Consider the following 55,349-nt stretch of genomic DNA (forward strand, 5'->3'; position numbering starts at 1 on the left):
CGCCGGTCGCCTCGACCGCGAGCACCACCCCGACCGCCGCCCAGTACGTCCACCCGACGGTGAACCCGGCCCACGGTCCGATCGCCTTTTCCGCGTGCACCGAGAACGCGCCACCGCTCGGATGCTCGGCCGCCATTTCCCCGAGCATGCGCATCACGAGCAGGGCCAGAATTCCGGCGAGTCCGAACGAGATGAGCACGGCAGGTCCCGCCAACGCGATGCCGGCCCCTGTCCCGACGAACAGACCAGCTCCGATCACGCCGCCCAACGCGATCATGGTCACATGCCGTTCCCGCAGGTGAGTCACGCTCTCCAGCCCCGTTCGAGTGTGCCGATGGCGGCCCGATAGTGAGTTCATGGCGGCGGAGAGTCAAATCGTGTGATCGGGGTTACACCGAAGCCGAAGAAGGGTGAGACCGATGAACTCGCCTGAAGGAGCACTGCCGTCCGGAGCGCTGTCTTCGGACGTGTTGCCACAACTCGACACGTTCTCCGGCGCGCTGGAGCGTTACTCGGGGTGGGGGTGGCTGGTGCTGCGCTCGGAGAACCGGCTGCTGCTGACCACCGACCACGTCGTGTCCGCGGTGGAGATGCCCGCGGGGGTGGGCGGGGAGGTGCAGCACTACCTGGCCGTGCGGATGCTGGCCGGGCCCGTGGTGGTGCTGCCTTCCGGGCGGTGGCTGGTGTTGACCGGGTCGGCGGACTCGGCTTCGCAGGTGAACCTGATCCGGTTGCGGGCTCGGGGCGCTCTGACGCATCGGTTGGGGACGTTGGTGCCGTTGCCGCCGTCGCGGATCGACGGGGGTGGGGTTCGGTGGCTGGGAGCCGTGCCTGGGGGCGGGGCTGGGCCTGCCTTGCCGCCGTTCTCGGCTGTGGTGGCGGCGTTGAGGGCTGTCACGGAGACCGCTGGGCTGCGGTGACCGTCGGACCCCTGTGAGCAGGTGCTGCGTCCGCGTGCGTTCCCCTGTTGTGGACGGCTGCCGGCTCCTTGGCGCTAGCTCGTGGGTGGGAGGACGTTCGCCTTGAAGCGGTTGAGGGTGTTGCCCCGCTCGGCGAAGTTGACCACCAGGTAGGTGCCGTTGCGGCCCTGTGAGATGCCCACGCCCACGCGGTCCGACGACTTCCAGATCAACGCCGTGAAGTGGAGCACGGAGAGGTCGACGGTGGAAGGCGTCATCTCTTTGTCGTAGTCGTAGCGGCGGGATTCGCCGTACCAGTCCTCCAGGGCTTTACCGATCACTGTATCGATTGCCCTGTTGCGTCCCGCCTCGTACAGGTTCTCGCCGTAGACGTTGTCCGGGCGGTGTTCGAAGCGATTTGTGGACTGGAGGTGGTCCGCCCATTCTTGCGCCGTTCTTGACACTTCGGAATCGAGTGAGAGGGGTGGCACGCCGTGCTTTGCGCGGTGGGCGTTGATGAGTTCTACCGTCTTCGTGAAGGGGTCCACGGCGTGGGCGGTAGGGGTGGTGAAACTCAGGGTGAGGGCCACGGTGATCACGGTGAGCATCCAACGCATGACTCGTTTTGTCCCCCAAACGGGGCATCGTGGGCAATACCCCGGGTCGAATCTGCTGTCTTGATAGGCGCTGCGTAGTCGTGAGTAGCCTTGGGGTGTGATGGGGATCACGGGTGGTGTAACGCGGTGGCGATACCCCCTATGACCCCCTTGGGTTAGCGGTCGGTACCCCGGTTGCGGTGCAAATTCACTCCACAGGATGCGGTTGACGTTCTATGGTTTGTGATGTCGGACACCAACGTGAGGAGCTAGACATGGATGGCTACGAAATTCTCGCCGACGAGGACGGGCACGTTCGGGGTTACGACTAGAGAGCCTCGCCCGAAGTTGCTCGACCGGCCGCTCGAGGGAGTCACCCGAAGCGACTCCCTCGCGGCTGGAGCAGGTTAAGGCCGTTGGTCAGGAATGTTTCACGGATTGGTCGTGCTCGCGCGGACCACGAGTGTGGTCGGGAGTTCGCGGTGCTCTGCCGGGCCACCGTCGAGAAGGGTGGCCAGGAGGTCCACGGCCACCTCGCCGGCGGACTCGGTCGGCATGTGCACGGTCGTCAGCGCGGGCGAGCACATCGTCGCGTAGAGGATGTCGTCGAAGCCGGTCACGCTGATCTGTTCCGGCACGCGCACGTCGTGCTCGGCCAGGTGGGCGAGGACGCCCAGGGCCATGAGGTCGTTGTAGCAGATGAACGCGGTCGCGTCGGTGCGGAGCGCTTGTTCGGCTGCCGCGTAGCCGCCGTTGAAGTTGGGTTCGAACGAGCCGAGCACGCGGGCACGGCCGCGCAGGCCCTGCATGCGGCGGTTGTTCGACCAGGCGGCGGACGGGCCGCCCAGGTACACGTAGTCCTGGTGTCCCAGGGATTCCACGTGCGTGACGACCTGTTCCATGCCGGAGGCGCTGTCCATCAGCACGGACGAGACGCCCGGCACGAGGCGGTTGATCAGCACCAGCGGCGTCAGTTCGGCGAGTTCGACGACCTGCTCGTCGGACAGCAGTGACGCGCACAGCACCACGCCGTCCACCTGGGACGCCATCGTGCGCACCAGTTCCGCCTCGGTCTGCGGGTCTTCCCTGCTGTCGCAGAAGAACACCGAGGTGCCCGCCTCGCCCGCCCTCGTCTGCACCCCGCGCAGGATCGACGGGAAGAACGGGTTGGTCAGGTCGGGCACCACGATGCCGAGGTTCCCGGTGCGGCCGGTGATCAGGCTGCGGGCCGCGCGGTTCGGCTGGTAGCCGAGCCCCGCGACCACGTCCAGAACCCGTCGCCGGGTGGCCTCCTTGACGAGCCCCGGCGCGCTCAACGCGCGCGAGACGGTCGAGACGGAGACCTGAGCCTGGCGAGCTACATCCCTGATCGTGACGGCCACTCGCAAATCATGGCAGTCAAGGTCAAGAGCGACCCGTTCGTCCGATGGTTCAGAGCTCCAGGCCGGTCAGGACGAGCACCCGCTGCTCGGTGAGGTCGTCCATCGCCGCCCGCAGGCCCTCGCGGCCCGTCCCGGACTCCTTCACGCCCCCGTACGGCATCTGGTCCGCGCGGTACGACGGCACGTCGCCGATGATCACACCACCCACCTGGAGCCGTTGCGCGGCACGGAAAGCAAGCCGCACATCAGTGGTGAACAGACCGGCCTGCAGCCCGTACCGGGACGCGTTGACACGGTCGAACGCCTCCTCGACGCTGCCGACCCGGGTCAGCGTCACGACGGGTCCGAACACCTCCTCGGCGTTGACCTTGGAGTCCTCCGCGACGTCGGTCAGCACGGTCGGCGCGTAAGTCCGGCCGTCCCGGGTCCCGCCCGTCAGCACGGTCGCGGCTGCCTCTTCGACCCAGGCCTGCACGCGGTCCGCCGCCGCGTCGTTGATCAGCGGGCCCACGTCGGCCGCCACGTCGAGCTTGTTCACGTGCGCCACCACGGCTTCCGAGACCGCGTCGTACACGTCGGTGTGCACGAACACGCGCTGCACCGAGATGCACGACTGGCCCGCCTGGTACATCGCGAACGTGGCGATGCGCTGCGCCGCGAAGTCGAGGTCCTGCCAGTCGGGCGCGACGATCGCCGCCGCGTTGCCGCCGAGTTCGAGCGTCACGTGCTTGCGCGGCACGCGTTCCTTGATGCCCCAGCCGACCGGGCCGGAGCCGGTGAACGACACGACGGGCAGCCGCGGGTCCTCGACCAGCCGCGCGGTGTCCTCATTGGACAGGTGCAGGACCGAGAACGCCCCGTCCGGCAGGTCGGTCTCCGCCAGCACCTCGCCGAGCAGGAACGCGACGGCCGGCGTCGACGGCGCGGGCTTCAGCACGATCGGCGCGCCCACCGCGATCGACGGCGCGACCTTGTGCGCCACCAGGTTCAGCGGGAAGTTGAACGGCGCGATGCCCAGCACCGGACCACGCGGCACCCGCCGCACCAGCGCGAGCCTGCCCTCGGCGGACGGGTCGGTGTCGAGGCGCTGCAGTTCGCCGGAGAACCGGCGCGCCTCCTCGGAGGCCCAGCGGAACGTGGAGATCGCGCGGGTCACCTCGATCCTCGCCCACTTCAGCGGCTTGCCGGAGTCGGCGTTGATGGCGGCGGCGAATTCCTCGGCCCGTTCCGAGAGCCGTCGCGACACGTGGTCCAGCGCCGAAGCACGACGGTGGGCCGGCAACGCGGCCAGTTCGGGGGCGACGGCGGCCGCGCGGGCGACGGCGGCCTCGACGTCGGCGGAGGTGTGGAAGTCGATCATGCGAGCAACGCTCCTTCGAGCACGTCGAGACCTTCGGCGAGCAGGTCGTCGGGGATGACCAGCGGGGGCAGCAGGCGGATCACGTTGCCGTAGGTGCCGCACGTCAGCACGACGACGCCTTGGTCGTGACACGCCTTGGCGACACGAGCGGCCACATCGGGCGTGCGTTCGGTGAACTCGACCGCGAGCATCGCGCCGCGGCCGCGGACGTCCGCGATGATGTCGGTCTTCTCGGCGATCGCCCGCAGCCGGGCCAGTGCGGTCTCGCCGATGCGCCGGGCGGCGGCGTTGAGATCGCGTTCGCGCATCGTGCGGAACGACCCGAGCGCCGCCGCGCACGCCACCGGGTTGCCGCCGTACGTGCCGCCGAGGCCACCGACGTGCACGGCGTCCATGATCTCGGCGCGCCCGGTGACGGCGGCGAGCGGCAGCCCGCCCGCGATGCCCTTGGCCGTGGTGATCAGGTCCGGCACCACGCCCTCGTGGTCGAGCGCGAACCACGCCCCGGTGCGGCAGAAGCCCGTCTGGATCTCGTCGGCCACGAACAGCACGCCCCGCTCGCGGCACCACCGCGCGAGCGCGGGCAGGAAACCGGGGGCGGGGTCGATGAACCCGCCCTCGCCCTGGATCGGCTCGATCACGACGGCGGCGGTGTTGTCCGCGCCGACCTGCTTCTCGATCGCGGCGATCGCCCTGGCCGCCGCCTCGGCGCCGCTGAGCCCGTCGTGCAGCGGGTACGACCCCGGCACCCGGTACACCTCGGGCGCGAACGGACCGAACCGGTGCTTGTACGGCATGTTCTTGGCGGTCAACGCCATCGTGAGGTTCGTGCGGCCGTGGTAGCCGTGGTCGAACACCACGACGGCCTGCCTGCCGGTGACGTGCCGCGCGATCTTGACCGCGTTCTCGACGGCTTCGGCACCGGAGTTGAACAGCACCGACCGCTTCTCGTGGTCGCCCGGCGTCAGGTCGTTGAGCTGCTCGCACACCTCGACGTAGCTGTCGTACGGCGTGACCATGAAGCAGGTGTGGCTGAACCTGTCGATCTGCGCGTGCACCGCCTCGGCGACGGCCGGCGCGGGGTTGCCCACACCGGTGACGGCGATGCCGGAACCGAAGTCGATCAGCTGGTTGCCGTCGACGTCGATCAGCAGGCCGTCGTCGGCGGAGTCGATGTAGACGGGCAGGCCGGAACCGACGCCGGCGGCGACGGCGCCCCTGCGCCGCTCCTGGAGCTCCAGCGACTTCGGGCCGGGGACGGCGGTTACCAGTCGGCGCTTGGACAGCAGTCGGGTCATGGACTCAGCATGGCCCTGGTCAGAGCGATCCGCAGTGCCTGAAATGGCGATCTTTCAGACAGCAGATGTACAAACTGGCACATGCCGATCTTGCTGCACGACCTCGCCCGCACGCTCGGGCTGCCGGTGCTGGCCGGGGACGTGTCGCGGCCGGTCGGCTGGGTGCACGGCACCGAGCTGGCCGACCCCACGCCGTTCCTGGAGGGCGGCGAGCTGCTGCTCACCACCGGCCTGAACGCCCTGACCCCGGGTTACGTCGAACGCCTGGTGCACGCGGACGTGGTCGGACTCGGCTTCGGCACCGGGCTGGGCCACGACGTGGTGCCGCCCGAGTTGGTGCGGCAGGCGGAACGGGCCGGGCTCGGGCTGGTGGAGGTACCGCGCGAGGTGCCGTTCATCGCGATCAGCAAGGCGGTCTCGAAGGCGCTCGCCGCCGACGAGTACGCCGCGCTGACCCGCACGAGCGAGGCGCAGCGGGCGTTGACCAGGGCCGCGGTGCGGGACGGGGTCGCCGGGGTGGTGCGCAGGCTCGGCCAATGGGTCAACGGCTGGGTGGTGCTGCTCGACCCGGCGGGGGAGCCGGTGCACGCGCACAACGTCCGCCAGGTGCCTGAGCTGCGGGCGGAACTCACCCGCCTGGGCACGTCCGGCGGACTCGCCAGCGCCGCCTTCGAAGCCGGCGGGTGGCGCGTGTTCCTCCAGGCGCTCGGCGGCCGCGCCAGGGGAGTGCTCGCGGTCGGCACCGCCGAGCCGCTCGACGCCGACCTGAACATCGTCAACACGGCCGCGTCCCTGCTCACCCTCGCCCTCGCCCACAACGACGCCGTCGACGCCGCCCACCGCGAACTCCGCGCGGGCCAGTTCCGGTTGCTGCTCAACGGGATCCCGGTAGAAGGCCTGCCGGAACGCTTCCGCGTCTTCGTCACCGACGACCCTCCCGACGACGGCTTCTGGGCCGAACACGACGGCCGGATCGTGGTGCTCGCAAGGGAATCAGCGGGCCACGCGTCGTCCGAAGTGGACGCCGGCCAGGTGGTGCGCGGCTATCGCGAGGCGAGGCAGGCCGAGAAGGCGGGCGTGCGCCGGTTCGAGGACCTGGCGGGCAGCCTGGAGGTGCCGGAAGGGTTCGCGGACGCGCTGCTCGGTCCTCTCGACGCCGAAACCCGCGAGACGCTCAGGACGTGGCTGGGTCACCACGGTGCCTGGGACCCGGCCGCGACCGAACTGGGCATCCACCGGCACACGCTGAAGAACCGGGTCCGCAAGGCCGAACAGGCGTTGCGGAGGTCCCTCGCCTCGCCCGGGCTGCGCGCGGAGCTGTGGCTAGCCCTGCACCGCGAAGGTCAGTGAGGCCGTGTAGCCGGACGTGACGTCGCCCGACATCGAGGCCATCTGCTCGTCGGTGCCGTCGCGGAACACCATGTCCTGCTGCAACGAGGTGCGCGACATGTTCCGGACGCTCTGCGTGTAGCCGGTGGTGCCGTAGACCTCCTTGCAGGTCGTCTCCGGCAGGGCGAGCTGGGAGGTGATGATCTTGTTGCCGGCCTTGGTGGCCTCGTCGAGGCTCGGGTAGACCTCGAAGTGGACGTGCGGCCAGCGGCCCGAGTAGGCGCCGGGGAAGACGCTGACGAACTTCAGCCTGCCGGACGTGTCGGCCTCCTGGACGCCGCGCAGGAAGTTCTCGTCCTTCACGCGGTCCGAGTACATCGAGTAGTCGCCGTTCATGTCGCAGTGCCAAAGGTAGATCGCGGCGCCGGCGAACGGAGTGCCGTCCTCCTTCTGCACGGTGAGGTCGATGGTCAGCCGCACGCCCTCGGCGGTGCGGGTGGACGAGCCGAAGCTCGACCTGATGTCCGAGCGCACGATCCCGCTCTGCGTCAGCGCGTTCGGGCCGTTGGAACCGTCGCCGGGGTACGGGCCGGCGGTCTCCTCCGGGATCGTCTCCAGCGCCGCACCGGCGGCGGCCGAGGTCGTGGTGAAGCCGGTGCCGGTGGTCGTGGTCGACGGGGCGCAGGCCACGAGCGTGAGGCCTGCGCCGCCGAGCAGCGACAACGCCCGCCGGCGCCCGAAGAGCGTGGCGAGGTCGAACTGGAGGCCGCGGTCGTGGTTGTCCGTCATGCGACTCAGGTTGCGGCCGGATCCTGTGAGGCGCCTGTGGAGAACCTGTCGTGCCGCTGGCTGAAGTCCGGCAGCGGCGGCGCCGAGGACCGCGATGCCGAACCCGGCGGCGGGGAGCGCCTCGCCGGAACTTGCCGAAAGTGAATTCAGGACAATTCTCGCGACGGCCCGCCGGTCATCACAAAGTATTCACCCGGTGGTGGGTGCGGACTTCCGTCCTGGTCCTCCGGTATTGCCGTTCGGCTACCGCCGCTCGGTCCACCTCGGCGTGTGGCACGTCGAGCGCCGCACTGATCCAGGCACGCCAGTAGGGGCCCGGAATGCGTTTGCCGCGTTCCCACCTCGACACTTCTTCACGAGTGACGCTGTCGTTTTGTGAGATCTCGCACAACAGGTCGGCGAGTTCGCGCTGCGTGAGGCCCTGCGCCCGCCGTGCCTGGGGAATCAGGTCGGTGATCGGCCTGGTGGCCCGGTGCTCGTGGGCTTGGGGGACTGCCTTGAGCACGGTTCTGCTCCGTTTCGACGAGATGACGGGGGTACGGCGTCCACAGTGCCTCAAAGTCGCCGAGTTCGTGCCGTGCATTGCGGTGATACCGACGGTCGTTGAAAGTTCAGTCACCGATGGAATGGCTTGATCGGTTGTTCGGAGGAAACACAACTGGTCCAATGGGGTGTGCGTGCCCGCTTTTCGCACGCCTTGTTAGTGTGGGGAAATGCTCTCGACGGTCGAAGTGGTGCAGGTGTTCCTGGCGCGCCTCGCGGCACAGGACGCACCCGGCATCGCACGGCTGTGCGCGCCGGCCGTGGAATGGGAGGCGCCCGACCCGAACGGTGCCCGGTGGGCGTTCGGCACGCGCAGCAGGCGAGAGGTCGAGGCCCAGTTCCTGACGCTCTTCGCGACCTACGGCCTGGAGCAGCTCTCGGCGCGCCAGGTGATCGTCGACGGCGGCGACGCGGCCGTGATCGGCTCGGCGCGGTGGCGGGTCCAGGCCACCGGCGAGACCGTGGAGACACGCTTCACCACCGTGCTGTCGGTGCACCTCGGGGAGATCGAGCAGTACCGGCACCTGCCGGACACGCTGGCCGCCGCCGTCGCGACCGGTCTCGCGCGGACCGGGGGATGAGCGCCCAGCGCGAGAGAGCCGTGCACACGAGGACCCGTCTGCTGCGTGCCGCGGCCGAGGTGTTCGACCGGGAGGGGTTCACGGGCTCCAGCCTCACCGCCGTGTGTGCGCGTGCGGACGTGTCGAAAGGCGCGCTCTACTGTCACTTTCGTTCCAAAGAGGCCCTCGGCGTCGCGATCATCGAGGAGCAGTCGCTGCTGTGGCACCGGTTGCGCGACGAGGTGCTCGCCGTGGAGCCGTCGCCGATCCAGGCGCTGATCTCGATGTCGTTCGAGTTCGTCCGCCGGCTCGAGACCGACCTGACCGTGCGGGTGAGCGCGAAACTGTTGCGGGAGGCGGTGTTCTTCGACGTCGCGGCGGCCGCGCAGGTGATCGGCTGGGTCACCGTCGTGCGCGAGCTGCTCTCGCTCGCGCGCGAACGCGGTGAGCTGCGGCCGGAGGTGAACGTGCGGCACGCGGCCGAGCAGATCGTCGCCGAACTGCTCGGGCTCCAGTTCGTGGCGCAGGCCCTCAGCGGCGGCACGGACCTCGGGGTGCGGCTCGGCCGGGTGTGGCGGGCGACCTCTGGCTGTCTCGTGACAGCTCCCGTCCGGGAGGAGTTGCGGTTCGAGTGATGGTCGTCTCGACCCAATCGAGACAGGAATGGCTGCTCACGGCTCCGCTGTTGTGTTCCTCGTTCGTCAGGGGAGCAAACGGTAGGAGCAGGCGTGAGCAGCATCGTGGTCGTGGACCCGTACTCGGCGGGCAGGGGAATCGCACCGGCGTTCCGGCAACGGGGTGTCGAGGCGATCGCGGTGCTGACGACGGAGAAGCCTCCGCGCGGGCTCACCTGGGCGCCCGACGACTTCAGTGAGATCCACGTGCTGCACGACCTGGACGAGCTCGCGGCGAAGCTCGCCGTGCACGACCCGATCGCCGTCGTGCCCGGCACCGAGACCGGCGTCGAGGCCGCGGAGACGTTGTCGGAACTGATCGCGCCCGGCCGTTCGAACGTGCTGAGGTTGTCCTCCGCGCGCCGCGACAAGTGGCAGATGGCCGTGGCGTTGCGCACCGCCGAGGTGCCGCACCTGCGGCAGATCAGCTCCGACAACGTGGACGAGGTCGCCTGCTGGCTGCGGCACGAGGAACTGGAGAACGCGCCGATCGTGCTGAAGCCGCAGTGCAGCGGCGGCACCGACGACGTGTTCGTCGCGATGCCGGGTGACGACTGGCGGGAGAAGTTCCACCGGATCCTCGGCTGCGTTAACAAGCTGGACCTCCGCAACGACAAGGTGCTCGTGCAGGAACTCGCGGTGGGCACCGAGTACGAGGTGGACACCTACTCGGTCGACGGGCAGCACGGGCTGGTCTCGGTGTGGCGCTACGAGAAGGAGCGCCGCGGCGACCGGCTCGGCATCTACCTGTCGAACACCCTGGTGCCGCCGTCGGACCCGGTCGTCGAGGTGCTGTTCACCTACGTCCGCCGGGTGCTCGAAGCGACCGGCGTCCGCAACGGGCCCGCGCACGTCGAGGTGATGATGACCACCGGCGGACCGCGGCTGATCGAGATCGGCGCGCGCCTCGCCGGTGCGTCGCAACAGGAACTCACCCTGCTCGGCACCGGCGAGAGCCAGATCACGCGGATGGTGGCGCACCGCGTCGACGGCGTCGCCCGCGTCGGCAGGTACCTGCAGCGCCAGCACGTGAAGTCGGTGTACCTGTCGTCGCCCGCCGCCGGCGAGCTCGGCAACTCGGTGCGTTTTGACGAGCTGGCCTCACTTTTGCCGAGTTACCAGAGCGCGGCGCTGCCGTACCGCGAAGGATCTCAGGTTCCCCGTACCGATGACCTGTGGACGTCGTTGGGTTCGGTAGTGCTGGCCACGTCCGACGTTGACCAGCTGGAACGCGACGAGGCGGTCGTGCGGGAGATCGAAGCCGGACTGATCGTCGTCTGAACGTCAGGTGTGACCGGGTAGCAGGAATTCCACGCGACCCGTTAGTTTGCAGGAACGCGACGGAGCGGAGGCCCATGAGCGAGCGCTGGGACGGTGACCTGACGGGCGAGGTGGTCGACGACCGCTACGTGCTGGGATCACTGCTCGGCTCCGGCGGCATGGCCGAGGTCTACCGCGCGTACGACAGAGCCTCGTCGTCCTCGGTCGCGGTGAAGATCTTCACCGGTCCCGGCCTGCCCGACGACGAGCTGCGCCTGCAACGCGAGGCGTCGATGCTGACGGCCCTGGACTGTCCCGGCATCATCCCGGTCTACGCCTCGGGGTCCGTCTCGCGCCGCCCGTACTACGTGATGCGCGAGATCCCCGGCGGCACGCTGCGCCAGCGCATGCGCGAACCCCTGCCGCCGCGTTTCGTGGCGCGGATCGGCGCGCAGATCGCCGCGGTGCTCGACCACGTGCACGGCCTCGGCGTGGTGCACCGCGACATCAAGCCGTCGAACATCCTGCTCGACGACGAGGAGAAGCAGGCCTACCTAGCCGACTTCGGCCTGGCGCTGGTCGCCGAGGTGACGAGGGTGACGACGTCGGGCGTGCTCGTCGGCACCGCCGGCTACCTGTCGCCGGAGCAGGTGCGCGGCGCCGAGGTGGGCCCCGCGGCCGACGTGTACTCGCTCGGGCTGGTGCTGCTGGAGTGCCTGACCGGGCGGAACGAGTACCCCGGTGGCGACGCCGAGGCGGCGCTGGCCAGGCTGGCGCGGTCACCCCGGATCCCGCTCGACCTGCCGTTGGCGTGGTCTTCGTTGCTGTCCGCGATGACCGACATGGATCCGGCGCTGCGGCCCACCGCCGCCCAGTGCGCGCGATCGCTGCACGCGGCCTTCGAGGCGAGTCGCGGGTTGCCGGCGTTGCTGGTGGACGCCCCGGTCGCGGCTGCCGTCCCCGTGCCGCTCGCCGTCACCGAACCCGTCGTAGCGCTCGTGCCGGAGCCGAGGTCCCGGCGGGGCAAGCGGTTGGCGATCGCCGCGGCCGCCGTGGCGGCCACGGCGGTGGCCGTGGTGGTGGCCAACTTCCCCGGCGGGCCCGAAGCGCCGGCGGCGGACCGGCCCGTGGTGCCGGACGCGCGGACGCACGTCGTGACGGTGACGCAGTCGACGGTGACCGTGGTGCAGACGTCGTCCGGTTCCGGAGAGGCGCAGGCCCCCGGCGACCCCGGTGCGCCTGGTGTGCCTGGTGTGCCGCAGCCGGGAGCGGGGGTGGGGTCGTCGGCGCCGACGGTGGAGACTTCGGAGGAGGCGGGCGCCTCGGATCCTTCTTCAACCAGGACGAAGAAGGAGAAGAAGAACCGCAAGGAGTCTTCGGAAGCTCCTGCGTCGTCGATGGCGCCGACGCAGCCGTAACCGCTCACCCACACACGCTCGCACCGTGCACCGGTCCGCACCACACCGGTCCGCACCACACCGGCCGCACCACACCGGCCGCACCACACCGGCCGCACCACACCGGCCCGCACCACACCGGCCCGCACCACACACCGGCCCGCACCACTCGTGCGCGCCCGCCGGGTTCCCCCAGTTTCGATCCTAGGCGGCAGGTCTGACAGGGCTCAGGCGTTCGGGTCGTCCACCGGCCCGAACGGCAGGTCCGCGAGTTCCGCCCGCAGCGAGTCCAGGTCCCGGTACACCGCCGAAGCACCGCGGTCGATCAGCTCGTCCTCGCTGAACCCGCCCGTCAGCAGGCCGATCGACGGCAACCCGGCCCGCCCGGCCGCCTCGCAGTCCCACACCGAGTCGCCCACCACGACCGCGCGCGTCCCCCGCACCTGCCGCAGCGCCACCTGGACCAGGTCGGGGTCGGGCTTGCTGGCGTCCACGTCGTCGGACGTCGTCCAGGCGACGTCGCCGGGGTCGATCAGCTTCAGGTAGTGCTCGACGTGCTTGCGCTTGCCCGAGCTGGCGAGCACCACGGCCAGGTCGAGGTCCAGGGCCGCGCGGACCAGCCGGTGCGCGCCCTCCAGTGGCTGGATCTCGGGGAGCAGGACGTCGAAGTGGCGTTCCCACGCGGCGCGCAGGGCATCGCCGTGTTCTTGTTCGACGTGGTCGCCGGCCACCGCGGCGACCAGCTTGTCGCCGCCCATGCCGATGGACCGGTGCACCTGCCAGCCCGGCACGGTGATGCCCGCGTCGGAGAACGCGCGCAGCCACGCCACCGTGTGGTGGTAGTTGGTGTCGACCAGGGTTCCGTCCACGTCCAGGACCAGCGTGTTGCTCATGGAGCAGGTTTGCCCGGGCCTCTACCTCGGCAAACCCACCAGCTCCCTGGTCTCCTGCAACGCCGCGAGCTCCCGGCGCAGCACGCCGTCGAGCCAGGTGGCGTCCGACATCCACGACTGGTTGGTGTTGAGGCAGACGTGCACGGCGTTGCGGTACACCGACAGCGCGATGCCCACGGCGTGGCCGGGCGCGACGGGCGCCACCGGGTAGAGCTCGCAGAGCGCGGCGCCGTCCAGGGACAGCGGCACGGACGGCAGCGGCACCGACGTGACCAGCGTGTCGAACAGCAGGGGAGCGCAGCGGCCCATCACCGGCGCGGCCAGTCGGTGCACGAACGGCGGCACGCGGTCGGCGAGCAGCGGCAACGCTCCGGCGCCGCGGTCCGGGCCCGCGGCCTTGGCGGACTCCATCTGCTCGCGCACCGAGCGCAGGCGTTCCAGCGGGTCGGCCACGCCCACCGGCAGGGATACGAGGAAGCCCGAGATCTGGTTGCCCGAGCCGGCGTCGCCGGAACGTGAGCGCTGGTTAACCGGGATCAGGGCGCGGACGACGGAGTCCGGGCCCGCGCTGCCGTGCGCGGAAAGCCAGTGGCGCAAGGCACCTGTGACGAGCGCGAGCATCACGTCGTTGACCGTGCCGCCGTGGGCGCGGCGGATTCGGTGCACGTCCGGAAGATCCACGCGCGACATCACCACCCGGCGGGGCCGGGTGGACGAGGTGAGCACCGGCGAGTTCAGGGTCGGCGGGCGGGTGTTCATCAGGACCGACGACGCGATGTCGAGGGTGTCCTTGATGCCGCGCAGCGACGGCAGGGACGGCAGCAGCGAACGGGGCTCGGGCGCGGCAGCGTCCGGAATGGACAGCCGGGACGGGTCGAAGAGCCGGATTCCCAGGCCAACGGCCTTCATGCCGTCGCACAACGAGTGGTGCAGCTTCGCCACGACGGCGAAACGGCCGCCCGCGAGACCGGTCACGACGTGCAGCTCCCACGGCGGGCGCGCCAGGTCGAGCGGCTGCGCCATGAGGTGCGACACCAGCGTGGTGAAGCGGTCGCGGCCGCGCACGTGGTGCGTGAACACGTGGTCCTCAGGCGCGAAACCGGGGTCCTCCACCCAGCGCGCACCGCCGAGCAACGAGGACCGCGCGCGCTGCCGCAGGCGCGGGATCTCTTGCGCCCGTTCGCAGAGGACGGCGGCGATGCGGGCCGGATGCACCGGAGTGGACGGTGCGAAGGTCGCGACCGCGCCGAGGTGCAACGGATTGGTGTCGCCCTCCATTGCGAGGAAAGCGATGTCGAGAGGGGAGAGGTGGTCTGTCATAGCTGTGCAAGGAAAACAGGTCCGCGTGTCAGGCGCATTGCGATGAGATGGCGGTGACTCCCTACCGCCCCAAGTACACTCGAACGGTGGTACCGCTGTGACTCGTGTGGGTGCGAACCAGGTCACACAGCAGGTTCACCATCACGATCCCGAAGCCGGAGAGACCCGTGAACGACGGCGGGAAACCGGAGCCGGAGTCGCTCACCTCGCAGACCGCGGTGCCGCCCTCGCGCCACATCCGCAGCACTCCGCGGCCCGACGCGTGCAGGATGCTGTTGGTCGCGAGTTCGTTGACCGCCAGCACCAGGTCGTCGACCTGCACTCGCCGCAACCAGTGCGCGTGCCGCGCCACCAGCTGCCGCAGGTGCGCGAGCGTGCCGACGGTGAACGGGTGCTCCTCGGCGTCCGGAGGCGGCGGGGGCAGCGGCACGTTGTAGATGTCGGCGAGCCCGGACGGGTCGGTGTACCACTCGCTCGCCACCCGCCGCTCGCCGTCGATCACCACGGGGTGCGTGCGCCGCGCGTCCTCCAGCACGTGCCCCGCCAGCGCGGAGGCGTCGTACGGGCAGAGGATGACGCCCGGCCTGCCCTCGAACGCGGTGTTGATCAACGCCTCGTGCTGCACGCACGCCGGGTACTCGAGCGCGGTGCGGCCCGGCCACATCGGCTCGCCGACCATCCGGAACCGCCGTTGCGTGCTCGCGCTGAACGCCATCAGCACGCCCGGGATGATCCGGCCGGGGTTGCGGCCCGCCTCCGTCATGTCGATGAAGTGGACCTCGTCCGCCCGGCCGCCGAGCCGTTCGCGCAACGGGCCGATGCTCGCCTCCGGCACCGCCACCAGCACCGGCTCGCCGCAGTCGACGCCGTCCGCCACGAATCCGGCCGTACCGGAGAGGAACGCGTCCTCGTCGCGGTAGAACAGGGCTTCGTGGGCGAACGGGGCAACGGAGTTCATCGGCTTCCCGGTGAGGTCGGCGACTGCGGCAGGTCACCATTCTGCTACCCGTAACGGTGTTTCGGCGGGGGCCAGGCCGGTGGTTGTCCACGGCGTGGGAGGTGTGAACGCGGTTCATCGTGCGTGCGGGCAAAAGCCCAGGCAGACTCGCGGTTGTCGGGGCCTTGCGAGGAGGTGACGCCGTGCTCGCGCACCACACGCTGACCGGGCCGGAGGACGCGCCGGTGCTGGTGCTCGGCAACGCGCTCGGCACGACGACCGGACTGTGGCGCGACTTCTCCCTGCCGTTCCGGCTGCTGCGCTTCGACCACCGCGGCCACGGCCTGACCCCCGCCGTACCCGGTCCGTGCGCGATCGAGGACCTCGCGCGGGACGTGCTGGAACTGTTGGACCACCTGGAGTTGCGCCAGGTGCACTACTGCGGTGTGTCGCTCGGAGGCATGGTCGGCATGTGGCTCGCCGCGCACACCGACCGCGTCTCGAAGCTCGCGCTGCTGTGCACCACCGCGCACGTGCCGGACAAGGCGCGGCTCGACGACCGGATCACGCGGCTGCGCGCCGGAGGCATGGCGGCGGTGGCGGACCGGGTCGTCGAACGCTGGTTCACGCCGCTGTGCCCGCCCGACGTCGTCGACGCCTTCCGCGCCGACCTGCTGAAGGTCGACCTGCCGACGTACCTCGCGTGCGTCGAGGGCGTGCGCGACATGGACCTGCGGCCGGACCTCGCCAAGATCGACGCGCCGACCGTGGTGATCGCCGCCGCGCAGGACCACGCGACACCGACCGAACTCGTCCGGCAGATCAACGACGAACTCCCCGACTCGGAGCTCTACGTCGTCGGCGACGCGGCGCACCTCGCGGTCGTCGAGGCGCCCCGGACCATCTCGGTCATCCTCGACGACCACTTCGGCAACGACTAGACCCGGCTAGTGGTGTGGCTCGGAACGTTGCCGGGGGAATTCGCGGTCAGACGGGTGCATCGTGGTGCCGCCCCCACGTCCTCGTACTGGTGGTACGAGGGCGTGGGGGCGGTGCCGGGAGGCGCCCTGCTGGGCGTGGATTACCTCGCCAACGTTCCGAGGCGCGCCACTAGACCTTCTCCAGCGGACGGTGCGGCTGCGCCGGCAGCTCCACCCGGATCTCGTCACCGGGCCGCACGACGCCACCGACGAGCACGATCGACATGATCCCCGCGCGCCGGACGAGTTCGCCGTCCGCGCCACGGCCGACGACCTCCTTGAGCAGGCCGCTCGCGAAGTCGTCGATCTGCACGCACGGGTTGCGCAGCCCGGTCACCTCGACCACGGCCTCGGCACCCAGGCGCAGCACCGTTCCCGTCGGCAGGCCGAGCAGGTCGATGCCGCGCGTCGTGACGTTCTCGCCGATCTGGCCGGGCTCCACCGCGTAGCCCTTCTCCGCCAGCTCGTCGAAGAGCTCGGCGTGCATCAGGTGCACCTGACGCAGGTTGGGCTGGGTCGGGTCCTGGGCCACGCGCGACCGGTGCTTCACCGTCACGCCCTGGTGGACATCACCTTCGACGCCGAGACCGGCGAGCAGTGTGATGCTCTCCCGTGACGGCTTCGTGAACGTGTACTCCTCGTTGCGGCACACCGCTGTAACAACCCCCATGCCCGCCATCATGCACGAACTGTTGAGACGCAGGGGATACGCCGAACGGCGGAGTGAAACACGGAAGGACGAATCGATCAAGGTGTCTCAATTCAAGTCACCCGATGGTGTCCTACCTGCATCGATGCACCAAACTGTGGAAACGCTCTCACGAACTTCCGGCAAGAGTCTTGACTAAAGCTCACCTCACGCTGTTGACTCCGTCACACCTCGTCGGAACCGGTTACGGAACCGGTTCCAGGAGGCGGCGGAAGGAAGTTCGGCATGCGTGTCACGATCGCAGAGGTCGCCCAACGCGCCCAGGTGTCCAAAGCGACCGTGTCACGTGTGCTGAACGGCAAGCCGGACGTGGACGCCTCGACCGCGCAACGCGTGCGCAAGGTGATCGACGAGATCGGCTACGTCCCCAGCGCCCGCGCCGTCGGTCTGGCCAGGGGCCGGACCCGCACGGTCGCGATGCTCGCGCCGTCGCTCACCTGGCCGTGGATGGGCGAGGTGCTGCAGGGCATCGTCGACACCCTCGAAGCGGACGGCTACGGGCTGCTGCTCTACACCCTCAACCGGGGTCCCGAGTCGCTCAACCAGTTCGCGAACCACGTCTCCGCCAACGCTTTCGACGGCCTGCTGGTCGTCGAGCCGCCGGACGCGCTGCACTACATCTCCACGCTCTACCGGGCGGGCCTGCCGGTCGTCATGATCGACGACCGCGGCTCGCACCCGGAGTTCCCTTCGGTGACGACGACGAACCGGCAGGGAGGCGCAGATGTCGCGAGGCATCTCGTCGCGGCAGGCCGCCGCAGGTTCGCCGTCGTCACCGGACCACCGCACTTCGGGTGCACTCAGGCGAGGCTGGACGGGTTCCGGCTCGCTTTGGCGGAAGCGGGCCTGACGCTGCACCCGGACCTCGTCGTCGACGGCGACTTCACCACGGAGGGTGGTGAAGTCGCCGTCGACAAGCTCGTCGCGAGCGGAATCCCGTTCGACGCCGTGTTCGCGCAGAACGACCTCTCGGCGGTCGGCGTGCTGCGGGCACTGAGGGAGTCCGGCCGGAGCGTCCCCGACGACGTCTCCGTGGTGGGCTTCGACGACGTCCCGGTCGCGGGACACACCGAACCCCGGCTGACGACGATCCGCCAGCCGCTGCAGGAGATGGGTGCCGCCGCCGCGCGGATGCTGCTCTCCACGCTCGAGGGACAGCCCATGCCCGACCACCCGCTGGTGCTGCCGACCTCGTTGATCGTGCGCGAATCCGCGCCCTGACACACCCCGCTCCACCACAACTGAAACGGACCCGCCAGGCCACCGGATGCGGCCTGGCGAGTTCGCCGTACGCATGAGAGAGCGCTCTCATGCTCCGTATCGGGAGATTCCCCCATGCGCAGAACAATCATCGTCGCGCTGGCTTTGGCGCTCGCGGTGACAGGTTGCTCCTCCGGTGGTGCCTCGAAGGCCACCGGCGTGCTGACCGTCGGCATGCCCAACGGGCCGCTGACCGAGAACCACAACCCGTTCCTGCCCACGTCGGCGGCGGGTTCGCTGGGGTACCGGTACCAGATCTACGAGCCGCTGGCGTTCGTGAACAACACGCGCCCGGCCCAGGACCCGGTGCCGTGGCTCGCGACCAAGTGGGACTGGGCCCCCGACTACAAGAAGGTCACCTTCACGATCCGGGAGAACGTGAAGTGGTCCGACGGCAAGCCGCTCACGGCCGCCGACGTCGCGTTCTCGTACGAGATCCTGAAGAAGTGGCCCGCGCTCAACAACCGCGACTCGCTCAAGGTCGAGACCGCCACGGCCACGCCGGACGGCAAGGTCGAGGTCTCGTTCGCGAGCCCGCAGTTCGTGAACCGCAACAAGGTCATCAGCGCGATGGTGATCCCGCAGCACATCTGGAGCACCGTCCCGGACCCGACGACCTACACGAACCCGAAGCCCGTCGGCACCGGCCCGTACGAGCTGAAGTCGTTCACCTCGCAGACCGTCACGATCGCGCGGCGCGCGGAGTACTGGCAGGAACTGCCCAAGGTCCCGGAGATCCAGTACACCTCGTACAACGACAACACGGCGCAGACCACCGCGCTGGCGTCGGGCGCGAGCCAGTGGTCGTACGTCTTCATCCCGGACTACCAGAAGCTCTACGTCGACAAGGACCCGGCGAACCACAAGCTCTGGTTCCCCGCCGGTCTCGGCATCCACGGCCTCTGGCTGAACACGACCGTCGCGCCGTTCGACAACGCCGCGCTGCGCTCGGCGATGTCCGACGTGATCGACCGCGAGGCGATCTTCGTCAAGGGTGAGGCCCGCCTGTTCCCGAAGCTCGAGTCGAAGACCGGCATGCCGCTGCCCGCCGGTGACTCGTTCCTCGCGCCGGAGTACAAGGACGCGAAGTTCAAGATCGACGTCGAGGGCGCGAAGGCCAAGCTCACCGCCGCCGGCTTCAAGTACGCGGGCGACGTGCTGCAGGCTCCCGACGGCAAGCCCGTCACGATCGAGCTCACGAACCCGTCCGGCTGGTCGGACTACCTGACCGTGCTCGACATCATCAAGGGCGACCTGAAGAAGATCGGCATCGAGGCGACCGTGCGCACGCAGACCGCGGACGCGTGGACGACCGACTTCGCCAACGGCGCGTTCCAGGGCTCGCTGCGCTGGACCAACACCGGTGCCACGCCGTACGAGATGTACCAGAACATCATGGACGGCGCGGAGATCAAGCCGATGGGGCAGACGGCTGCGGTGAACTTCGGCCGCTACAACAACCCCGAGGCGACGGCGGCGCTGGCCGAGTACGCGAACGCGGCCGACGACGCGGCGCGGGCCAAGGCCCTCGCGGTGCTGCAGAAGATCATGGTCGAGCAGGTGCCGATGATCCCGACCTCCGCCGGCCCGATCGGCGCGGAGTACAGCACGAAGAACTGGGTCGGCTGGCCTTCCGAGGAGGACCCGTACGGTCCGCCGCAGGCGACCCTGCCGAACGCTCTGCAGATCGTCATGAAGCTGAAGCCCGCGGGGTCCTAGGAAAATGAACGAAGTCGCGCTTGAAGCGAAGGGTCTGGTCAAGACCTACAAGCGCGTGCGTGCGGTGCAGGACGTCTCCATCGTCCTGCGCCGCGGGCGCGTGACCGCCCTCGTCGGCGAATCCGGCTCAGGCAAGTCGACGGTGGCGAAGCTGCTCGCGCGGCTCGTGGACCCCACCTCCGGCGAGATCCTGCTGGACGGCGAGAAGGTGCGGAAGGTCCGGGACTACCGGCGCAAGGTCCAGATGGTGTTCCAGGACCCCTTCGCATCGCTCAACCCGATCCACACGATCCGCTACCACCTGACCCGGCCGCTCAAGATCCACCGGCGGACGGAGACGGTGGAGGAGTTGCTCGAGAGGGTGAACCTGCCCGCCGACTTCGCCTCGCGCTACCCGCACGAGCTGTCGGGCGGGCAGCGGCAGCGCGTGGCGATCGCCCGCGCGCTCGCCGCGAACCCAGAGGTGCTGCTCGCCGACGAGCCGGTGTCCATGTTGGACGTCTCCATCCGGCTCGGCGTGCTGAACCTGTTGCTGGACCTCAAGGAACGGCTCAAGCTCGCCGTCCTCTACATCACCCACGACATCGCGTCGGCGCGCTACTTCGCCGACGAGACGTTCGTGATGTACGGCGGGCAGATCGTCGAGGGCGGCGACAGCGAGACCGTGACGCAACGGCCCGCGCACCCGTACACGCAGCTGCTGATCGAGTCGGCGCCGGACCCCGAACGGGCGGTCGTCGCACTCGACGCACCGGCCGTGGAGTCGACGCAGGTCTCGACCGGCTGCCCGTTCGCGCCGCGCTGCCCGAAGGTGCAGGAGCGGTGCTGGACCGAGGCGCCCCCGCGCGTCGAGGTCGACTCGTACGGGCACTGGGCGGCGTGCTGGTTGTACGCGGAGGCCGCGGCATGACGTTCCTGCTCCGCCGTGCACTGTTCTACTTGGTGACCCTGTGGGCGGCCATCACGGTGAACTTCCTGCTGCCGCGCCTGCTTCCGGGCGACCCGGTGCAGGCCATGATCACCAAGCTCGGTGGCCGGCTCAACAGCGACGCGATGGCGTCGCTGTACGTCCTCTTCGGACTCGACGAGAACAAGTCGATCTGGGAGCAGTACCTCGAGTACTGGGGCTCGCTGTTCCGCGGCGACCTCGGGCTGTCGTTCACGTTCTTCCCGACCCCGGTCGCGGACGTGCTCGCGCAGTCGATGCCGTGGACGCTCGGTCTCGTCGGCGTCACCACGATCATCGCGTTCCTCCTCGGCACCCTGCTGGGCGTCTACGCGGGCTGGAAGCGCGGGTCGTGGATGGACAACCTCATCCCGGTCACGACGTTCCTCTCGTCGATCCCGTACTTCTGGCTCGGGCTGATCGCGATCTCGCTGTTCTCCGTGACGTGGCCGCTGCTGCCGGCCGCCGGCGGGTACGCGCCGGGGCTCGTGCCGGAGTTCTCCGGCGAGTTCATCGGCAGCGTGCTGGAGCACGCGATCCTGCCCGGCGTCACGATCATCGTGAGCTCGGTGGCCGGCTGGATCCTCGGCATGCGCAACATGATGGTGACCGTGACGGCCGAGGACTACGTGCTCGTCGCACGGGCCAAGGGCCTCACCCAGAAGCGGATCATGTTCGCCTACGCCGCGCGCAACGCCGTGCTGCCGTCGATCTCGGGTTTCGCGCTGTCGCTGGGCTTCATCGTCGGCGGCGCCCTGCTGGTCGAGATGGTGTTCTCCTACCCGGGCCTCGGCTACGTGCTGTTCCAGGGCATCGGCGGCAAGGACTACCCGTTGATGCAGGGCGTGTTCCTGGTGATCACGCTGGCGGTGCTGGTGGCGAACCTGCTCGCGGACATCGGCTACCTGCTGCTGGACCCGCGCACCCGGAAGGAGGGCTGAGGGGTGAACTTCAAGACCAAGCTGGGCCTGGGCATCCTGGCCTTCTTCACGCTGATCGCGGTGGTCGGCGAGTGGATCGCGCCGTACGACCCGTCCGCGATGAGCGACGACCTGCTGTCGCCGCCGTCCGGGTCGCACTGGTTCGGCACGACCATGACCGGGCAGGACATCTTCTCCCAGGTGCTCGTGGGCACCAGGGGAGTGATGGTCGTCGGGCTGGTCTGCGGTGTGCTCGCGACCTTCCTGTCGATCCTCGTCGGGGTGACCGCCGGGTTCCTCGGCGGCGCGGCCGACGAGGCGTTGTCCATGCTGTCCAACGTCTTCCTGGTGATCCCGGCGCTACCGCTGATCATCATCGTGGCCTCGATGCTGCCCTCGGCGGACACCGTGCTGATCGCCGCGGTGATCTCGCTGACGGCCTGGGCGTGGGGTGCGCGCATCCTGCGCGCCCAGACGATGTCGTTGCGGCGCAGGGACTTCGTGGAGGCCGCGCGGGCGTCCGGTGAACGCACGTGGCGCATCATCGTGTTCGAGGTGCTGCCGAACCTGCTGGCCGTCATCGGCTCCGGCTTCGTCGGCACGGTGATCTTCGCGGTCATGCTGCAGATCACCCTGTCGTTCGTCGGCGTGATCTCGCTGTCGACCTGGAACTGGGGCACGATCCTGTTCTGGGCGCAGAGCAACCAGGCGCTCGGCCTGGGCGCGTGGTGGTGGTTCGTCCCCGCCGGCCTGTGCATCGCGTTGCTGGGCACGGCGCTGGCGCTGATCAACTTCGGGATCGACGAGTACGCGAATCCCCGGCTGCGGAAGGTGCGCGCATGAGCCCGGTGCTGGAGATCCGCGATCTCTCGGTCGACTACGGCAGCCTGCGCGCCGTGCACAACGTCTCGCTGACGCTGAACAAGGGCGAGGTGCTCGGGCTCGCGGGAGAGTCGGGCAGCGGCAAGTCGACGCTGGCCTACGCCGCGACCCGGTTGCTGCAACCGCCGGGGCACACGCCGACCGGTCAGGTGCTCTTCAAGGGCAAGGACCTCCTGTCCCTGAGCGACAAGGAACTGCAGGTCCTGCGCTGGAGTGAGGTCTCGATCGTGTTCCAGGGCGCGATGAACGCCCTGAACCCGGTCCTCTCGGTCGCCACGCAGCTCGACGACGTCCTGCGCACCCACCGGCCGCAGATGAAGAAGCCGGAGCGCGTCGCCAGGGCCCGCGAGCTGCTGGGCCTGGTCGGCATCCCGACCGACCGGCTCTCGGCCTACCCGCACCAGCTCTCCGGCGGCATGCGGCAGCGCGTGATGATCGCCATGGCGCTCGCGCTGGAACCCGAGATCGTGATCATGGACGAGCCGACCACCGCACTGGACGTGGTGGTGCAGCGCCAGATCCTCGGCCAGATGATGCGGCTGCGCGAGACGCTCGGCTTCTCGGTCGTCTTCATCACCCACGACATCTCGCTGCTGGTCGAGTTCTCCGACCGGATCGCGATCATGTACGGCGGGCGCGTGGTCGAGGAGGCACCGGCCAGTGAGATCTACCGGGCCGCCAAGCATCCGTACAGCAAGGGTTTGCTGGGCTCGTTCCCGGCGTTGCGCGGTCCCCGGCGTGAGCTGAAGGGCATCCCGGGCTCGCCGCCGGACCTGCGCTCGATGCCGTCCGGGTGCCCGTTCCACCCGCGCTGCCCGTCCGCCATGGACGTGTGCGGTGAGCGGATGCCGTCGCTCGAGAACGTCGAGGAGCAGCGCCGGGTGGCGTGCTGGTTGGAGGACGTGCGTGTCTGAAGTGACAGCGTCTGATCCTCTCGCGGGTCTACCGGCCGACTTCTTCTGGGGCGTCGCGACCTCGGCGTACCAGATCGAGGGCGCGTTTGACGAGGACGGCAGAACGCTGTCCATCTGGGACACCTTCTCCCGTCGTCCCGGCGCCGTCGTGAACGGGGAGAACGGCGACGTGGCCTGCGACCACTACCACCGGATGCCGTCCGACGTGGCGATGATCGCGCGGCTCGGCGTCGACAAGTACCGGTTCTCCGTGTCGTGGCCGCGCATCCAGCCCGGCGGCCGCGGCCCGGTGAACGCCAGGGGCGTCGACTTCTACTCCCGGCTCGTGGACGAGCTGCTGGGCAAGGGCGTCGACCCCTGGCTCACGCTCTACCACTGGGACCTGCCGCAGGAGCTCGAGGACGCGGGCGGCTGGCCGCACCGCGACACCGCCTACCGCTTCGCCGAGTTCGCGGGCCTCGTGCACGACGCGCTGGGCGACCGCGTGCCGACATGGACGACGCTGAACGAGCCGTGGTGCTCGGCGATGCTCGGCTACGACACCGGCAGGCACGCCCCGGGCCGCACGAACTTCGCCGAGGCCATGCGCGCCACGCACCACCTGCTGCTGGCCCACGGCCTGGCCGCCCAGGAACTGCGCTCGCGCGGCGTGGCGTCGCTCGGCATCACGCTGAACCTGGGCACGCACTCCGCCGCGTCGGACGACCCGCGCGACCTCGACGCGGCGCGGCGCGCCGACGGCCTGGGCAGCCGGATCTACCTGGACCCGTTGGTGCACGGGCGTTATCCCGAGGACGTGCTGGCCGACATCGCCGCGCGCGGTGCCGAGATCCCGGCCCGGTCCGGCGACCTGGACATCATCTCGACACCCATCGACGTCCTCGGCGTGAACTACTACACCTCGCACGTGCACCGCGCGACCGACGACCCGGCGGTGACCGAGGTGGTGCCGCAGGGCCTGCCGGTCACCGCGATGGGCTGGGAGATCGTGCCAGAGGGCTTCACGTCGTTGCTGGTGCGCCTGCAGCAGGACTACGGCCTGCCGATGGTGATCACCGAGAACGGCGCCGCGTTCGACGACCTCGACGTCGAGGACGGCTACGTCGCCGACGCCGACCGCGTCGAGTACCTGCGGTCGCACATCGGTGCCGTGGCCGCCGCCGTACGGGCCGGTGCGGACGTGCGCGGGTATCTCGCGTGGTCGCTGATGGACAACTTCGAGTGGGGCTACGGGTACGGCAAGCGGTTCGGCATCGTGCGGGTCGACTACGAGACGCAGCAACGCACGTTGAAGCAGAGCGCGCAGTGGTACCGCGACCTCATCACCAGGTCACGCGCCTAGAGTTGCCTGATCTCCGGCCCGGCCGTCGTGGTCTCCGCGCCCTCACAACGGCCGGGCCGGTTCCATCTTCACGCCTCGAACCCCGGTGGAGCGGCACTCGCGCACGGGCGTTCTCGCGATCCAGCGACGTGGATCACGTCCGAATGCACTAGCTAAGGTATGCCTTAGTTAAGTTAGGGTTACTTTACGCTGCTGGGAGTGCTTGGAGAGGATCGCGATGGAACCGGTGTTAGACCTGGCCGGAATCGGCTTCGGGCCGTCCAACCTCGCTCTCGCGATCGCCGTGGAGGAGCACGCACTACCCGTCAGAGCCCGCTTCTTCGAACGGCAGCAGCGCTTCGGCTGGCACCGCGGCATGCTGCTCGAGGACGCCACGATGCAGGTGTCGTTCCTCAAGGACCTCGTCACGCTGCGCAACCCCACCAGCGGGTTCAGCTTCCTCTGCTACCTGCGCGACCGCGGCCGGTTGATCGACTTCGTCAACCACAAGAACCTCTTCCCGTTGCGCAAGGAGTTCCACGACTACTTCGAGTGGGCCGCGGCCAGGGTCGGGCACCACGTGTCGTACGGCGTGGAGGTCTCCCAGGTCCGCACCTGCGCCGAGGGCTTCGAGTTCACGGCCGGGGACCAAGACGTCCGGACGCGCAACCTGGTGCTCGCTACCGGCCTCGAGGCGAACCTGCCCGACGGCATCGAGGCCGGCGACCGCATCTGGCACAACAAGGACCTGCTCACCCGCGTCGACACGCTGAAGGACCCGCGCCAGGTCGTCGTGGTCGGCGCCGGTCAGAGCGCCGCCGAGGCCGTCGCGTTCTTCCACGACCGCTTCCCCGGGGCCGAGGTGCACGGCGTCTTCGCCCGCTACGGCTACAGCCCCGCCGACGACAGCTCGTTCGCGAACCGCATCTTCGACCCCGCCGCCGTGGACGACTTCTACGCCGCGCCGGAAGAGGTCAAGGCCAAGCTCATGGGCTACCACGCCAACACCAACTACGGCGTGGTCGACGGCGACCTGATCGAGGAGCTCTACCGCCGGGTCTACCGCGAGAAGGTCGTCGGCAGGCAGAGGTTGTTGCTGCACAACACCTCTCGCCTCACCGGCGTCACCACCGACGGCAAGTGCGTGGTCGAGTCGCTCGCCGACGGCAGCCGTCTGCCGATCGACGCCGACGTGATCGTCTACGCCACCGGCTACCGCCCCGCGAACCCCGTCCGCCTGCTCGGCGACCTCGCCGGCCACTGCGCGCGGGACGAACGAGGCCGTCTGCAGGTCACCCGCGACTACCGCGTCGTCACCGACGACGGCCTGCGCGGCGGCATCTACCTGCAGGGCGGCACCGAGCACACGCACGGCATCACCTCGTCGCTGCTGTCCAACACCGCCGTGCGCGTCGGCGAGATCCTCGACTCGGTGCTGCGCCGCGTCGCCCGGCACCACTCCGAGTTCACGCTCCACGCCGTCCAGTAGCTCCACCGAGGAAGGACCGTCATGACCAACCCGTTCGAGGACCCGCAGGGCCGATTCTTCGTGCTGGTCAACGAGGAACAGCAGCACTCGCTGTGGCCGACGTTCGCGGACGTGCCCGCCGGGTGGACCAAGGTGTTCGGCGAGGAGAGCCGCGAGGCGTGCCTGGCGTACGTCGAGGAGAACTGGACGGACCTCAGGCCCGCATCCATCCGTTGAGATGGTCGGCGAACGTGCGTGCGCCCACCGCGTGGCCAGGGCTGAGGCTCCCGCCCGCGTGGTGGGCGCGGTACGTCGCCCCCGTGCCCTCAACGGCACGAGCACCGGCGGCAGTTCCGACCGCGCGCCCGGCAGTGTCGCGACGACGTGCCCGCCCGGTGCTCCGCCGCCACCCGTGACGACGAAGGTCAGGCGTCCACCCTGGCGCGGTGGTAGTAGGCCAGCACGACGGTGCCGGAGACGGCGGCCACGGCGCTGATCACCAGGCCCGCCTGCGACAGCGCGCTCATGCCGGTGCCCTCGCCGAGCAGCGTGATGCCGATCCACGCGGCCACGATCGGGTTGACCACGGTCTGCCCGGCCACGACCAGGTCGGGCGGGCCCGCGGCGTAGCCGAGCTGGATGAACCAGGCGCCGGTCAGGAACGCGATCGCCAGCCCGCCGAGCGAGAACCACTCGATCACCGGCAACGCCGTGGTGACGTCCCGGACGAGGACCGCGACCAGGCCGTACAGGATGCCGGCGCCGATCGAGAGCGACAACGCGCGCACCGTGTCCGCGGTGAACGTCGCGGCCACCACGCACACCAGCACACCCGCGACCACGAGCTGACCCGCCTGCAACGCCACGTTCGGCGACACCTGCGTCAGGACGGCCGCGCCCGCCGTGATCGACACGAACACCACGATCCCGGCCGTCGCCACCAGCACCGCGACGGCGAGCATGCCCGTGAAGCGGCGGGCCCCGGCGACCGCGATGATCGGGATGGCCAGCGCGTTCAGCGGCGCGACCACCGAGACCGGGGCCAGCGCCAGTGCGACGACCTGCAACACGGCGCAGGCGAACAGGACCAGGAACCCGGAGACCCACCGGCGCGAGCGCACGAGCTGGTGGGCCGAGCTCAGCTTGAGGCCGGGCAGCTCACGCACGCCGGCGTGCTGCCACATCGCGCCCAGTGCACTGCACCCGGCCGCGAGCACCGCGCACAGAATCGCGACCCCGACCACGTGGCCGATCCTACCTCGTCGCTGCTATGGTTCATTACATGAGTAACGAACCAGGGAACTAGCGATGTTCGACGACCGGAGCCCGATCTACCGGCAGATCGCCGACCGGATCAAGGCGGACGTGCTCAGCGGGGCGTTGAAGGCGGATGAGCAGGTCATGTCGACCAACCAGTACGCCTCCTACTACCGGATCAACCCGGCGACGGCCGCGAAGGCGTTCCAGCAGCTCGTGGACGAGCAGGTGCTCTACAAGAAGAGGGGGATCGGGATGTTCGTGAGCGCGCAGGCTCGCGACATGCTGCGGGCACAGGGGAGGGAGACCTTCTTCGGCGAGGTCGTGGACCCGATGGTGGCGGAGGCGCGCGCCATCGGCATTCCGCTCGCGGAGGTCATCCGCAGGATCGAGCAGCACGAGGACAACGGGGGCGTGTGATGCAGATCGACGTGCAGGGTTTAAGCGTCCGCTACGGCGACGTGACGGCCATCGACGACATGAGCTTCTCCCTGGCCGGCAACAAGATCTACGGCCTGCTGGGGCGCAACGGCTCGGGCAAGACCAGCCTGATGTCGGCGCTCGCGGGCTACCGCAAGCCTTCAGGAAGCGTTCAGCTCGACGGAGCACCCGTCTTCGAGAACGCCGCCGCGATGCGCCAGGTGTGCCTGGTCCGGCACTCGGCCGACGCCGCGGACAAGGGGGACAAGGTCTCGTACGTGCTGGAGTACGGCGCGGCCTGGCGGGACACGTGGGACAACGACTACGCGCTCGAACTCGCCGAGCTGTTCAAGATCGGGCTGAAGACCAAGGTGGGCGCGCTGTCGCTCGGACAGCGGTCCGCGCTCGGCGTCGTGATCGGGCTCGCCAGCCGGTCGCCGCTGACGATGCTCGACGAGGCGCACCTCGGCATGGACACGCCGACGCGGTACGCGTTCTACGACGCGCTGCTCAACGACTTCATGGCGCACCCGCGCACGATCATCCTCTCCACTCACCTGATCGAGGAGCTGGCCTCGCTGCTGGAGGAGGTCGTGATCATCGACGCCGGCCGGCTGGTGCTCCAGGAGGAGGCCGACGTGCTGCGCTCGCGCGGCACCGAGGTCACCGGCAACGCCGCCGACGTCGACGAGTTCACCGCGACGCTGACCGTGCTGAGCGAGAAGTCGTTGGGGCGCACCAAGGCCGCGATGGTCTACGGCACGCTGGACGACGACCAGCTCGTGCGGGCGCGGCAGCTCGGGCTGGAACTCGGGCCGATCGCGTTGCAGGACCTGTTCGTGCACCTCACCGACCCGGTCGGAGGCAAGCGGTGAAGATCTTCCGGCACCTGGCCTCGGCGCTCGGCGCGTTCTGCGCGCTGGCCGCACTGGGCGCTTTCGCGTTCGCCGTCGTGCTCACGTTCGTGGTGTCCGCCTTCAAGGACGTCGAGATCAGCGCGTGGAACGTGGTGATGTCGCAGGTCGCGCGCTGGTTCCTGTTCTGGGTCGGCATCTACCTGGTCCACAACGTGCTGCCGATCGCCGTCGCGCACGGCCGCACCCGCCGGGAGTTCTTCCTGGCCGCGTCGGCGTTCTCGGTGGCGCTCGCGGCCGTGGCGGCGCTGCTCGGCTGGCTCGGGTTCGTCGCGGAGGGCGGGATCTACGCGCTGATGGACTGGCAGGCCGACGAGCACGGCTCGCCGCTGGCGTACGTCCTGATGTTCCTGGTGTGGACGGCGGTCGGCATGTTCTGCGCGGCCGCCTTCGACCGGTACGGCTCCGCCGGCGTGTTCTCGGTGCCGGTCGGGTTCGTGCTGGCGATCATCTCGACCACGCACATCCCCGGGGCGGGCCGCTGGCCGATCGTCCCGAACCTGCCGACCGCGGTGGGCGCGGGCTGGCACCTGCTGTCGCTGGCCGCGTTCGTGGTCGCGCTCGGTCTCACCTGGGTCATCGTGCGGAACGCCCCGGTGCGGGTGCGTTCCTAGGACCTGTGTTCAGCCGCTCTCCCGCACCACCAACGAGGGTTCGAAGACCACTGAGGTGGCGGGGGAGTGCGGCGCGGCGAGCTGGCGCAGCAGTTGCCTCGCCATCTCCGCGGCCATGTCGGTGATCGGCTGCCGCACGGTCGTGAGCTCGGGTTCGGTGGTCAGCGCGGCACTGCTGTCGTCGAACCCCACGACCGCCACGTCGTCGGGGACCTTGCGCCCCGCGCGGTGCAGCACCGGGATCGCGCCGTTCGCCATCAGGTCGGAGGCGACGAACACGCCGTCGACGTCGGGGCAGCAGCGCAGCAGTTGTTCCATCGCCCGCACGCCGGACTGGCGGGTGAAGTCGCCGTGCACCACCACGGCGTCCGGCACCTCGGCGAGGAACCCGGCCAGCCGGTCCTGGCCCGCCGGGGTGTCCTGCGGGCCGGTGATCGTGGCGATCCGCCCGCACCGCAACGACTTGAGTCGTCTTCCGGCGAGCGCGGCGCCGGCCGTCTGGTTCACGTCGACGTAGGTGATCGGCATCGGTTTGAGCGGACGGCCCGCGAGCACGACCGGCAGCCCGGCCGCGATCAGCCGGCCCGGCACCGGGTCCGCCGGGTCGGTGTGCACGAGGATCACGCCGTCCAGGCGCCCGCACCGCAGGTCGCTCAGCGCCTGCTCGCGGGTGCCCGGCCCGGTCATCATCAGCACCAGGTGGATGCCGAGCGGGCGCACGACCCTCGTCACGCCGCTGACCACGCTCGCGAGGTGCGGGTCGCCGTCCATCCGGCGTTCGTCGGGCAGCAGCAGGCCGATGGCGTCGGCGCGGCGGGTGACGAGCGAGCGCGCGGCGATGTTCGGCAGGTAACCCGTGCTGGAGATGGCCTTCTCGACGGCGTGCCGCAGCGACTCGTCGACGCTGGACGCGCCGTTGACCACTCTCGACGCGGTCGCACGCGACACCCCGGCCACGCGGGCCACCTCCTCCAGGGTCACGCGCTTCACCCCGCCGCCAGCTCGGCCGTGCGGTGGCTCTCCATGAGCCGCACGACCTCGGCGGTCGGCGGGTGCCTGATCGCCGAACCCGCCGACCGCACCACCTCCAGCGACTCGGTGAGGTGCGTGCGCACGAACTGGTCCCGTGCGTCCCGGCTGGTGGCGGCGAGCGCGATCTCGGCGTCCGTCGGCATGCCCGGCATGTCGTGCCCGGCGTGCTGGTTCACGTACGGCGCGTCGAGGAGCTTGCGCAGTGCGGTGAGCTCGATGGTCCGGTTCTCCCTGAGATCGGCGCGATCGGTGAGGCCGAGCAACTTGAGCGCCTGCTCGTCGGTCGCGATCGCCAGCTCGACGAACGCCCGTTCCGTTGCGCCGTAAGCGTTCTCGTTGGTCGACGGGACCGGTGGCGCGGGAGGTGGAGCCTGCTGGCAGGCCGCGAGAAGGCCTGCCAGCAGGAGAACAGCTACCCGTGGTTGCCGGCGTGGTCGCACTTGATCACCACGTTGATGCAGTTGCGGACGCGGCGTTCCATCTCGGCCCGCGGCCACACGTTGAAGAAGTCGCCGTGCATCGTCTGCCCCGTCCCGGATGCCAGGCGGAGTCCGGCGGTGCTGCCGTTGACCGGGTACCTCAGCACCATGCGGAGCTTCGGCACCGGGACGGGGTGGCTCGCCGCGCAGCCGCCCGCGACCGGGTAGGCCATGTGGGACTTGTGGTCGGCCGAGTCGAGGTTGCGGCCGTCCCAGCACTGCGGGAAGTCCAGGTAGGTCTCGAGCATCGTGCCCGCCGGGCAGGTCACGAAGTTCTTGGACGGGTTGACGTGTCCGGCGTGCAGGCAGGACCAGCGGGCGATGCTGTCGGCGTCGCCCGTGGCTTTCGCGTTGCCCGCCACGATCTTGAGCCCGTACGGGGTGGGCTGGATCGCCGCCGGGTTGTTCACGCCCTCACCGAGGTAGTAGAAGGTGACGCCGGTGGGGGCGATCGGGGTGTTGTCCCGGTAGAGCGTCGGCACCCAGTACGACGAGATGTCCGCGACCGGGTTGCAGTTGCCGGTCTGGCCCTCCAGCGACTGCTGGGTGGACCGCGCGTTCGTCGAGTGGTTGCCGAAGAAGTCGTGCATGTGCGAGGCACCGGCGAGGTTCGGCAGGACGATCGGGTCGTCCGGCAACCGGTGACTGATCGGACACTCCGCGAGGAACTCGGCCACGCGGACCGGTTCTCCTTGTGCCGCAACGGGAATGCTGAGTGCCGTGGCTATCAGCCCGATGACGGCGGCGATGTGGAACAGACGCTTCCTCATTGAAGCTTTCCTCTCCGCAGCAGGATTGGGAGAGCGCTCTCACGCCATTCGAGCATGGCGCAGCCCGCAATCGGCCGTCAATCCGCAAGAAACGTTCAGAAGTCCCGGTTTTCTTGACAGGGCGTGTCCGCTGCCCTGACTCTCGGTGCCGAACTCCTGTCGCAAGAGAGCGCTCTCTCGCCGTCACCTCTTGTTCTCCGACCCAGGAGCGTCCATGTCAGGAAGGCTTCAACGCGGAAGATTTCCTCTGGTGGTCGCGGCGCTCGCCGTGGCCGCCCTGATCGTTCCCGTGACCGCGTCGGCCGCGGGGCCGCTGATCTCGCAGAACCGTCCGGTCACCGCCTCGAGCAGCGAGAACGTCGCGTTCGGGGCGGCGGCCGCGGTCGACGGCGATCTCGGTACGCGCTGGTCCAGCACGTTCAGCGACCCGCAGTGGATCCAGATCGACCTGGGCTCGTCCGCGCGGGTCGACCAGGTGGTGCTGGCCTGGGAGTCCGCCAGCGCGCGGGCCTACACGCTGAGCATCTCCTCGAACGGCACCAGCTGGCAGGAACTTCGTCGAACGACGACCGGGCCTGGCGGCACCGAGACGTTGCCCGTGTCCGGCACCGGCCGGTACGTGCGGCTCGACCTGACCCAGCGGGCCACGCAGTGGGGGTACTCGCTGTGGGAGTTCCAGGTGTTCGGCACCCGCGACGGCGGTGGCGGGGAAACCCTGCTGTCGTACGGGAAGTCCGGCACGGCCTCGACGTTCCAGGACGACGCGAACTGCGGCGGGTGCACGCCCGCCAAGGCGTTCGACCGCGATCCGGCCACCCGCTGGGCGACCAGCGCGACGAACGGCTGGGTCGATCCGGGCTGGATCTCCGTCGACCTCGGTGCTCCCGCGCAGATCTCGAAGGTCGTGCTGCAGTGGGACCCGGCCTTCGCGACGGCCTACCGCCTCGAGGTCTCCGACGACAACGCGAACTGGCGGCAGATCTACTCGACCACGACCGGACGCGGGTTCAAGGAGACCCTGACGGTCAGCGGCTCCGGCCGGTACGTGCGGATGTACGGCACCGCGCGGTCCAACGGCTACGGCTACTCGTTGTGGGAGTTCCAGGTCTACGGCACGGGTGGCGCGCCGGTCACGCCGCCGCCGTTGCCGCCGAACCCGTCGTTCCCCGGCCGTCTGGTGTGGTCGGACGAGTTCAACGCCCCCGCGGGCACCGCGCCGGACGCCTCGAAGTGGACGCCGGAGACCGGGCCGGGGGTGAACAACGAGCTGCAGTACTACACGAACAACAACAACGCCCGGCACGACGGCAACGGCAACCTGGTGTTGCAGGCCCGGCGTGAGGTGACGCCCGGCAGCGCGTGCCCGGTGGACCCGGTGAGCGGCAGCGGGACCTGCCAGTACACGTCCGCGCGGCTCAACACCTACGGCAAGTTCACCTTCACCTACGGCCGCGTCGAGGCGCGCATCAAGGTGTCGTCGACGCAGGGCCTGTGGCCGGCGTTCTGGATGCTGGGCGCGGACTTCTTCGACCAGCGCAGGCCGTGGCCCTACACCGGCGAGATCGACATCATGGAGCACGTCGGCAAGGAACCGAACCGCGTGTACTCGACGCTGCACGCGCCCGCGTACTTCGGCGCGGGCGGCTACGGGTCGCCGCTGGAGCTCGGCGCACCGGCCTCGTCGGCGTTCCGGACGTTCGCGGTGGAGTGGGACTCGAGCCACATGACGTTCTCGGTGGACGGCACCAGGTTCTTCACCGTCGACCGCGAGGTGCTGGAGACGACCAGGGGACCGTGGGTCTACGACCACCCGTTCTTCCTGATCATCAACAACGCCGTCGGCGGCGACTGGCCCGGCCCGCCGGGGGCCGGGACGCAGCTGCCGCAGGACATGGTGCTGGACTACGTCAGGGTGTACCAGTGATCGAGATCCGAGCGGGAGGCGAGACGTCGAACGCCTCGCTGACCGCTTCGACCTCGATCTGCGCGGTCTCACCGCTCGCCAGCGGGATGGCGGGCACGAAGTACGCGTCGTTCGCGGTGCCGCCGAGGAAGATCCGTTCGGTGCCGGTCCACTTGTAGACCCGGTACTGCCGGACGTTCGGCGACCTCGTCCAGGTGAGCCGTGCCGACGCCGTGGTGGCGTCGGTGCGGCTCACCTGCTCGACGGCCAGGTTCGTCGGCGCCGCGGGCCCGGTCATGACCGGGTTCGTGACGCCGATCCGGCCGATCAGCGCGGTGACGGCCGCGCCGGGCAGGACCCGCAACGAGATCTCCGTCAGCGTCGCGCCGGAGTGCTCGCCGAGCGGGAAGACGCTGCGCCGCCACGCCCCGCTCACGCCGCCGAGGTCGAGGACGCGTTCGGTGGTGCCGAACCGCAGCACCGCCTGGAGCCGGGACGGCCCGGTGCCGGTGCGGTGGACGACCTCGAACTGGGTGGTGCCGGTGACGGCGAGCGAGGTCGCGAACAGGCGGACGTCGTTGGCCTGCTGGGGTGTGCCGGTGATCTTCAGCGCCGTGCCGCCGTCGTACGGGTCGTCCCAGTCGAGCGACGGCGTGACCTTCGTGCCGGTGCCGCTCACACTCCACCGCCACGTGGGCAGGACGTCCTGCAACGACAGGTTGTTCCACTGCTGTGTCGAGCGGACCGTGCCGTTGACGGCGAACTTGCGGCCGTGGCCGGTGTTGAAGTTCGTGACGAACGGCAGGCTCGTGATCGGCGTCAGCTCGGTGACGTAGTGGGCGACGCCCTTCCAGCTGGACGTCGTGGCGGTGTTGGCCGGGTCGCCGTTCTGGCCGACCCAGAACCTGTTGTCGCGCGCGTAGAAGTCCGCCGGGCTCGCCGCCGACTTGAACGTCCACTCCGGACGGTAGAAGCCGAGCGACGTGACGTGCGGCTGGTTCTCGGGGAACACCGACGCCCAGCTGACACCGGTGTTGTAACCGTTGGCCTCGACGTCCACGCCGGACGCCAGGTCGTACGGGCTGCGGCCCATCTGCCGCGCGAGCGCCGCCGAGTTCTGCAATCCCGACGCGCTCCACCAGAAGTTCAGGAACATCTCGTCGGACGGCTCGAAGAACATCCGGTTGCGCGCGGTCAGGGCGTTCTGCCAGCTGACCGACCCGGAGTCCGTCATCGCGTCGTACCAGATGACCCGCAGCCCGGACTTCTTCAGGTACACGATGAAGTCGCGCATGTCGTTGGCGAGCTGGGTGTTGCCGCCGGCCGTCTCCTGGTTGAGGAACCAGCCGTCGAACCCGTAATGGCGCGCGACCTGGACCATCTTGTCCGCCACCGGGAACCGGTCGCCCTCGCGCCGCACGAAGTCGCGGACCCACTGGATCTGGCCGCCGTACGCGGTCGGCGGCAGGAACACGTTGCCGATGACCTTCACGCCGTTGCGGTGCGCGGCGTCGGTGACGGTCGGGTTGGGAGCGAGGATCAGGCCCTCGGACGCGCTGCCGCCCCAGAACACCAGCTCGTCGATGTACTGCCAGTAGTTCGTGGCGTAGTAGTTCATGTCGAGCGCGCCCTGGGCGGGGTTGCCGCTCGTCGGCGCGTACGCCACCAGCGCCTGCACGCGGGCCTCGTTCGGATGGGCGTGCGCGTTGGCCGGTCTGGCCGGGACGACCCGCCTGGCCAGGGGCACCGTGCTGCGGTTGTACCGCGCGTCCCGGTCCGTCGCCGGATCCCAGTCGAGGATCGTGGCCGGATGCCAGTAGGACGCGTACGGCTGCGCGGTTTCGGCGGCGGCGGACGCGGGAGTCTCCGACAGCAGACCGGTGAGTGCTGCTGTGGAGCTCAGAACGAGGAACTGTCTCCGTGTGGGCACTGGATCACCCTTGTGGGCCGTCTGATTCGCCGCATACCGCCTCTTCGGTGACTGGACAGGACGACAACGTCCCGGTCCGCTGCGCTGGGTGACCGCGTCGAATTCGACGACCGTCCGTCGAACGGCGTCGAAGGCCGCGGCGACCACCCGGCGTCCGGCGTCCCAACGCGGCCGAAACATCCCGGTAACCATCCATGTGGCCGAATCCGCCCACCCCTACCGGGCGGTAGCGTGAGTCCCGCCGTCGCTTTTGGTTCCCCTGCAACCAATCGAGGTGTCTTCGTCGTGCGCATCAAACCTGTGCTTGCGGCGCTGGTCCTGGCGCTGATCCCAGCCACCGCCCCCGCCGTCGCCACCGCGGCGGCCAACCCCTACGAACGCGGCCCGGCACCCACGGCCGCGTCCGTCGAGGCCTCCCGGGGCACGTTCGCCGTGACCTCCGCCGCCATCGCCCGCCAGTCGAACTTCGGCGGCGGCACCATCTACACCCCGACCAGCGACCTCACGTTCGGCGCGATCGCCGTCTCGCCCGGCTTCACCGCCACGCAGACGTCCGTGGCGCACTTCGGCCCGAGGCTGGCGTCCTACGGGTTCGTCGTGATCACCATCAACACCCTGTCCACGCTCGACGACCCGGACAGCCGCGGCCGCCAGCTGCTCGCGGCGCTCGACTACGCGGTGCGGACGAACCCGCGCGTCGACGCCTCACGCCTCGCCGTGATGGGGCACTCGATGGGCGGCGGGGGAGCGTTGCGCGCTTCCGCGACCCGCCCCGCGCTGCAGGCCTCGATCCCGATGGCCGGCTGGCACACCACCAAGAACTGGTCGGCGGTCCAGGTGCCGACCCTGGTGCTCGGCGGCCAGAACGACCCGACCGCACCGAACTCGCAGCACTCGACGCCGTTCTACAACTCGATCACGGCCGCGCCCGACAAGGCGTTCCTGGAGTTGCGGGGCGGCGACCACTCGGCGCCGCGCAGCGACAACGTGACGGTGCGCAAGTACACGCTGTCGTGGCTCAAGCGGTTCGTCGACGACGACGTGCGCTACGACCAGTTCCTGTGCCCGGCGCCCGCGCCCAACACGCTGATCAGCGCCTACCGGGACACCTGCCCGCACGCGTGAGCCGAAAGGGGGTGCTGTGCCGGCCACAGCGACGGCCCGGCACAGCACCCCCCGCACTCACTCGTAGGCGATCGCGTCCAGCACGTTGAGCCGGGCCGCGCGGATCGCGGGCAGGATCGCGGCGATCACGCCGACGAACGCCGCGACCACCAGGTACTGGACCATGGTCATCCACGGGAACCCGAGCTCCGAGATGCCCTGGTCCTTCAACGCCTGCACGGTCGCGACGCCCAGGGCGAGACCGACCGCGAGGCCGAGCACCGCGCCGAACACCGAGATCACCACCGACTCGACGGTGATCATCCGCATCACCTGCGCCCGCCGCATGCCGATGGCGCGCAGCAGACCGAGCTCGCGGGTCCGTTCGATCACCGACAGCGCCAGGGTGTTGATGACGCCGAGGACCGCGATCAGGATCGCCAGCGCCAGCAGGATCTGGATCATCAGCAGGACCGTGTCGAACTGCGAGGTCGTCTGCTTCACGAACCCGCTGCGGTCCTGGACGGTGATCTCCGGGTTGTCGGCGAGCAGCGGCTCGACGCGCTTCTGCACGTCCGCCACGTTCGTGCCCGGCTTCACCTGGACGAACGCCTGCCCGATGCCGTCGGAGCGGAACTCCTTCGACGCCGAGGGCGGCAGCACGATCGCGCCCTGCAACACCTGCGACTTCGCCCAGACGAACGCGACCGTGAACGTCTTCGGCGCGCTCGCCTTGGCCAGCTGCAACGACACCTGCGTGCCGACGTTCCAGCCCTTGTCGGTCGCCAGGTCCTCCGGCAGCCCGATCTGGTCGTCCTTCAGCTGAACCAGGTCACCGGACTCGGGCTTCAGCGCGAACATGGTCTTCAGCGCGGGCATGTTCGTGACCGCGATGCCGAACATCTGGTCCTCGCCCTGCAACACGCCGTCCGACGACCAGCCGACCGCCGACTCGACGCCGTCGGTCTTCTCGATCTTCGTCAGCACGTCCGGCCCGAACGTCGCCGGCCGGCCCTCCATCTGGCCCTCGCCGGAGATGATCAGGTCGGTCTGCAGCTGACCGGAGGCCAGCTTCTCGATCGACTTGGTCGCCGACGTCAGCACCACGCTCACCCCGGTGATCAGCGAGATGCCGACCATCAGCGCGGCCGCGGTGATCGCCGTGCGGCGCGGGTTGCGCGCGGAGTTGCGGCGCCCCAGCAACCCCGGCATCGACCACGACAGCAGGCGGCCGATCAACGACACCATCGGCTTGGACAGCACCGGCGTCAGCAGCGCGACACCGACGAACGCCACCAGGATGCCGCCGAAGATCAACGGCAGCGAGGCCTGCTGGAAGCCGAAGCCCAGAGCCGTGCCGCCCGCCGCCGCGACCAGCGCGCCGGTGATCGTGATCTTCGTCAGCGGCCGGTCCGGGGTGGCCGCCTCGCGCATCGCCGCGACCGGCGCGATCCGCGACGCCCGCAGCGCCGGCGTGACCGCCGCGATCATCGTGACCACGATGCCCACCGCGAACGACGAGATCACCGCCGACATCGGCACCCCGATGCCCGCGAGTTGCAGGCTGGAACCGCCGAGCGAGCTGAAGATCTTCGCGAGCAGCGCCCCGACGCCGACCCCTGCCCCGAGACCGACGATCGACGCGATCAGGCCGATCACGAACGCCTCCATCACCACGGAGCCGATGACCTGGCCGCGCGAGGCGCCCATCGACCGCAGCAGCGCCAGTTCCCGCGTGCGCTGGGCGACGATGATGGAGAACGTGTTGAGGATGATGAAGATGCCGACGAACAACGCGATGCCCGCGAACCCGAGCAGCACGTAGTTGAAGAACTTCAGGCCCTCGTTGATCTGGTCGGCCTGCTCCTTCGCGAGGGTGGCCCCGGTCTTCACGTCGTAGTTCGCGCCGAGCTTCGCCGCCACCGCGTCGCGCAGGGCGTCGTCGGACGTGCCGTTCGCCGCCGTGACGGTGATGCCGGAGAACACGTTCTCCTGGCCCAGCAACAACTTCTGCGCGACCGGCTGGGTGAACGCGACAGCGAGCTCGCCGCCCAGCGACTCGCGGCCACCCGCGTACTCGAAGACGCCGGTGATCTTGAAGGTCTTCTTGGGCTCCAGCGTCAGCAAGGCGATGTCGTCGCCGACCTCGAACCCGCCGCTCGACGCCAGGTAGGCGCCGACCACGACCTCGTCGTCGGCGGCCGGTGCCCTGCCGCCGTCGCGGATCTTCTCCTGCCCGGTGCCGGTCCAGTTGAACCCGAACCGCGGCGCACCGCCGGTGGTCATCACCTTGTTGTTCTTGCCGATCGGCCGGGCGGAGCCCTGCACGTCACCGACGGCGGACGCCACTCCCGGCACGGCCTTCACGTCGTCGATCGCCTGCGGCGTCAGCGGTTCCGGCTCCTTGCCCTTCTCCGCCTTCGGCGACACCGAAACGTCCACGTTGGCGAACGCCGACGAGAACAGGTCGGTGAACGACCGCTGCAGGGTGTCGGTGAGCACGAACGAACCGGACACGAACATCACGCCCAGCACCACGGCGAGCGCGGACAGCACGAGTCTGAGCTTGCGCGAGAGCAAGCTCTTGATGGTCGCCTTAAACATGCGGCACCGCGACCACTGAGTCGAGGTGCTTCATCGTGTCGAGGACCTCGTCCGCCGACGGCGACAGCAGTTCGCGGACGATCTGGCCGTCCTTGAGGAAGATGACGCGGTCGGCGTACGAAGCGGCGTTCGCGTCGTGCGTGACCATCACGATCGTCTGGCCGAACTCGCGCGCGGACCGCTGCAGGAACGCGAGCACCTCGGCGCCGGACTGCGAGTCGAGGTTGCCCGTCGGCTCGTCCGCGAACACCACGTCGGGACGGGACACGAGCGCACGCGCACACGCCACGCGCTGCTGCTGCCCGCCGGAGAGCTGCGTCGGCCGGTGCGTGAGCCGGTCACGCAGACCGACCGTGTCGACGACGACGTCGAACCACGCCTTGTCGACCTTCTTGCCACCGATCGCGAGCGGCAGCGTGATGTTCTCCTCCGCCGTCAGCGTCGGCAGCAGGTTGAACTGCTGGAAGATGAAACCGACCTTGTCGCGCCGCAGTTCCGTGAGCCCGCGGTCCTTGAGCCCGGTGACCTTGGTGTCACCGACCCACACCTCACCGCTCGTGACGTCGTCGAGCCCTGCCAGGCAGTGCATCAACGTCGACTTGCCGGACCCGGACGGGCCCATGATCGCGGTGAACCTGGACTTCTCCAGGTCGACGCTCACCCCCGCGAGCGCGGTCACGGCGGCGTCGCCGGACCCGTAGGACTTCCACACGTCGACGGCTCTGGCCGCGACACCTTCGGACGCGCTCACCTGTCTGTTCCCCTCTGTGGGTCTCTTGTGCGCACCATCTTGAGCGACGCCACCGCACCGCCGGTTCAGGTTCTCCCCTGAGACGAACCCTGAATCAGTGTGCACCCGCCCCCGAGTGGGCACGCTGAGAAACCTCTCAGCTGCGGTGCGTGCGCGTCATCGCGTGGTCGCGAGAGGAACGGTATTTCACCGGCAGGACAGTGTCTTCCGCCTTCGGATGACTACGCCGTCAACTTCCGTCGCATGGGGACGGTCGGTTCCATCAGCCAGGAAACCAATTCCACGCGGAGGCCTTCCCTCAACGCGTTCTCGGCGAGCCAGTGGTCCACGTCGCCCCGGTACGCGCGCGCCGGCCGGGGCCAGTTCACGAGCTCCTCCAGGAACGCCGCGTTGCACGCGATCGGACCGCCGGGCGGCCTGGTGCCGAGCACGAGCACGGGGTCCTCTCCCGTGGCGAGAGAGGCGGCGGTGTCGTGCACGCCACCGAAGAGGACCCGATCCGCACCCAACTCACGGGCCTTGTCCGCCACCCCGAAGAACGCCGACCCGCGCCCGTGTGCGCGCACCACCACCTGGTGCGCGTGGAGGTCGGTGTCGAGGAACTCGTCGGCGAACGTGCCGTCATCGGCCAGCACCAGCACGTTCGTGCCGCCGGGGAGTGCCCCGACCTGCCCAGGATGCGTGATGCCGATGACGTTGATGCCCACGCCGTAGATCCTGCCGGGCCCGTGTTAACCCTTGGCACCGCTCGCGTTAAACAAGTTTCGGCAGCACTTCCGCCCCGAACAACCGGATCGTCTCGATGACCGACTCGTGCGGCATGCCCCCGATGTCCACCATCACCAGGTGCGTGTCGATGGAAAGCCGCTCCGCCAGCGCGTTGAGCCGCTGCGCCACCTCGTCCGGCGTCCCGCACACCGCGGCCCCGTCCATGATGGCGTCGACATCGATGTCACCATCGCCACGCCACGGATCCGCGAACCGCGCGTACTCGGCGAGATGCGGCCGCCACCGTTCCCGCGCGTTGTCCTGCGCCACGAACACGTGGCTGGGCACACCGACGCGCCCGTGGGGGAAGCGCTCGCGGTACCGCTGCACGACTTCCTGGTAGATCGACGGGTCGCGGAGCGTCGACGGCAGCATCAGCGGTATCTCCAGCTCCGCGCCCAGGTCCGCCGACACCGCTGACCCGCTGCCGATCCACACCGTCGGCCTCGGTGTCTGCACCGGGCGCGGGGTCGTGGTCACCTCGCTGAGCTGGCCGCGGAACTTGCCGTCCCAGCTGACCTCGGGCTCTTCGAGGAGCTTCAGCAACAGGCGCAGGTGCTCCTCGAAACGCGCGCGGAGCTCACCGGGCTGCACGCCGAACGCCGCGTCGGTCTGCTGGTCGACCCCGCGCGCCACGATCAGCTCGGCCCGGCCGTCGGACAGCACGTCCAGCGTGGCCAGCGCCTCGGCCACCAGCACCGGGTCGCGGTGGGCGAGCAGCGTGACGCCGGTGGAGAGCCTGAGGCTGGACGTGCGCGCCGCGACCGCCGCCAGGAGGAGTTCGGGGGCGGAGACGATGTAGCGGGTGAAGTGGTGTTCGCCGATGGCGACTCCCGCGAAGCCGGACTCCTCGGCCACGACCGCCTGCTCGATCATCGCGCGCAGCCGGTCGGCCTGCGGCACCTCCTGCCCGGTGCACGGGTTGGGCAGGTGGTCACCCAGGATCAGGAGGTAGACGTCCATGCCTGCCATTTTCCATCTTCCGAGGCAAGATGGTTGATGTGGTCACCAACAACGAATCTGAGAGCCGGTACGAGGTCCACGTGGACGGCAAGCTCGCCGGCTTCCTCGAGTACCGCAAGGTCGGCGAGGTCCTCGCCCTCGTGCACACCGAGGTCGACGAGGCGTACGCCGGGCAGGGCCTGGGCGCGCAGCTCGCGAAGTACGCGCTGGACGACGTGAAGGCGAGGGATGTCAAGATCTCCCCGTTGTGCCCGTTTGTCGCCAAGTACATCGACAAGCACCCGGAATACCGTGTTACCGTCCGGTAGATAGTTGCGAGCGCTAACAATGAGGTGGGCGAGCGTGTGGAGTGAGCCGGGCGCGTTCGAGGTCGCACCAGGGGTGCACCGGATTCCGCTGCCGCTGCCCAACGACGGGTTGCGCGCGGTCAACGTCTACGCCATCGAGGACGGCGACGGCCTGGTCCTGGTCGACTCCGGCTGGGCGCTGGACGAGGCGCGCGACCAGCTCGAGGCCGCCCTCGGGACGTTGAACAAGGGCTTCGAGGACATCAAGCGCTTCCTCATCACGCACGTCCACCGCGACCACTTCACGATGGCCGTGTCGTTGCGCCGCACGTTCGGCAGCAAGATCGGGCTCGGGCTCGGCGAGCAGCCGTCGCTGCTGCACATGCTGCACGGCCAGGAGGACCAGCACGTCGCCGACCTGCGCAAATGGGGTGCGGGCGAGCTGGCCGAGACGTGGATCAAGATCATGCACCACGTCGACCGGGGTGAGGCCCTGCGCGACTACGAGGAGCCCGACGAGTGGCTCGTCCGCTCCACCGTCGACCTGGAGCACCGCGAGCTCGAGGTCATCCCGACGCCGGGGCACACGCGCGGGCACGTCGTGTTCGTGGACCGCACGGCGAAGGTGCTGTTCTCCGGTGACCACGTGCTGCCGCACATCACGCCGTCGATCGGCTTCGAGCCGTTGCGGCCCGAACTCCCGCTCGGCGACTACATGACGTCGCTGCGGCTCACCCGCGAGCTGCCCGACCTGAAACTGCTGCCCGCGCACGGTGAGGTGACGGACAGCTCGCACGCACGGGTCGACGAGCTGCTGCACCACCACGAGCAGCGGCTGGAGGAGATCGCCAAGGCGGCGGCGGGCAGTGCGTTCGAGACGGCGCGCAAGATCGGGTGGACGCGGCGGCAGCGCCGGTTCGACGACCTCGACATGTTCAACCAGGTGCTGGCCATCGGGGAGACGGCCGCTCACCTGGACGTTCTCGTCGAACGTGGCGAGTTGACCCGAACTGAGAACGCCGGCGTGCTCGAATACCAGGCGTGACACCGCTGGAGCTGGCCGCCTGGACCTGGAAGATGCCCCGCCGGGGCAGGGGATTCTGGTTCTCGCTGGCGATCGACGTCCTGTGGCCCGTGGTCGTGCTGTTCGTGCGCCTGAGGGTGCGCGGCAGGCAGCACGTGCCGGGCAGCGGGGGAGTGATCCTCGCGTTCAACCACCTGTCCAACGCGGACACCGTGGCGGCCGTGGTGTTCTCGCTGATGTCGAACCGGGTGCCGCGCGTGCTCGCGAAGGCCTCCCTGTGGCGCACACCGGTCATCGGCTGGGTCATGCGGTCGGGAGGGCACATCCCCGTCGAACGCGGCACGGTGAAGGCCTCGGAGGCGTTGAAGCCCGCGGTGCAGGCGTTGCGCGACGGCGAGTGCGTGATGGTGTTCCCCGAGGGCACGTTCACCGACGACCCCGACCACTGGCCGATGAAGGGCAAGTCCGGGGTGGCGCGGATGGCGCTGGAGTCCAGGGTGCCCGTCGTGCCGGTCGCCGAGTGGGGCACGCACGAGCTGCTGCCGAAGGGCACGGTCCTGCCGAGGTTGTTGCCGCGCAAGCGGATCGAGGTCGTCGCGGGTGCGCCGGTCGACCTGTCCGACCTGTACGACCGGGAACTCACCGCGGAAGTGCTGGCAGAGGCCACCAGGCGGGTCATGGCGGCCATCACGACCATGTTGTCGGGCATACGTTCCACGCAGGCGGGTACACAGAGTGCATGACCACGCGAGAGGAATTCGAGTTACGTCGTCAGCGTCGCCCGGGCGGGACGGGGATCTGGGCTCCGGTCGTCCCCGAGCCGCGTGAACCGCAGGAGTGGGTCAGGCAGGCCGATGAGGAGCCCGTGATCGTCCGCAGCGTCGACTGAGTCCGTCAAGTACCCCTGGACAGTGTCTAGACCCGATAGACGCGTCTAGCTACCGTAGACGGCATGACTCTGGACGAGGAACTGCTCGCGGCGGCACGGAAGGCGGGCACCGCCTCCGCCGCCGCCCAGAACCAGGCGGACATCGCCAAGGCCGTCTACCACCACAGCGTGCTGAAGCTGCACCGCGCGGGCGGGTCGATGCGCGAGATCGCGGAAGCGTTGCAGATGAGCCACCAGCGCGTGCATCAGATCGTGGAGCAGTCCAAGCGCACCGAACGCTGCTGGTTCTGCGCGCGCAACGCCGACCAGGTCGACAAGATGATGGCCGGGCCGGCGGCGTTGATCTGCGACCTCTGCATCGCCGAAGCCCAGGTCGGGAACGAGGGCACCTGCTCGTTCTGCAGCGAGACCAGGCCGGTGCACACAGGAGCGGACGCGCAGATCTGCCGCTCCTGTCTCGACTTCAGCGCCGCCGTGATCAGCGGGGCAGCTTCACCACGGTGACGAAGAAGTCGTCGATCTGGCGGACGACCTCGATGAACCGGTCGAAGTCCACCGGCTTGGTGACGTAGGCGTTCGCGTACAGGCTGTAGGAGCGCAGGATGTCCTCCTCGGCCTCCGAGGTCGTCAGCACCACGACGGGGATCGACCGGAGCTCGGGGTCGTTCTTCACCTCGCTCAGCACCTCGCGGCCGTCCTTGCGGGGCAGGTTGAGGTCGAGCAGGATCAGGCCGGGCCGCGGCGCGTTCTCGTACTGGCCCTCGCGGCGCAGGAACTCGATCGCCTCCACGCCGTCCTTCACCACGTGCAGCGTGTTGCGGATCTTGTGGTGCTCGAACGCCTCCTGCGTCATCAGGGCGTCGCCGGGGTCGTCCTCGACGAGCAGGACGTCGATCACGGACAGCGGGGCCTCAGGCATGGACTTCCTCAAGTTCAGCGGGCTCGTGGACAACGGGCAGGGTGAACTCGAAAGTCGTACCGGAGTCCACGTCGGTCTTCAGCCAGATGGTGCCGCCGTGGTACTCGACGATCTTCCGGCACATCGCCAGTCCGATCCCGGTACCGGGATACGCGTCCTTGGGGTGCAGGCGCTGGAAGATGACGAAGATCCGGTCAGCGTACTCCGACTCGATCCCGATGCCGTTGTCCCTCACCGTGAACTTCCACATCTCGCCGTCCTTCTGGACGTCGATGGAGATCACCGGTGTCTCGGTGCCGGTGAACTTCAGCGCGTTGCTGATCAGGTTCTGGAACACCGCGCTGAGCAGGGACGCCTCGCCGCGCACCGAGGGCAGGTCGGCGATCTCCAGCCGTGCCCCGGTCTGCTCGATGCGGTCGGAGTAGCTGTCGACCACCTGGCGCACCAGTTCGTTGAGGTCGATGACCGTCTGCTCGCGGGTCAGCCGGCCGACGCGGGAGAACGCCAGCAGGTCGTTGATCAGCACCTGCATCCGCTTGGCGCCGTCGACGGCGAAGTCGATGTACTGGTCGGCGCGCTCGTCGAGCTGGCCGCCGTAGCGCCGTTGCAGCAGCTGGCAGAACGACGCCACCTTGCGCAGCGGTTCCTGCAGGTCGTGCGAGGCGACGTAGGCGAACTGCTCCAGCTCCGAGTTCGACCGCTGCAGTTCGGTCTTCGCCGCGTCGAGCGTCGCGAGCTCCTGCACGATCCGGTGCCGCATCGCGTTGACGTCCTCGCCGAGCTGGACGGTCTCGCGTGGACCCTCCGCGTCGATCTCGTGCTCGAAGTCACCGGACGCCACCTGGCGGGTGTGGGCGGCGAGGTTCGCGAGCGGTGCGATCAGCAGGCGGTGCAGCAGCAGCGAGAGGCCGCCGATCACCGCGACGAGCAGCACGCCCATGCCGATCACGAGCCACAGCACGACGGCCGCCGCGTGGTCGAGGTCGGCGCGGCCCTGGCGGGCGAGACCCGCGATGTCGGACCGCAGTTCCGCCACCTCGCCGCGGAGCTGGTCGAACAGCACCTTGCCGCGCTCGATGTCGCCCGCGACCCCGACCTTCGTGCCGGACAGCTGGATCGCGGTGACGGTGATCTCCGCGTAGTCGGAACGCCACTGGCGGGCCAGGTCCTCGATCCGGCTCACCCGGCCGTTCACGTCGCCGACGAGGTCCCGCACCGCCTTCGCCGCGTCCGCCTCGTTCTTCTGGCCCTCCAGGTACGGCGTGAGGAAGTCCTCCTGGCCGGTGAGGATGAACCCGCGCAGACCGGTCTCCTGGTCCAGCAGCGAGCGGTTCAGGTCGTTCACCCGGCGCCCGGCGGGCTCGATCTCGTCCACCGACCGTGACCGCGCGGAACTCAGCGAGTCCAGCGCGAGGACGGTGGAGGAGATCGCCACGGCGGTCATGGCGAGCAGCACCACGACGATGACGACCAGCAGCCGGCTCGCGGGCAGCCTTTGCGGCAGGTTCACTTTCCGTCCTTCAGCAACAGGATGGCCACGTCGTCGTCGAGCGGCCCGCCGTTCAGCTCGGTCACCTCCGCGATGACCGAGTCCATCCAGCTGGGACCGGCGCGCAGATGTCTGGCGAGGATCTCGCAGAGCCTCTCCACGCCGAGCCGGTCGACGTCGTCGGGTACCCGGCCCTCGATCAGCCCATCCGTGTAGCAGGCGATCGACCAGCCGGACGGCAGCGGCACGTCCACCCCGGTCCAGGCGTAGTCCGGCAGCACGCCGAGCGGCACGCCGATCTTCGACGGCGGCAGGTCCACGATCTGGTCGCCCACCATCATCAACGGCTCGGGGTGCCCGGCGAGGAAGTACCGCGCCGACCGCCGGTCCGGTGCCACCGTGATCATGCACGCCGTGGTGAAGATGCCCTCGCCGTGCCGTTCCGCGACCAGCACCTGGTCGAGCGTCTTCAGCACCTTCTCGGCCGGTTCGCCCGCCAGCACCAGCGCGCGCCACGCGATCCGCAGGCAGACGCCCAGCGCGGCCTCGTCCGGGCCGTGGCCGCAGACGTCGCCGATGATCGCGTGCACGGTGCCGTCCGGCAGGCCGACCGCGTCGTAGAAGTCCCCGCCGAGCAGCATCCGCTGGCCGCCGGGCTGGTAGCGGACCTCGTGGTCCACGTCGGAGTTGCGCAGCAGCGGGGGAGGCAGCAGGCCGCGTTCCAGGCGGGCGCGTTCGGCGGCCAGGAGTTCGACCTCCCGCAACTTGCGCTGGGCGTCCTCGGCGCGGCGGCGTTCGACCGCGTACCGGACGCCGCGCAGCAGCAGTTCGCCGTCGACCTTGCCCTTGATGAGGAAGTCCTCGGCGCCCGCGGCGACCGCGGCGAGGCCCTCGCTGTCGTCGTCGTGACCGGTCAGGACCAGGACCGCGGGCGCGTTCGGCTTGCCCAGCAGGCGGTGCAGGCCGTGGAGCCCGTGGGAGTCGGGTAGTCCCAGGTCGAGCAGCACGCACTCGGCGTCGGAGAGCATCTGTTCCGCCTGCGCGAGTGTTTTCGCGCGCGCCAGGACGAACGGCGCGCTCGCTTCTTCGAGCAGCGCCTCGACGAGCAGGGCGTCGCCGTCGTCGTCCTCGACCAGGAGGACGCGCACTGTCTTGGTTCGCATCGAGTCGGACTTTAACGTTATCGGGCTGCGGGGCTCGCGTCCGACCTACCAGGATGGTGGGCGTGTTGATCCGTCTCGCCCAACCAGCCGAACTGCCGTACCTCCAGCAGATCGAAATCGCGTCCGGAGAACCGTTCCGCGACGCCGGAATGCCCGAAATCGCCGACGACGCCCCGATGTCCCTGGAGGACCTCGGCGCGCACGAGGTGTGGGTCGCCATCGGTGCCGAAGGGGTGCCCGTGGCGTTCATCGCGGTCGGCGACGTCGACGGCGCGACGCACGTCCACCAGGTGAGCGTGCACCCCTCGCACGCTCGCCAGGGGATCGGCGCCGCGCTGATCGAGCACGTCACGCAGGCCGATCGCGCCGTGACGCTCACGACGTTCCGCGACATCCCGTGGAACGCGCCGTACTACGAGCGCCTCGGTTTCCAGACCGTCGTGGACGTCACGCCGGGTCTCGCCCTGATCATGAGCGAGGAGGCCTCACGGGGCCTCGATCCCGCGACCCGTGTCGCCATGAGTCTTCTCCCAGCGCAGGTACGAGCCTGACGCCACCGAGAGACTGCTGAGCAACCACACGAGGACACCCGCGTCGTCGGTCACACCGATCACCGGAAGGAACTCCGGCAGGACGTCGATCGGCGACACGAGGTAGACCAGCGCCACCGCCCACATCACCACCTGGCTGCGCGGCAGTTCGGGGTACTGCCCGCTGCGCCAGGTCTTCCACAGCCGCGGCAACGCCTTCAGCCGTGTGACGGGGTTCCCGACGGGGCCGGGCCCCCGCTGCGCGCGTTTGCGGCGGTTGCGCAGCACTCCCAGGCCCGCGAACACCAGGCCGAGCGGCAGCAGCACCCAGCCGACGACGGCCGGGCTCAGACCGCCGAGCGGGGCGTTGCGGAACACCAGGATGACGAGACCGGACAGCGAGACGAGCGATCCGAAGACGACCATGGCTAACTGGGCTCCTGGAACAGCATCGCGGGCGCCGGTTTGGCCGGCGGCTTCTGTTGCGGTTCTGGCTGCTTGAGCTCGATCACAGGCTCGGGTTCCTCCACCGGAGCCTTTTCAACCACCGGCTTGCGCACCGCCTTCACGGGTGCGGCGACCGGGGTGTCCAGCGCGGCGCGGGCCTTCGAGATCCACACCTTCTGCATGGCCTCGTCCTTGCTGCCCACCGCCGTGGCCGCGAGTCCGGAGAGGACTCCCCTGATCCGCGGGACGAGGGCCGGCTGACGCCGGATCGCCTGCCACACCGCGTGATCACCCGGCAACCGGGAGGACACGAGCCGCGAGACCTGCGCGCGCAGTTCCTCTGTGGACAGATCGAGCCAGCGCTCTACCGCTGACGGGCCAATTGCCACGTGGCCAGCCTTCCCAGAACCTCAGGTGAAACGACAACTGCCCCCACAGGATCTCACGGATCCGGAGGAGGCAGTGGCCTGGTGTGGTGAAACGTCAGGACGCGACGACTTCGAGCAGGGTCTTCCCGTTCTCGTCGACGATCCGGAACGTCGCGATCTCGTGCCAGCGCATGGCGACGTTGGCCGCGAGCTTGATGGTCTTCTTGTCGCCCGCCACGGGTTCCGGGGCGTACCAGGACGTGATCTGGGCGACGCGTCCCGCGCGGCCCACGGCGACGAGCGAACCCCTGCCGGGGCCCGACATGCCGGTGATCTCGATGTCCATCGCGGTGCCGGAGGGCTCGTCGGACGCGATGATCTTCGTGCCGACTCCGCTGGTGGGGTCCTGGTGCTTGACCTCCATCGACGTGTCCTGCGAGTTGTTCGCCACCCGCGTCTGGGACGTCGAGGTACCGGGGTTCTGGGGCGCTGCGGAGTTGGAACCGTCATCGGCGCCGCGCACGACGAGCGTGGTCACGACAGCCGTCACCGCCACGACGCCGGCGGCGGCGGCCGCGACGCCCTGGGCGACGAACCACCGTCGGCGCTTCCTGCGCGCCGCGACGGCGTCGAGCATGACCCGGACCGACTTGCCGTCGGGGCGTTCCGGGGCCGTTCCGCGCAGCATCCCGCCGGCGTCGGCCTCGTCGATGAGGTCCGGCACCACCGCGAAGTCACGCAGGTCAAGAGCACACCGCCGACATTCGGTCAGGTGGTTCTCGAACGCCTCCACCTCATCGGCATCGAGGATGCCGAGCACGTAGGCGGCGACGTCGAGGTGATCTGGTGCCGTTGTCACCGCGTCTCTCCCCGATCGTGCAACGCACGCCGCAACGCACGGAGCGCGTAGTACACCCTCGACTTGACCGTTCCCGGTGGCACACCCAGTGCCGCCGCGGCCTCACCGACGGTGCGGTCCCGCAGATATGTTTCGAGAATAGCCTCCCTGTGTTCCTCGGAGAGACCGTTCATCGCCTCCGCCACGACGATCGCCGCGAGGGTGCGATCCTCTTCGCCGCCGGAGGGCGACTCGTCCGAAGGGGTCAGTTCGAACTCCTGCGGACGGACGCTTCTCTTACGCCTGTCGTCAATGACCAACCGCCTTGCCACCGTGAACAACCACGACCGCAACAGCACCGGGTCACGTTCGAGCTTTTCGGCATTGCGCCATGCCCTGACCAGGGTTTCCTGCACGATGTCCTCGGCCCACTGACGATCATGGCCCGTCAACCGCATGCAGTGACCCAGCAGGGCACTACCGAATTCCTCGTACAGCCGTCGGATCAACTCTTCCTCGAGAGATCCCGGTCTTGGTGATTGTTCGTCTAACTCACGTTGACGTCTATGCCGCGCCACGGGGGACATCCTTGCCTCATCAAGCGCCGGAAGTCGAGAGGCAAATATTCCTCACGAAGTCCGTGAACCGTTGCCGGATCGTGTCCGTACTCCTCGGTACCCCGCCGAGAAAGGACCTGCCGATGCGACGTGGACCAGCCACCACCGCCCTGGCGGCACTGGCTATCTCCCTCACCGCGTGCGGCAGCACCCAGACACCTCCCGGCGGGGAGGCCACTCCTGGCGCCTTGCAGGCGAAACCCGCTGATCTGAGCGGTCACAACAACTACTTCATCGCGAACACCGAGCAGATGGGGTGGTTCGTGATCGACGCAGAGGGCCTGCCCATGTACCGCTACGACAAGGACGTCCCCAAGCCGTCCAAGTCGAACTGCGAGGGCGAGTGCGCGAAGGCGTGGAAGCCGGTGCTGGCGGACAAGACGCCGATGGCCACCGGTGTGGACCCGATCTCCATGGGGGTCCTGACCAGGCCGGACGGCACCAAGCAGCTCACCATCCAGGGCTGGCCGCAGTACACCTACGCCGAGGACAAGGTCGCCGGCGACATGAAGGGCCAGGCCAAGGGCGGCGTGTGGTGGGTCACCGCGCCCAACGGCGCCAAGATCACCGGCGGCAAGGCCCAGAACAACAGCAAGAGCAGCAGTACGCCGAGCACGCCCCCCAAGTCGGGAACGGCGCAGACGCCGCAGTCCGCGCCGCCCCCGGCAGCACCCGGCTACTGAGCCCGCTGCTCAGCCGCAATTGATTCATCCCCTATCGACTTCCTTTGGACAACGAGGACGACAAGACGATGACCAGAGCCCTCGCCACCGTCTTTGCGATGTTGTTCCTCTTCTCCGGTCTGACCGCCACGGCTGCCGCGCAGCCCGCGGACACCGGGGGAGTGATGGACACGCCGTCGGGGCCGTTGACGGCGAACGACCGCGAGCTGCTGAACAGGGTGCGCCTCGCAGGCCTGTGGGAGATGCCCATGGGCGAGCTCACGGCCACCAAGGCGTCCAACGCCAGGGTCAAGCAGATCGGCAAGATGATCATGCTCGACCACATGATGCTGGACTCGCTGACGAAGAAGACGGCCGCCGGCTTCGGGCTCACCACGCCCGACGTGCCGAACCCGACGCAGCAGTCGTGGATGGAAGAGATCAACGCGCTCGAAGGCGACGCGTTCGACCAGGCGTTCATCTCCCGGTTGCGGGCCGCGCACGGCCAGATCTTCCCCTTCATCGCGAAGGTGCGCTCGGGTACCCGCAACGACGTCATCCGCGGGTTCGCCCAGGCCGGCATCGACGTGGTGATGAAGCACATGACGTTGCTGGAGAGCTCGGGCATCGCGGGTGACGCGGCGTTCGCCGAACCGCAGCCCGCCGGCGGCATCATCAACGCGACCCTGGCCTCCAACGAGGGGCCGAACATGTGGGTGATCATCACGGTCACCGCCGCGGGAGCCGTGCTCACGGTGCTCCTGCTCCGAGTGCTCCGCCCGCGACGCGCGGTGCGGTGAGTCTGCAAGACCCCGTTGTGTGACGGGAAACGGAGGTGGTGTCCCAAGGTCAGAGGCACTCCAACGCGGACCTGTTCCCACCCGCCCGGACCTGATGTGTCCACTCCTGCACGACAGGACCGGGCGGGTTCCCGCGAGGTAGTTCCCCCAACTGAGAGCTTTTCCGGAGGAAGAGTTGTTGTCGAGCCAGATTCCGCTCCTGGTGGCCCAGTCAGCCGAGTTCGACTCGGGTGTCAAGAAGATGGCCCAGATCTCCGCCAGGCTGGCTTACGTCCTGATGTGCGCCACCTTGTCCTGGGGCGTGCTGATCGCGACCGGATGGGCCGAGAAGCTCACCGGCCGTGAAGGCTTGAAGAACGGGCACATGGTGCTCGCGTCCCTGGCGATCGCGTTCGGCTGCATCCACGCGTTCGCCTTCACGCTGATCCAGACCGGCACCTTCAGCTTCGTGAAGCTGGTGCTGCCGTTCGTCGACGGCGGCCTGTTCCGGCACGCGCTGGGCATCCTCGGCCTGGAGGTCATGCTCGCGATCGCCGTCCTCGCCTCGATGAGGCACAAAGTCTTCTACCGCAAGTGGTTGCGGTTCCATCAAACGGCGTACATCGCGGTGGGCATCACCGTGGTGCACTCCTGGTTCGGCGCCATCGCCAACGGCAACCTGTCCGTGCTCTGGCTGGGCGGCCTGACCGTCCTCGTGCCCACCGCGACCCTGGCCCTGGCCCGGTTCCTGCCCCCCGAGGTGCTGATGCGCATCGGCATGCTCGAGTCCGAGCGCGGCAAGGAACCCGGTGTCGGCGAGGGCGACGCGATGGACGTGAGCGTCAACAACGAGAAATGCCATCGCTACGGCACCTGCCAGGCGGAGGCGCCCGACGTCTTCCAGCTGATCGAAGACAACCGCCTGACCTACAACCGCAGGCCGCCTGAGGAGCACTTCGCCCAGGCCCGTGCGGCACAGCGCGCGTGTCCGATGCGCGCGATCGAGATCAGGGAGCGAGTGAAGTGAGCGAACGGATCGTGGTCGTCGGCGGCGGGCTCGGTGGAGTCCGTTCCGCGGAACGGCTGCGGGAGATGGGTTTCGACGGGCAGATCACCATCCTGTCCGCCGAGCGGCACCTCCCGTACCACCGCCCGTGCCTGTCGAAGCAGATCATCACCGGTGAGTGGACCCCGGACGACTCGTTGCTGTCGTTCTCGGGGGACCTCGACGCCGAGTGGCGGCTGAACTCCCCGGCCCTGCACCTGGACCCGAAGAAGCAGTCGGTCTGGGTGCCGGGAGGCGAGGAGATCAAGTACGACGGCATGATCATCGCGACGGGCGTGGACGCCCGGGCGATGGGCGGGGCTCCGCGCCACGACCCGCGGGTGCACGTGCTGCGGACGTTGGACGACGCGGTCGCGATCCGCAAGAACATCCGGCAGTCGCAGGGACTCGTCGCCGTCATCGGCGGTGGTTTCATCGGCTGCGAGCTCGCGTGTTCCGTTCGTCACATGGGACGCGACGTCGCTCTGATCGTCCGCTCGCCCGCCCTGCTGGGCGGCGTCGTGGGCGACGACATCGGCAAGAAGATCACCGAGGCGCACGTCGAGCACGGCGTGCGGCTGGCCACCGGCGTCGGCATCAAGCACTGGGTGCGCCAGCCCGGCGGCATCGGCATCCACCTGTCGGACGGCCAGGTCTTCTTCGCCTCGTGCGTGGTGCTGGCCGTCGGCGCCTCGCCGGCCGTCGACTGGTTGCGGGGCTCCGGCCTCGACATCTCCGACGGCGTGCTGTGCGACTCGACCAACCACGTCGTCGGCGCCGAGAACCTCGTCGCCTGCGGTGACGTGGCGCGCTGGCCCAACATGCGCTTCAACGGCGTCGTCCGCCGCGTCGAGCACTGGCTCAACGCGGTCGAAGGTGGCCGGGCGGCGGCCGAGAACCTGTTGGTGGGGCGCAACCACGCCAAGACCTACACGCCCGTTCCCCGTTTCTGGACCGAGCAGTACGGCATGCGCGTCCAGGGGGCCGGCCTGCCCGTGCTGGGCACCGACACCACCGACGTGAACGGCCTCACCGGCTTCATCGCGAACGGCAAGCTCGTCGGCATCGTCGGTCTCGAAGAACCCGGCAAGATCATCACCGAGACGCCGGAACTGTTCCGGCAGAACCAGGTCGAGACGAACGTTCCCGTGTGGACGCAGCCGGAAGAGCCTGCCGCCGCTGCCGAGCCGGAGGTTCTCCCGACGGCCATGCTCCCGGTTCCCGAACCGGTCGCCGCCCTCGCATCATCCGTTCCCCCGTCCGTCTCGTCGTCGATGTCCCCGCCATTGCAGCGGCGGAGGCATTCACGCTCGAGGCCGGAGATGGTGCGCTCGGGCGGAGGACGCGCGAGGCCCTAACCAGGTGTGGAGGTCCAGGCGGCCGGTACAGGGCAAGCGGGAACGGCGAACTCCGACGTCGCCCGCGTGGCCAGGTGGCGGACCGATGACGTCACGCGGCGATGCGCTCGTTCCCGCGCCGGCAGCCTGAACTTCCCTCTCGTGCGTCACCAGCGGTGTGGCGGCTCGGCGGGCTCCCGAGCCGCCACACCGGCCTTTTCAGAGGCTTCTCACGGCGCGGTGATGACCTGGCCCGCCCAGGACAGCCCGCCGCCGAAGGCGAACAGCAGCACGGGCTTACCCGACGGCAGTTCGCCGCGTTCGGCCATCTTGGACAGTGCGAGCGGCACCGACGCGGCCGAGGTGTTGCCGGACTCCACGACGTCTCGCCCGACGACCACGCTCTCGGGCAACCCCATGCGCTTCGTCAGCGCCTCGATGATCCGCAGGTTCGCCTGGTGCGTCACGACGGCGGCGAGGTCGCCCACCGCGATGCCGGCGCGTTCGCAGGCCTGGACCGCGACGGCCGGGAGTTCGCTGGTGGCCCAGCGGAACACCGACTGGCCCTCCTGCTCGAACCTCGGCTGCCACTCGTTGACCAGCCGCACGGCGTTGGACCTGCTGGGGTCCGAACCCCAGACCGCGGGGCCGATCCGGGCCTCGTCGGACGCGCTCACGACCGCGGCGCCCGCGCCGTCGCCCAGCAGGATGCAGGAGGAGCGGTCGGTCCAGTCGACCAGGTCCGACATCTTCTCCGCGCCGATCACCAGCGCGTGCCGCGCGGCACCCGCGCGCACGGTGTGGTCGGCGGTGGCGAGCGCCGTGCAGAAGCCGGCGCAGGCGTTGTTGAGGTCGAAGACGACGGCCGACGGGATGGCGAGGCGCGCCGCGACCTGGGCCGCCGTGGACGGGCTGCGGTCGATCGCCGAGCAGGTGGCGACGATGACCTGGCCGATGTCGGACGGCGCGAGGCCCGAGGCCTTGAGCGCGTTGGCGCCCGCCTCGGTGGCCATGTCGGCGACCGTCTCCTTCTCGGCGGCGATCCGGCGGGTGGCGATGCCGGTGCGCTGGAGGATCCACTCGTCGTCGG

General features: G+C 69.2%; 58 protein-coding genes (2 of these 58 cut by a window edge). 30 read left to right on the forward strand and 28 right to left on the reverse strand.

Features of this window, described 5'->3' with window-relative positions:
• On the reverse strand, positions 1-307 hold the start of the coding sequence (locus QSK25_RS00280; RefSeq protein ID WP_285630617.1) for an amino acid permease. It extends 1,019 nt beyond the left edge of the window; 307 of the gene's 1,326 nt are visible here — the first part of the coding sequence; its start codon is at positions 305-307; its stop codon lies beyond the left edge, outside the window.
• A 112-nt stretch (positions 308-419) separates the two neighbouring features.
• On the opposite strand from QSK25_RS00280, the gene QSK25_RS00285 reads away from it, so the two are divergent.
• On the forward strand, positions 420-920 hold the full coding sequence (locus QSK25_RS00285; protein WP_285630620.1) for a hypothetical protein: 501 nt from the start codon (positions 420-422) through the stop codon (positions 918-920).
• A 74-nt stretch (positions 921-994) separates the two neighbouring features.
• Here the strand turns inward: QSK25_RS00285 and QSK25_RS00290 are convergent, their stop codons facing one another.
• The 4 genes from QSK25_RS00290 to gabT all read right to left on the reverse strand — a co-directional run bounded on the left by QSK25_RS00290 (position 995) and on the right by gabT (position 5,535).
• Positions 995-1,507, reverse strand: a complete 513-nt coding sequence (locus QSK25_RS00290; RefSeq protein WP_285630628.1) for a CAP family protein — start codon at positions 1,505-1,507, stop codon at positions 995-997.
• 419 nt (positions 1,508-1,926) lie between these two features.
• Entirely contained in the window at positions 1,927-2,877 is a 951-nt protein-coding gene (locus QSK25_RS00295; RefSeq protein ID WP_285630636.1) for a LacI family DNA-binding transcriptional regulator, read from the reverse strand.
• Between the two features lie 49 nt (positions 2,878-2,926).
• The gene (locus QSK25_RS00300; protein ID WP_285630638.1) at positions 2,927-4,237 is read right to left on the reverse strand and encodes an aldehyde dehydrogenase family protein; all 1,311 of its coding nucleotides are present in this window, start codon (positions 4,235-4,237) and stop codon (positions 2,927-2,929) included.
• Positions 4,234-5,535, reverse strand: coding sequence for a 4-aminobutyrate--2-oxoglutarate transaminase (gene gabT, locus QSK25_RS00305; RefSeq protein WP_285630641.1), 1,302 nt, complete (start codon positions 5,533-5,535; stop codon positions 4,234-4,236). Before gabT ends, QSK25_RS00300 begins: the two co-directional genes overlap by 4 nt.
• Before the next feature lie 81 nt (positions 5,536-5,616).
• On the opposite strand from gabT, the gene QSK25_RS00310 reads away from it, so the two are divergent.
• Positions 5,617-6,885 (forward strand): PucR family transcriptional regulator, encoded by a 1,269-nt coding sequence (locus tag QSK25_RS00310; protein ID WP_285630644.1) that lies wholly within the window; start codon positions 5,617-5,619, stop codon positions 6,883-6,885.
• Here QSK25_RS00310 and QSK25_RS00315 read toward each other — a convergent pair.
• On the reverse strand, positions 6,859-7,653 hold the full coding sequence (locus tag QSK25_RS00315) for a dioxygenase family protein (protein WP_285630647.1): 795 nt from the start codon (positions 7,651-7,653) through the stop codon (positions 6,859-6,861). The two genes, QSK25_RS00310 and QSK25_RS00315, sit on opposite strands and share 27 nt — an antisense overlap.
• A gap of 178 nt (positions 7,654-7,831) precedes the next feature.
• The gene (locus tag QSK25_RS00320; protein WP_285630652.1) at positions 7,832-8,158 is read right to left on the reverse strand and encodes a helix-turn-helix domain-containing protein; all 327 of its coding nucleotides are present in this window, start codon (positions 8,156-8,158) and stop codon (positions 7,832-7,834) included.
• A gap of 208 nt (positions 8,159-8,366) precedes the next feature.
• Here QSK25_RS00320 and QSK25_RS00325 point away from each other — a divergent pair, with 208 nt between their 5' ends.
• The 4 genes from QSK25_RS00325 (at position 8,367) to QSK25_RS00340 (ending at position 12,108) form a co-directional block, all read left to right on the forward strand.
• Positions 8,367-8,777: a nuclear transport factor 2 family protein gene (locus tag QSK25_RS00325; protein WP_285630655.1), complete on the forward strand. Its 411-nt coding sequence runs from the start codon at positions 8,367-8,369 to the stop codon at positions 8,775-8,777.
• On the forward strand, positions 8,774-9,391 hold the full coding sequence (locus QSK25_RS00330; protein ID WP_285630658.1) for a ScbR family autoregulator-binding transcription factor: 618 nt from the start codon (positions 8,774-8,776) through the stop codon (positions 9,389-9,391). The genes QSK25_RS00325 and QSK25_RS00330 overlap by 4 nt, the downstream gene beginning before the upstream one ends.
• A 93-nt stretch (positions 9,392-9,484) precedes the next feature.
• A complete protein-coding gene (locus QSK25_RS00335; RefSeq protein ID WP_285630661.1) occupies positions 9,485-10,711 on the forward strand; it encodes an ATP-grasp domain-containing protein in 1,227 nt (408 codons plus the stop codon).
• Between the two features lie 74 nt (positions 10,712-10,785).
• Positions 10,786-12,108 carry a serine/threonine-protein kinase gene (locus QSK25_RS00340; protein ID WP_285630664.1) on the forward strand — a complete coding sequence of 441 codons (1,323 nt, stop codon included), beginning with the start codon at positions 10,786-10,788 and terminating at the stop codon, positions 12,106-12,108.
• A 206-nt stretch (positions 12,109-12,314) separates the two neighbouring features.
• Here QSK25_RS00340 and QSK25_RS00345 read toward each other — a convergent pair whose 3' ends face one another.
• The 3 genes from QSK25_RS00345 to QSK25_RS00355 form a co-directional block, all read right to left on the reverse strand.
• Entirely contained in the window at positions 12,315-12,980 is a 666-nt protein-coding gene (locus tag QSK25_RS00345; RefSeq protein ID WP_285630667.1) for an HAD family hydrolase, read from the reverse strand.
• A gap of 21 nt (positions 12,981-13,001) precedes the next feature.
• The gene (locus tag QSK25_RS00350) at positions 13,002-14,300 is read right to left on the reverse strand and encodes a wax ester/triacylglycerol synthase family O-acyltransferase (RefSeq protein WP_285630670.1); all 1,299 of its coding nucleotides are present in this window, start codon (positions 14,298-14,300) and stop codon (positions 13,002-13,004) included.
• A gap of 61 nt (positions 14,301-14,361) precedes the next feature.
• Positions 14,362-15,258, reverse strand: coding sequence for an anti-sigma factor RsbA family regulatory protein (locus tag QSK25_RS00355; RefSeq protein ID WP_285630673.1), 897 nt, complete (start codon positions 15,256-15,258; stop codon positions 14,362-14,364).
• A 182-nt stretch (positions 15,259-15,440) separates the two neighbouring features.
• Between QSK25_RS00355 and QSK25_RS00360 the strand changes: the two genes are divergently transcribed.
• Positions 15,441-16,178, forward strand: coding sequence for an alpha/beta fold hydrolase (locus QSK25_RS00360; RefSeq protein ID WP_285630676.1), 738 nt, complete (start codon positions 15,441-15,443; stop codon positions 16,176-16,178).
• A gap of 169 nt (positions 16,179-16,347) precedes the next feature.
• On the opposite strand, the gene QSK25_RS00365 is transcribed toward QSK25_RS00360, so the two are convergent.
• The gene (locus QSK25_RS00365; protein ID WP_285630679.1) at positions 16,348-16,887 is read right to left on the reverse strand and encodes an MOSC domain-containing protein; all 540 of its coding nucleotides are present in this window, start codon (positions 16,885-16,887) and stop codon (positions 16,348-16,350) included.
• 264 nt (positions 16,888-17,151) lie between these two features.
• Here QSK25_RS00365 and QSK25_RS00370 point away from each other — a divergent pair, with 264 nt between their 5' ends.
• The 9 genes from QSK25_RS00370 to QSK25_RS00415 all read left to right on the forward strand — a co-directional run bounded on the left by QSK25_RS00370 (position 17,152) and on the right by QSK25_RS00415 (position 26,593).
• The gene (locus tag QSK25_RS00370) at positions 17,152-18,147 is read left to right on the forward strand and encodes a LacI family DNA-binding transcriptional regulator (RefSeq protein ID WP_285630682.1); all 996 of its coding nucleotides are present in this window, start codon (positions 17,152-17,154) and stop codon (positions 18,145-18,147) included.
• A gap of 114 nt (positions 18,148-18,261) precedes the next feature.
• The gene (locus tag QSK25_RS00375) at positions 18,262-19,905 is read left to right on the forward strand and encodes an ABC transporter substrate-binding protein (protein WP_285630685.1); all 1,644 of its coding nucleotides are present in this window, start codon (positions 18,262-18,264) and stop codon (positions 19,903-19,905) included.
• 4 nt (positions 19,906-19,909) lie between these two features.
• Entirely contained in the window at positions 19,910-20,815 is a 906-nt protein-coding gene (locus QSK25_RS45330) for an ABC transporter ATP-binding protein (protein ID WP_352235697.1), read from the forward strand.
• Entirely contained in the window at positions 20,812-21,792 is a 981-nt protein-coding gene (locus QSK25_RS00390) for an ABC transporter permease (RefSeq protein ID WP_285630688.1), read from the forward strand. The genes QSK25_RS45330 and QSK25_RS00390 overlap by 4 nt, the downstream gene beginning before the upstream one ends.
• Positions 21,793-21,795: 3 nt before the next feature.
• A complete protein-coding gene (locus QSK25_RS00395) occupies positions 21,796-22,614 on the forward strand; it encodes an ABC transporter permease (RefSeq protein ID WP_285630691.1) in 819 nt (272 codons plus the stop codon).
• On the forward strand, positions 22,611-23,567 hold the full coding sequence (locus QSK25_RS00400) for an ABC transporter ATP-binding protein (RefSeq protein ID WP_285630694.1): 957 nt from the start codon (positions 22,611-22,613) through the stop codon (positions 23,565-23,567). The genes QSK25_RS00395 and QSK25_RS00400 overlap by 4 nt, the downstream gene beginning before the upstream one ends.
• A gap of 1 nt (position 23,568) precedes the next feature.
• Entirely contained in the window at positions 23,569-24,909 is a 1,341-nt protein-coding gene (locus QSK25_RS00405; RefSeq protein WP_285632910.1) for a GH1 family beta-glucosidase, read from the forward strand.
• 217 nt (positions 24,910-25,126) lie between these two features.
• The gene (locus tag QSK25_RS00410) at positions 25,127-26,377 is read left to right on the forward strand and encodes a lysine N(6)-hydroxylase/L-ornithine N(5)-oxygenase family protein (RefSeq protein ID WP_285630697.1); all 1,251 of its coding nucleotides are present in this window, start codon (positions 25,127-25,129) and stop codon (positions 26,375-26,377) included.
• Positions 26,378-26,398: 21 nt separating this feature from the next.
• Positions 26,399-26,593: an MbtH family protein gene (locus QSK25_RS00415; RefSeq protein ID WP_285630700.1), complete on the forward strand. Its 195-nt coding sequence runs from the start codon at positions 26,399-26,401 to the stop codon at positions 26,591-26,593.
• Positions 26,594-26,781: 188 nt separating this feature from the next.
• On the opposite strand, the gene QSK25_RS00420 is transcribed toward QSK25_RS00415, so the two are convergent.
• Complete coding sequence (locus QSK25_RS00420) at positions 26,782-27,600, reverse strand: DMT family protein (RefSeq protein ID WP_285630703.1); 819 nt, start codon at positions 27,598-27,600, stop codon at positions 26,782-26,784.
• 64 nt (positions 27,601-27,664) lie between these two features.
• On the opposite strand from QSK25_RS00420, the gene QSK25_RS00425 reads away from it, so the two are divergent.
• Genes QSK25_RS00425 through QSK25_RS00435 form a run of 3 tightly spaced genes read left to right on the forward strand, consistent with a single transcriptional unit; the run spans position 27,665 to position 29,561 of the window.
• Positions 27,665-28,033, forward strand: coding sequence for a GntR family transcriptional regulator (locus tag QSK25_RS00425; RefSeq protein WP_285630706.1), 369 nt, complete (start codon positions 27,665-27,667; stop codon positions 28,031-28,033).
• Positions 28,033-28,908, forward strand: a complete 876-nt coding sequence (locus QSK25_RS00430) for an ATP-binding cassette domain-containing protein (protein ID WP_285630709.1) — start codon at positions 28,033-28,035, stop codon at positions 28,906-28,908. Before QSK25_RS00425 ends, QSK25_RS00430 begins: the two co-directional genes overlap by 1 nt.
• Complete coding sequence (locus QSK25_RS00435; RefSeq protein WP_285630713.1) at positions 28,905-29,561, forward strand: hypothetical protein; 657 nt, start codon at positions 28,905-28,907, stop codon at positions 29,559-29,561. Before QSK25_RS00430 ends, QSK25_RS00435 begins: the two co-directional genes overlap by 4 nt.
• A 9-nt stretch (positions 29,562-29,570) precedes the next feature.
• Here the strand turns inward: QSK25_RS00435 and QSK25_RS00440 are convergent, their stop codons facing one another.
• The 3 genes from QSK25_RS00440 to QSK25_RS00450 are packed head-to-tail and all read right to left on the reverse strand — an operon-like array spanning position 29,571 to position 31,842.
• A complete protein-coding gene (locus QSK25_RS00440) occupies positions 29,571-30,542 on the reverse strand; it encodes a LacI family DNA-binding transcriptional regulator (RefSeq protein WP_285630717.1) in 972 nt (323 codons plus the stop codon).
• Between the two features lie 5 nt (positions 30,543-30,547).
• Complete coding sequence (locus tag QSK25_RS00445; protein WP_285630719.1) at positions 30,548-31,033, reverse strand: hypothetical protein; 486 nt, start codon at positions 31,031-31,033, stop codon at positions 30,548-30,550.
• Positions 31,006-31,842 (reverse strand): DUF1996 domain-containing protein, encoded by an 837-nt coding sequence (locus QSK25_RS00450; RefSeq protein ID WP_285630721.1) that lies wholly within the window; start codon positions 31,840-31,842, stop codon positions 31,006-31,008. Before QSK25_RS00450 ends, QSK25_RS00445 begins: the two co-directional genes overlap by 28 nt.
• 214 nt (positions 31,843-32,056) lie before the next feature.
• Here QSK25_RS00450 and QSK25_RS00455 point away from each other — a divergent pair, with 214 nt between their 5' ends.
• The gene (locus QSK25_RS00455; protein ID WP_285630723.1) at positions 32,057-33,766 is read left to right on the forward strand and encodes a discoidin domain-containing protein; all 1,710 of its coding nucleotides are present in this window, start codon (positions 32,057-32,059) and stop codon (positions 33,764-33,766) included.
• On the opposite strand, the gene QSK25_RS00460 is transcribed toward QSK25_RS00455, so the two are convergent.
• Complete coding sequence (locus QSK25_RS00460; RefSeq protein ID WP_285630725.1) at positions 33,750-35,675, reverse strand: endo-beta-N-acetylglucosaminidase; 1,926 nt, start codon at positions 35,673-35,675, stop codon at positions 33,750-33,752. The two genes, QSK25_RS00455 and QSK25_RS00460, sit on opposite strands and share 17 nt — an antisense overlap.
• Before the next feature lie 285 nt (positions 35,676-35,960).
• Between QSK25_RS00460 and QSK25_RS00465 the strand changes: the two genes are divergently transcribed.
• On the forward strand, positions 35,961-36,800 hold the full coding sequence (locus QSK25_RS00465; RefSeq protein WP_285630727.1) for a dienelactone hydrolase family protein: 840 nt from the start codon (positions 35,961-35,963) through the stop codon (positions 36,798-36,800).
• 57 nt (positions 36,801-36,857) lie between these two features.
• Here QSK25_RS00465 and QSK25_RS00470 read toward each other — a convergent pair whose 3' ends face one another.
• From QSK25_RS00470 to QSK25_RS00485, 4 genes are all read right to left on the reverse strand, one after another.
• Entirely contained in the window at positions 36,858-39,383 is a 2,526-nt protein-coding gene (locus QSK25_RS00470) for an ABC transporter permease (RefSeq protein ID WP_285630730.1), read from the reverse strand.
• Positions 39,376-40,134: an ABC transporter ATP-binding protein gene (locus tag QSK25_RS00475; RefSeq protein WP_285630733.1), complete on the reverse strand. Its 759-nt coding sequence runs from the start codon at positions 40,132-40,134 to the stop codon at positions 39,376-39,378. Before QSK25_RS00475 ends, QSK25_RS00470 begins: the two co-directional genes overlap by 8 nt.
• 221 nt (positions 40,135-40,355) lie before the next feature.
• Positions 40,356-40,841: a hypothetical protein gene (locus QSK25_RS00480; RefSeq protein WP_285630736.1), complete on the reverse strand. Its 486-nt coding sequence runs from the start codon at positions 40,839-40,841 to the stop codon at positions 40,356-40,358.
• 46 nt (positions 40,842-40,887) lie between these two features.
• Positions 40,888-41,865, reverse strand: a complete 978-nt coding sequence (locus QSK25_RS00485; protein ID WP_285630739.1) for an LLM class flavin-dependent oxidoreductase — start codon at positions 41,863-41,865, stop codon at positions 40,888-40,890.
• 38 nt (positions 41,866-41,903) lie between these two features.
• Between QSK25_RS00485 and QSK25_RS00490 the strand changes: the two genes are divergently transcribed.
• The 4 genes from QSK25_RS00490 (at position 41,904) to QSK25_RS00505 (ending at position 44,569) form a co-directional block, all read left to right on the forward strand.
• Positions 41,904-42,173, forward strand: a complete 270-nt coding sequence (locus tag QSK25_RS00490; protein WP_285630741.1) for a GNAT family N-acetyltransferase — start codon at positions 41,904-41,906, stop codon at positions 42,171-42,173.
• A 19-nt stretch (positions 42,174-42,192) separates the two neighbouring features.
• Positions 42,193-43,197: an MBL fold metallo-hydrolase gene (locus QSK25_RS00495; protein ID WP_285630743.1), complete on the forward strand. Its 1,005-nt coding sequence runs from the start codon at positions 42,193-42,195 to the stop codon at positions 43,195-43,197.
• Entirely contained in the window at positions 43,194-43,919 is a 726-nt protein-coding gene (locus QSK25_RS00500; protein WP_352235698.1) for a lysophospholipid acyltransferase family protein, read from the forward strand. The genes QSK25_RS00495 and QSK25_RS00500 overlap by 4 nt, the downstream gene beginning before the upstream one ends.
• 209 nt (positions 43,920-44,128) lie before the next feature.
• On the forward strand, positions 44,129-44,569 hold the full coding sequence (locus QSK25_RS00505) for a ClpX C4-type zinc finger protein (RefSeq protein WP_285630745.1): 441 nt from the start codon (positions 44,129-44,131) through the stop codon (positions 44,567-44,569).
• Here the strand turns inward: QSK25_RS00505 and QSK25_RS00510 are convergent.
• The 3 genes from QSK25_RS00510 to QSK25_RS00520 are packed head-to-tail and all read right to left on the reverse strand — an operon-like array spanning position 44,544 to position 47,636.
• Positions 44,544-44,984 carry a response regulator gene (locus tag QSK25_RS00510; protein ID WP_285630748.1) on the reverse strand — a complete coding sequence of 147 codons (441 nt, stop codon included), beginning with the start codon at positions 44,982-44,984 and terminating at the stop codon, positions 44,544-44,546. The genes QSK25_RS00505 and QSK25_RS00510 overlap by 26 nt on opposite strands.
• The gene (locus QSK25_RS00515) at positions 44,977-46,494 is read right to left on the reverse strand and encodes a sensor histidine kinase (RefSeq protein ID WP_285630751.1); all 1,518 of its coding nucleotides are present in this window, start codon (positions 46,492-46,494) and stop codon (positions 44,977-44,979) included. Before QSK25_RS00515 ends, QSK25_RS00510 begins: the two co-directional genes overlap by 8 nt.
• Entirely contained in the window at positions 46,491-47,636 is a 1,146-nt protein-coding gene (locus QSK25_RS00520; protein ID WP_285630755.1) for a PP2C family protein-serine/threonine phosphatase, read from the reverse strand. The genes QSK25_RS00515 and QSK25_RS00520 overlap by 4 nt, the downstream gene beginning before the upstream one ends.
• 65 nt (positions 47,637-47,701) lie before the next feature.
• Here QSK25_RS00520 and QSK25_RS00525 point away from each other — a divergent pair, with 65 nt between their 5' ends.
• Positions 47,702-48,187, forward strand: a complete 486-nt coding sequence (locus QSK25_RS00525) for a GNAT family N-acetyltransferase (RefSeq protein ID WP_285632917.1) — start codon at positions 47,702-47,704, stop codon at positions 48,185-48,187.
• On the opposite strand, the gene QSK25_RS00530 is transcribed toward QSK25_RS00525, so the two are convergent.
• The 4 genes from QSK25_RS00530 to QSK25_RS00545 all read right to left on the reverse strand — a co-directional run bounded on the left by QSK25_RS00530 (position 48,122) and on the right by QSK25_RS00545 (position 50,406).
• A complete protein-coding gene (locus QSK25_RS00530; RefSeq protein ID WP_285630758.1) occupies positions 48,122-48,592 on the reverse strand; it encodes a YkvA family protein in 471 nt (156 codons plus the stop codon). The two genes, QSK25_RS00525 and QSK25_RS00530, sit on opposite strands and share 66 nt — an antisense overlap.
• A gap of 2 nt (positions 48,593-48,594) precedes the next feature.
• Positions 48,595-49,002: a hypothetical protein gene (locus QSK25_RS00535; protein WP_285630761.1), complete on the reverse strand. Its 408-nt coding sequence runs from the start codon at positions 49,000-49,002 to the stop codon at positions 48,595-48,597.
• Between the two features lie 94 nt (positions 49,003-49,096).
• Positions 49,097-49,840 (reverse strand): anti-sigma factor family protein, encoded by a 744-nt coding sequence (locus QSK25_RS00540; RefSeq protein ID WP_285630764.1) that lies wholly within the window; start codon positions 49,838-49,840, stop codon positions 49,097-49,099.
• Entirely contained in the window at positions 49,837-50,406 is a 570-nt protein-coding gene (locus QSK25_RS00545) for a sigma-70 family RNA polymerase sigma factor (protein WP_030468711.1), read from the reverse strand. Before QSK25_RS00545 ends, QSK25_RS00540 begins: the two co-directional genes overlap by 4 nt.
• Positions 50,407-50,519: 113 nt before the next feature.
• Here QSK25_RS00545 and QSK25_RS00550 point away from each other — a divergent pair, with 113 nt between their 5' ends.
• From QSK25_RS00550 to QSK25_RS00565, 4 genes are all read left to right on the forward strand, one after another.
• Entirely contained in the window at positions 50,520-51,119 is a 600-nt protein-coding gene (locus QSK25_RS00550) for a COG4315 family predicted lipoprotein (protein WP_285630773.1), read from the forward strand.
• Between the two features lie 44 nt (positions 51,120-51,163).
• Positions 51,164-51,898, forward strand: a complete 735-nt coding sequence (locus QSK25_RS00555) for a DUF4142 domain-containing protein (RefSeq protein ID WP_285630776.1) — start codon at positions 51,164-51,166, stop codon at positions 51,896-51,898.
• Between the two features lie 178 nt (positions 51,899-52,076).
• On the forward strand, positions 52,077-52,904 hold the full coding sequence (locus QSK25_RS00560) for a 4Fe-4S domain-containing protein (protein ID WP_285630779.1): 828 nt from the start codon (positions 52,077-52,079) through the stop codon (positions 52,902-52,904).
• On the forward strand, positions 52,901-54,280 hold the full coding sequence (locus QSK25_RS00565; protein ID WP_285630782.1) for an NAD(P)/FAD-dependent oxidoreductase: 1,380 nt from the start codon (positions 52,901-52,903) through the stop codon (positions 54,278-54,280). The genes QSK25_RS00560 and QSK25_RS00565 overlap by 4 nt, the downstream gene beginning before the upstream one ends.
• Before the next feature lie 209 nt (positions 54,281-54,489).
• Here QSK25_RS00565 and QSK25_RS00570 read toward each other — a convergent pair whose 3' ends face one another.
• On the reverse strand, positions 54,490-55,349 hold the 3' portion of the coding sequence (locus QSK25_RS00570) for a beta-ketoacyl-ACP synthase III (RefSeq protein ID WP_285630785.1). It continues 85 nt past the right edge of the window; the window shows 860 of its 945 coding nt (coding positions 86-945); its start codon lies beyond the right edge, outside the window; its stop codon occupies positions 54,490-54,492.

The sequence above is a fragment of the Lentzea sp. NBRC 102530 genome (genome assembly GCF_030269365.1).
Taxonomy (GTDB): domain Bacteria; phylum Actinomycetota; class Actinomycetes; order Mycobacteriales; family Pseudonocardiaceae; genus Lentzea.

Excerpts from the sequence above, each read along its gene's own strand:
- QSK25_RS00375 (WP_285630685.1), top strand. The coding sequence starts at position 18,262 with ATGCGCAGAACAATCATCGTCGCGCTGGCTTTGGCGCTCGCGGTGACA.
- QSK25_RS00370 (WP_285630682.1), top strand. The coding sequence starts at position 17,152 with ATGCGTGTCACGATCGCAGAGGTCGCCCAACGCGCCCAGGTGTCCAAA.
- QSK25_RS00430 (WP_285630709.1), top strand. The coding sequence starts at position 28,033 with ATGCAGATCGACGTGCAGGGTTTAAGCGTCCGCTACGGCGACGTGACG.
- QSK25_RS00410 (WP_285630697.1), top strand. The coding sequence starts at position 25,127 with ATGGAACCGGTGTTAGACCTGGCCGGAATCGGCTTCGGGCCGTCCAAC.
- QSK25_RS00545 (WP_030468711.1), bottom strand. The coding sequence starts at position 50,406 with ATGTCCCCCGTGGCGCGGCATAGACGTCAACGTGAGTTAGACGAACAA.
- gabT (WP_285630641.1), bottom strand. The coding sequence starts at position 5,535 with ATGACCCGACTGCTGTCCAAGCGCCGACTGGTAACCGCCGTCCCCGGC.
- QSK25_RS00350 (WP_285630670.1), bottom strand. The coding sequence starts at position 14,300 with ATGACAGACCACCTCTCCCCTCTCGACATCGCTTTCCTCGCAATGGAG.
- QSK25_RS00315 (WP_285630647.1), bottom strand. The coding sequence starts at position 7,653 with ATGACGGACAACCACGACCGCGGCCTCCAGTTCGACCTCGCCACGCTC.
- QSK25_RS00300 (WP_285630638.1), bottom strand. The coding sequence starts at position 4,237 with ATGATCGACTTCCACACCTCCGCCGACGTCGAGGCCGCCGTCGCCCGC.
- QSK25_RS00470 (WP_285630730.1), bottom strand. The coding sequence starts at position 39,383 with ATGTTTAAGGCGACCATCAAGAGCTTGCTCTCGCGCAAGCTCAGACTC.
- QSK25_RS00455 (WP_285630723.1), top strand. The coding sequence starts at position 32,057 with ATGTCAGGAAGGCTTCAACGCGGAAGATTTCCTCTGGTGGTCGCGGCG.
- QSK25_RS00495 (WP_285630743.1), top strand. The coding sequence starts at position 42,193 with ATGAGGTGGGCGAGCGTGTGGAGTGAGCCGGGCGCGTTCGAGGTCGCA.
- QSK25_RS00450 (WP_285630721.1), bottom strand. The coding sequence starts at position 31,842 with ATGAGGAAGCGTCTGTTCCACATCGCCGCCGTCATCGGGCTGATAGCC.
- QSK25_RS00285 (WP_285630620.1), top strand. The coding sequence starts at position 420 with ATGAACTCGCCTGAAGGAGCACTGCCGTCCGGAGCGCTGTCTTCGGAC.
- QSK25_RS00505 (WP_285630745.1), top strand. The coding sequence starts at position 44,129 with ATGACTCTGGACGAGGAACTGCTCGCGGCGGCACGGAAGGCGGGCACC.
- QSK25_RS00365 (WP_285630679.1), bottom strand. The coding sequence starts at position 16,887 with ATGGGGGTTGTTACAGCGGTGTGCCGCAACGAGGAGTACACGTTCACG.
- QSK25_RS45330 (WP_352235697.1), top strand. The coding sequence starts at position 19,910 with ATGAACGAAGTCGCGCTTGAAGCGAAGGGTCTGGTCAAGACCTACAAG.
- QSK25_RS00520 (WP_285630755.1), bottom strand. The coding sequence starts at position 47,636 with ATGCGAACCAAGACAGTGCGCGTCCTCCTGGTCGAGGACGACGACGGC.
- QSK25_RS00325 (WP_285630655.1), top strand. The coding sequence starts at position 8,367 with ATGCTCTCGACGGTCGAAGTGGTGCAGGTGTTCCTGGCGCGCCTCGCG.
- QSK25_RS00390 (WP_285630688.1), top strand. The coding sequence starts at position 20,812 with ATGACGTTCCTGCTCCGCCGTGCACTGTTCTACTTGGTGACCCTGTGG.
- QSK25_RS00510 (WP_285630748.1), bottom strand. The coding sequence starts at position 44,984 with ATGCCTGAGGCCCCGCTGTCCGTGATCGACGTCCTGCTCGTCGAGGAC.
- QSK25_RS00340 (WP_285630664.1), top strand. The coding sequence starts at position 10,786 with ATGAGCGAGCGCTGGGACGGTGACCTGACGGGCGAGGTGGTCGACGAC.
- QSK25_RS00355 (WP_285630673.1), bottom strand. The coding sequence starts at position 15,258 with ATGAACTCCGTTGCCCCGTTCGCCCACGAAGCCCTGTTCTACCGCGAC.
- QSK25_RS00290 (WP_285630628.1), bottom strand. The coding sequence starts at position 1,507 with ATGCTCACCGTGATCACCGTGGCCCTCACCCTGAGTTTCACCACCCCT.
- QSK25_RS00310 (WP_285630644.1), top strand. The coding sequence starts at position 5,617 with ATGCCGATCTTGCTGCACGACCTCGCCCGCACGCTCGGGCTGCCGGTG.
- QSK25_RS00330 (WP_285630658.1), top strand. The coding sequence starts at position 8,774 with ATGAGCGCCCAGCGCGAGAGAGCCGTGCACACGAGGACCCGTCTGCTG.
- QSK25_RS00345 (WP_285630667.1), bottom strand. The coding sequence starts at position 12,980 with ATGAGCAACACGCTGGTCCTGGACGTGGACGGAACCCTGGTCGACACC.
- QSK25_RS00550 (WP_285630773.1), top strand. The coding sequence starts at position 50,520 with ATGCGACGTGGACCAGCCACCACCGCCCTGGCGGCACTGGCTATCTCC.
- QSK25_RS00400 (WP_285630694.1), top strand. The coding sequence starts at position 22,611 with ATGAGCCCGGTGCTGGAGATCCGCGATCTCTCGGTCGACTACGGCAGC.
- QSK25_RS00425 (WP_285630706.1), top strand. The coding sequence starts at position 27,665 with ATGTTCGACGACCGGAGCCCGATCTACCGGCAGATCGCCGACCGGATC.
- QSK25_RS00415 (WP_285630700.1), top strand. The coding sequence starts at position 26,399 with ATGACCAACCCGTTCGAGGACCCGCAGGGCCGATTCTTCGTGCTGGTC.
- QSK25_RS00530 (WP_285630758.1), bottom strand. The coding sequence starts at position 48,592 with ATGGTCGTCTTCGGATCGCTCGTCTCGCTGTCCGGTCTCGTCATCCTG.
- QSK25_RS00485 (WP_285630739.1), bottom strand. The coding sequence starts at position 41,865 with ATGGACGTCTACCTCCTGATCCTGGGTGACCACCTGCCCAACCCGTGC.